Below are 56621 nucleotides of genomic sequence, written 5' to 3'. Positions count from 1 at the left end.
TGGAAGCGGTACTCGATGTCCGTGGTGCCCTTGGAGTAGTGCGAGAGCTTTTCCTTCGCGTGCTCGTACAGGCGCAGGTTGTCCTTGTTGATACCGAGGCCGGTGTACCAGTCCATGCGGTAGTCGATCCAGTACTTGTGCCACGCGTCGTCCTCGCCGGGCTTGACGAAGAATTCCATCTCCATCTGCTCGAACTCGCGGGTGCGGAAGATGAAGTTGCCTGGGGTGATCTCGTTGCGGAAGCTCTTGCCGATCTGGCCGATGCCGAACGGCGGCTTCTTACGCGACGTGGTCAGCACGTTCGCGAAGTTCACGAAGATGCCCTGCGCGGTTTCGGGACGCAGGTAGTGCATGCCCTCTTCGCTCTCGACGGGGCCGAGGTACGTCTTGAGCATCATGTTGAAGTCGCGCGGTTCGGTCCACTGGCCGACGGTGCCGCAGTCGGGGCACCCGATGAGGTCCATCGTGACGTCGTCCGGGTTGTCGAGCTTCTTCTTCTCCGCGTACGCCTCCTGCAGGTGATCCTGACGGTGACGCTTGTGACAGTTGAGGCACTCGACCAGCGGGTCGTTGAAGACGCCGACGTGTCCGGATGCAACCCACACCTCGCGGGGCAAAATCACCGAGGAGTCGAGGCCGACAACGTCCTCGCGGCTGGTGACCATGTTCCGCCACCACTGACGCTTGATGTTCTCCTTGAGCTCGACACCCAATGGGCCGTAGTCCCATGCGGACTTGGTGCCTCCGTAGATCTCACCGCACGGGTAGACCAGGCCTCGCCGCTTGGCGAGATTGACGACGGCTTCGATCTTGGACTTGGGTGCCACTGGATTGCTCTCCATCTGGGTAATAGATGCACGGTTTTCCTGCGCTTTTTGCATGTCCAGACTAACCGGCCCCGGAAGTGGACTTCGCGCCACGGTTGACATGCGTACTTGTGCATATCAAAATGAATGTGATTTGCAATAGTGTGGTCTTATGGCTACGCAGGAACGTTGTGACACATCCCTCGAAGGAGCCTCGCTGTGAGCATTGCGGATACCGGCGATCTCCACAACCACCATGATCACGACGCGCTCGATCACACACATGACCCGTTCGAACCCGTCCCACCAGCCGTGGTTCCACCCAAGGAAACTCTGGCTGCGGCCGGTGAGATCCTGCGAGCGCTCGCCGCACCTGTCCGCATCGCGATCGTGCTCCAACTCCACCAGTCGCAGCGGTGCGTCCACGAACTTGTCGGCGCCCTCGGCGTCACCCAACCGCTCATCAGCCAGCACCTTCGTGTCCTGAAGGCTGCGGGCGTCGTGCGTGGCGAACGCCACGGACGCGAAGTTCTCTATCGACTGGCCGACGACCATCTGGCCCACATAGTCGTGGACGCTGTCGCCCACGCAGAAGAAGGATGATCACCACCAACATGAACACCACCGGTCAGTCTGCATTCAAGCGCAGCGCCACTGTCGGCATTCGATCGACCAAACAGCGCAGCGCGATCTCCGCACTGCTCGACGACATCGGCGAGTTCAAGTCGGCGCAAGAGCTGCACGACGAACTGCGCAAGCGTGGTGAAGCCATCGGCCTGACCACCGTCTACCGAACCCTGCAGACCCTCGCCGACGCCGGAACCATCGACGTCCTGCGCACCGACACCGGTGAATCCGTCTATCGCCGTTGCTCTTCCGGCCACCATCACCACCTCGTGTGCCGAAATTGCGGATACACCGTGGAGGTGGAAGGCGCGATGGTCGAGCAGTGGTCACAGACCATCGCCGACGACAACGGATTCACCGACGTCAGTCACACCGTCGAAATTTTCGGTACCTGCCGCGATTGCGCGGCCGCGACTTAATCAGCCAGCGAAAACCGAAGCAGATTGGATTCGCGCGGCTCGAAACCGAGTTTCCGGTAGAGCTGATTCGCGGCTACCCGCGAGCTCCTCGAGGTCAGATCCACAGTGCGGGCGCCGAGCTCCTCGGCGCGAGCGAGGGCTGCTGTGGTCAGCGCGGATCCGACCTGTCGGCCTTGAGCCGCCCCGTCGACCACAACGTCCTCGATCCAGGCGCGGTAGCCGGTCGGGGTCGGAAAGACGACCAGGGTCAGCGTTCCGACGATACGACCGTCGAGCCTGGCCACGAAAAGTGTGTTCGTGGGGCAGGCCACAACCTTCTCGAGCGACGCCGCGGTGACTGGTGGCGCCGTCTTCGACAGCTGCGGAATGAGTCTCGCGCAGGCTTCAACCAGCTCGTCGGTGACTTCGCAGGCCTTGTGGATCTCGAGCGTCATGGACTACTCCTCGAAGAATCGGTGCGTTCAGGTTTAAGGAAGTAGTCCCTGTCGAGCCGTATCGGCTCCCGTGAGCGCCAGGAGCAGCATCGTAGTGAGCGCTTCGTCTTCCAGTCCCGCTGCCGGGAACGTGTACCGCAGAATGACATCTGCGAGACTGCCGTGCCCGAACACCGCGATGGATCCGAACTGGATGGTGCGGTTGCGCTCGGCTACCTTGCGGTGCAGCGCGGCGCTGACCGGACGGTCCCACGCCAGCACGCACGTCATCGACAGAACGTCGAGGCCTTCGGAGAGGTTCATCGCCTGAACCGAGCACAATGCGCCGGCGTACTGGAAACCCAGTGAACCGTCGTCGGCCACGTCGACGGTCACAAAATGTGCCAGCGCTTCGGCGGCACGCTCTTGCAGTCGTGCGGCGTTGTCGGTCTCGGTCATATTTTCACCTGTCATTTCACTCCACCAAATCGGCGGTCGCGTGAGGCATATTCGACACACGCGGCCCACAGGTCACGACGATCGAAATCGGGAAACAGCTTCTCCTGGTACACCATTTCGGCGTACGCGGACTGCCAGATCAAGAAGTTGGACGTACGCTGCTCCCCTGAGGGGCGCAGGAACAGGTCGACGTCCGGCATATCAGGTTCGTCGAGGTACTTCGCGACGGTGGCCTCGGTGATCTTGTCTGGATTGATCTCGCCGGCGGCCACCCGCTTGGCGATTTCCTTGACCGCGTCGGCAATTTCGGCGCGCCCGCCGTAGTTGACGCACATCGTCAGGTTCATCACCGTGTTGTTCTTGGTGAGCTCTTCGGCGATCTCGAGTTCCTTGATGACACTCGCCCACAATCGCGGCTTCCGGCCCGCCCAGCGAACCCGAACGCCCATCTCGTTCATCTCGTCGCGTCGACGACGAATCACGTCACGGTTGAAGCCCATGAGGAAACGCACCTCGTCGGGGCTGCGCTTCCAGTTCTCGGTGGAGAAGGCATACGCAGAAAGCCACTCGACGCCCATCTCGATGCACCCGCACACCGTGTCCATCAGTACGGCTTCGCCGCGCTCGTGACCGGCTGTGCGCGGCAAACCGCGCTCCTGAGCCCAGCGTCCGTTGCCGTCCATCACCAGCGCAACATGGCGCGGGATCAGTTCGGTTTGCAGGATCGGCGGTTTCGCTCCGGACGGGTGTGGGTCCGGGGGCCGGATCACCCGATCTGTAGCAGAATCAAGCGGGGTGCGCGGTTCGCGTCGTCGAATCACGCGTTCCATCCTGCCCCACCGCTGCAGCTCCCTCGACCGCCGCATGCGGCCTTGACCGTTCGATGAGCGGTAGCGTGCGCAATTGCCGCTCCAGATGCCACTGCAAATGCGCTGCGACCAGGCCACTTGCCTGAGTGCGCAGCGAGGTCGGTGCCACGTCGGTACCTTCCCACTCCCCCCGCAGCAACGCTTCCATCAGATCAAGGACACCGGGCGACGGCGTCGCAGATCCGGGTGGGCGACAGTACGTACAGACCGCCCCGCCGGCCGCGACATGGAAAGCGCGGTGCGGGCCGGGAGAAGAACACTTGGCGCATTCCCCGAGCGCGGGCGCCCAACCCGCGTAACCCATCGCCCGGAGAAGAAAAGCGTCGAGAACAAATTCGACGGGACGGCCCTGCTCGGCGATAGCCCGCAAGGCCCCGACAGTGAGCCGCTGAAGTTGCGGCGCCGGTGCACGTTCTTCGCCCGCCAGCCGTTCTGCGGTTTCGAGTACCGCACAGGCCGTGGTGTACCGGCTGTAATCGTCGACAATGTCGGTGGCAAAGGCGTCCACCGTCTGGACCTGCGTGATGATGTCCAGATTTTTACCCGGCAGGAGTTGGACGTCGACATGCGCAAACGGTTCGAGCCGCGCACCGAACTTGGAGGTAGTTCTGCGGACACCCTTGGCCACGGCACGCACCAACCCGAATTGACGGGTGAGCAACGTGACGATGTGGTCGGCTTCGCCCAGCTTATGCAGGCGCAGCACCACCGCCGTGTCTCGATACAACCTCACCGAACAAGTGTCCCACGCGGCACCGACGGTTTATACGACCGCTAGCGACGGGATTTTGTCCAGCGCCTCGGTTCACCGCGATACCGGGCCCTGTCGCCGGCGATTCCGAACTTCTTCCAAGCCCGTCGCGAGACGGGATTCATCAGCCCCAACTCGTCTGCCAATGCGCGCATTTCACCGAAGTAGTTACCCAGGATTCGGCGCGACGTAGGACTGTCCCAAAATGCTTCCCGGATCACCGAGTCGGGAATGTCGAACTTTTCCGCAAACTCCTTCGGCGGTGCCATGATTTCGCCGGACAGCCAACGCATCGCGCCGGGGAAGGCGACAGACGTCATCGCGCGGCCGAACGGGCTCAGTCTCGGAACATGCGTGCGCAGGAAATCGTGCGCGAAGGAAATGTGCCTGGCCTCTTCCGCGATGTGAATCTCCATGGTGCGCAACATCACCGGGACGGTGTCCTTGCCTTCGCGGATGAGATCCTTCTGGAAGTGATCAATCGGTTCCTCACCGGCCAGGATGCCGATGAAGAAGATGACCGGGAACCTAGCGCCCAGCAAGCCGACATACGGAGACATTCGGCGAAACAGCGGGCGCATCCCCGGCACGTCGACGCCAACCCGATTGACGAATTCCTGGAACATCTGAATGTGATTGCACTCTTCGGTCATCTCGTGCAGGCAGTACCGAAACTCCGGGGATTGGTTCGGCAGCGCCATGATGTAGTCCATCATTCCGCGAATCAGGATGCTCTCGAACGCCGAACCCACCTTGGTGACGTTGGCCTGGCGCCACTTCCCCATCGCGATGCGACGCTCGAGGGACTGCTCCTGATACCAACTCGTGGCACCGAGCGGATCGGATATCGACGACAGCACCCACCGGGGGTCGTCGGGATCGATCGCGTATTCCGGTGCATCCCAATCGATGTCGAGATAGGGGTCGAACCTCCTGTGCACCGAGCCGTCGGACAGCGTCGCCAGCAACTCGCGGTACGACTGGTCCATGGTGATCGATGTCGACCTGGCCATCGGTGTCTCCTCACAGTGCCTGTAACTCGATGTGGCTCAACTTAGTGCTACGACGAGTCTCACACAACCCCTATGGCGTCGACGTGCTCACTTCAGCTCATTCATCGCTTCTTCCCGAATGCGCGGAAACTGCTCACCCATGGCGGCAGCAAGAGCATTGGCACCTGACAGCGGCCGGACCATCACCGTGAACTCGTCGATCAGCCCGTCGTCGTCGAAATGCAGAAAGTCGCAACCGTTTACGAGCTTGCCGTCCACTGTTGCCTCGAAGACCAAGGCATGATCGCGACCATCTGCCGACTCGATCTCGCGCACATACCGGAAATCCTCGAACACCCGCATCACACCGCGCAGGATCGACGCCGTGATCGCCTTGCCGGGATACGGCATGAAGGCAACAGGACTGGTGAAGACCACGTTGTCGGCGAGCAGCGCCTCCATGGCGTCGGTATCGCGCGCTTCGACAGCACTTCGGAAGGACTTCATGGTGACTCCTCGTCATGGGGTTGTTCGGCAGGGTTGTTCGGCGGCCAAGTAATCATGCGCGCTGCGACGCCCACCCACGCAGCAATCGAAGACCGTCGTTCAGCCCTATCGCACGCGTCACTCGACCGAGGACAATGGAACGTACGCCGAAGGGGGTCACATCATGAACGAAAAGCACTGGTCGGTGGATATCACCATCGACGAACACACATCCGACACGGCACACCGAACTCGCGCGATTGCCCGACTGCGGGCGCAGGAAGACACGCACTTCGCAGGAGCCGGTTTCGCGCGCTGCAATCCCGCCGACCGAGACGTACCCGAGATCGGTGACGAACTTGCGGTCGCGCGCGCTTTGGCCGACCTTTCTCGTCAATTGATCGAGGCCACAACTTCTGATCTCGCAAGCGCTACGCACGAAACAATTCGGCTGACGTCCTGACGCTGCTGCGCGAGCGGCTAGTCCGGGAGCAGCGGCACCGAAACGTCGGGATCGCGGCCGATCAGCACTGCCCGCGTGAGCGCCCCCGAGCCGAACTTCTTCCGCACACTGTCCATCGCGGAGTCGAGGGCAGCGGTATCCGGCCCGCCGTCGAAGGACAGTTCCAATTGCTCCGCGCCGCTTCGGTCCAGATTGGATACGGCAACAGCGATCAGCGTGATGCCTTTGTCGGCGATCAGTGGCGCCGCTTCGCTCAGCAGCGCCATCGCCGCATTCAACAGATCTGTGGTTTCCGCCGTCGAACGGCGCAGCGTGTGGGAACGGGTTGCCCGCGTGAAATCGCCGAAACGCAGCCGGAGTGTGACGGTGCGGCCGGTTTGTTGCGCGGAGCGCATGCGGCGCGACACCCGATCGACCAGCGACATCAACGACACCTCGAGTTCGGATCGTGAGTGCTCACCTCGACCCAATGCGTGCTGAGCGCCCATCGAACTTCGGCCGCCGTACGAACGCACCGGCCGCGGATCCCGGTTGTGCGAGAGCGCGTACAGGTGTCGGCCGGCGCCGCGACCCAGAATCGACACGATGGACGACTCGTCATGCCGCGCGATGTCCCCCACCGTCGCGATGTCGAAATTCCGCAGCTTCTGCGCAGTGATCTTGCCGACGCCCCACAGCCTTTCCACGGGCAGCGGATGCAGGAATTCACGCTCACCGTCCGGTGGCACCAGCAGCAATCCGTCGGGTTTGGCATAGGCGCTGGCTACCTTCGCCAGGAACTTCGTGCGGGCAATGCCGACGGTGATGGGGAGGCCAACCTGCTCGGCCACGTCTCGTCTGAGGTTGGCGCCGATCTGCAGTGGCGTGCCGACAATGCGTGCCAGTCCCCCGACTTCCAGGAAGGCTTCGTCGATCGAGATCCCCTCTACCAGCGGCGATGTGTCATGCAAGACCTCGAATACGTCCTTGCTCGCCTGTGAGTACGCGTCCATGCGCGGCGGAACGACAATTGCCTGCGGACACAACGTACGCGCCTGACCACCACTCATTGCGGTACGGACCCCGAACGCTTTGGCCTCGTAGCTGGCCGCCAGCACCACACCCCCGCCCACGATGACGGGTCGCCCGATCAAACCAGGATCGTCTCGCTGTTCGACGGAGGCGTAGAACGAGTCGAGATCGGCATGCAGGATCGTGGCGCCACCGGACCGGTGATCGCCGCGAGCATCTGACGACATCGACACGAACAGATGTTCGCACAGGCCACCGACACACTTCGCCCTCTTCCACGGGGAAGCGCTGAGGCGCACGATTAAGTGGTGAACGACATCGCCGGAACTTCGACGCCAATGGCCTCGTGGCAGGTACACCAGCCTGGGCCGGTCCGAACGCACCCATTGGTCGAGGTTCAGCAATCGCGGCCGGTGCCTACCTCGGGCGAATTACTGGTCCGGGTTCTCGCCTGCGGAGTGTGTCGCACCGACCTGCATATTGCCGAAGGCGAACTGCCCGTACATCGCGCAAATGTGGTTCCCGGCCACGAAATTGTCGGTGTGGTCGAAGAGGTCGGTACGGCGGTCGAGGACTTCTCCCCTGGCGATCGCGTCGGAATTCCGTGGCTGCATTCCACGTGCGGCGCGTGCGAGTACTGCTTGCGCGGCCGGGAGAACCTGTGCCCGAACTCCACGTACACGGGCTGGGACATCGACGGCGGCTACGCCGAATATGCCGTGGCGACAGCCGAATTCGCGTTGCGCTTGCCGGATGGGTACAGCAATGCCGAAACCGCACTGCTGCTGTGCGCCGGCATCATCGGATTTCGGGCACTTCAGCGCGCCGAGGTCCCCGATGGTGGGCGACTGGGGATTTACGGTTTCGGCGGGAGCGCACACATTGCCGCGCAAGTCGCGATTGCGCGGGGCGCAGAAGTCCACGTCATGACGCGCAGCGAATCGGCGCGCGCACTGGCCTCGCAGCTCGGCGCGGCCTCGGTGCAGGGTAGCCGCGACCGTCCACCCACTCCGCTGGATTCAGCCATCCTCTTTGCTCCCGCCGGAGATCTGGTTCCGACTGCACTCACCGCGCTGAACCGTGGCGGAATCCTGTCGATCGCCGGGATACACCTCTCCGACATACCTAGCCTGAACTATCGGCACCACTTGTTCTACGAGCGCGAAATTCGTTCGGTCACCGCAAACACACGGCGCGATGCTCGGGAGTTCCTCGCGTTTGCCGGCGAGCACCACCTCGAAATCACCGCCAACACGTATCCGCTAGCCGATGCGAATCGGGCCTTGGTCGACCTGGCCGAGGACCGAATTACCGGCGCTGCCGTCTTACTGCCTCAACTTGTCGACTCAGGAGGACGAGCATGAATGCACCAATTGTCGTGGGAGTGGACGGTTCGACGCGCTCGTTGGACGCGGTTCGCTGGGCGTCGCACGAGGCAGTTCTCCGCCGGCGGCCTCTTCATATTGTTGCCGCGATCCGCGGCGAACCGAGCACGTACGGAAACGCTTTCACTCTCGCTGCGCCGCAGTTTGCCGCGAAGCGCCGGGAAGGAAAACTCAGACTGTCCCGTGGCCGAGCGGCGGCGCTGCCTGCAACAGGTGACGGCCCGGTTGTCACCGAGCACCTCGGTTTCGGTCACCCGGTCGACATTTTGCTCGAACAATCAGCGGACTCCGCAATGCTGGTCGTAGGCTCGCGTGGCCTCGGCCGTTGGGCTGACGGGATTCTCGGTTCTGTCAGTACAGCGATTGTCCTGCATGCCCGGTGTCCGGTGGCCGTGATCCGAGAACTACCTTCGGAGGACGAACCGGCGCGAGGCCGTCCCGTTGTTGTCGGCGTCGACGGCAGCGAACACAGCGAACCGGCACTGGCCCAAGCCTTCGAAACGGCTTCGCTGCACGGCGTCGAACTTGTTGCCGTCCACGCTTGGAGCGATTCTCACCTGTCCACAGCATTCCGCACCGATCCCGACGGCGAGTCTCTCGACTGGGATGCCGTCGCCATTGCCGAGCACGCAGTTCTCGCCGAACGGCTTGCCGGATGGAAGGACCAGTATCCCGACGTCGTCGTTCGTCGAGTTGTGGTGCACGACAACCCTGCTCAAGAACTAATCACCGAGTCGAAGTCTGCGCAATTGGTTGTTGTCGGCCGACGGGGACGCGGCGGTTTCAAGTCCATGTTGCTGGGCTCGACAAGTCGAAATCTCTTACACCGGGCGTTGTGTCCACTGCTGATCGTCACGCACCCCTGAGCCGACACCACCCGAATTCTCACACCACGAAGCGGTAACCCATCCCCGCTTCCGTGATCAGGTGCTTGGGGTGAGCCGGGTCGTCTTCGAGTTTGCGACGCAGTTGAGCCAGATAGACCCGCAGGTAGTGGGTCTCGGTGTCGTAGGCCGGTCCCCACACCTCACGGAGAAGTTCCTTCTGCCCGACCAACTTTCCGCGGTTGCGCACCAGCATCTCGAGCATTCCCCACTCGGTGGGCGTCAGATGTACCTGCTCGCCGCGCCGACTGACCGTCTTCGCCGACAAATCGACGGTGAACGAGGCCGTCTCCACCGACGGTTCCGACGTGTCGGTTGCCGATACTCCTCGCCGCGCTGCCGCGCGCACTCTCGCCAGGAATTCGTCCATCCCGAACGGCTTGGTGACGTAATCGTCCGCACCGGCGTCCAACGCTTCGACCTTGTCTGCCGAGTCGGTGCGTGCCGACAACACGATGACCGGTGCGGTACACCAGCCACGCAGTCCGGCAAGCACTTCGGTGCCGTCCATGTCCGGCAGACCGAGGTCGAGAATCACCACGTCCGGCGGCCGTTCCGCTGCGGCCCGCAGCGCCCCTGCTCCGGTGGACGCCGTCACCACGTCGTATCCACGCACAGTGAGGTTGATGCGTAGTGCCCGCAAGATCTGCGGTTCGTCGTCGACAACCAGTATCCGGCTCATGACTCGCTTCCATTCGTTCCTGCACCGGCCAGTTCGACCATCATCGTCAACCCACCGCCCGGAGTGTCGGTGGCACTGACCGTTCCGCCCATCGCGTCGACAAATCCGCGAACCACGGACAGTCCGAGCCCGACGCCGCCCGTGTTGTCGCGATCCCCCATTCGCTGAAACGGCTGGAACATCGATTCGGCTTCGCCGCGCGGTACACCGGGGCCGGTATCTGCGACGGTGATGACGGTACGGTCTCCGACGCGTGCTGCTCCCACCCGCACCGGTGTTCTGCCGCCGTACCGCAAAGCGTTGTCGACGAGGTTGGCGATCACTCTCTCGAGCAAACCCTGATCGGCTTGCACGGCAACAGTACCCACGTCGACGATCACACTGTGGGACCGGGAGTCCGACCGGCCGCCGATGCCCAATCCGAGCAGCGCCCGGTGAACAACTTCGTCGAGATATACCGCCCGCAACGTCGGCTTGACCACTCCCGCAGCCAGTCTGGACGAATCAAGCAGGTTGCCGACCAGAGCGGTCAACTGATCCGCAGACTCCTCGATGGTGGCCAGTAGTTCTGCCGTGTCCTCGGGTGAGAACTCGATGTCGTCGCTGCGCAAGCTCGACACAGCAGCCTTGACGCCGGCAAGAGGTGTCCGAAGGTCATGGCTCACAGCCGAAAGCAACGCTCGGCGCAGTTGATCGGCCTCGGTCAGTGCTGCCGCTTTGCTCGCTTCGACCGTGAGCTTGTCCTGACGGATCATGCCGACCGCCTGGTGCGCGACAACGGTCAGCACCCGTCGATCACGCGCACTCAGCTCCGGCCCCGATAGCAGTAGCGCGTATTCGCCTTCATTGACCTCGCACACGGTATCCGCGTCAGCCTCACGTGCCGGCGGTTCGGCGCCCACCGCAGCGACTACGCCGTCCTCATGATGCACCACCGAAACCCCACGTTGACGGTAGATTTCGCGAGCTTTCTCGAGCAGCGTGGACAGGTCAGCGCCGCGGAGAACCGACCCCGCAAACAGTGTCAGAAGTTCCGCTTCCTCCGAAGCGCGCTTCGCTTCCCGCGCTTTTTTGGCGGCCGCATCCACCAGAACAGCCACTGCCACAGCCACTATCAGCAGAACGACCGTCGTGATGAAGTTGTCGGGTTCGGCAATCGTGAAGCTGTATTTGGGGTCGGTGAAGAAGTAATTGAGCAGTAGTCCCGATATCAGAGCAGACACCATGGCCGGCCCAACACCACCGAGTAGCGCGACCAGAACCACCACCACGAAGAACAACGCGTTTTCGCCCTGCACACCGGAGATCCGGTCGATCAGACCCATGAGTCCGGCTGCGGCCGTCGGAACCACCACTGCCGCAATCCACGACAGCAAGCGGCGCTCGGATCGGCCGAACAACGAGATCCGACGGCGGACGGTCGCTTCCTCGTGGGTGACCATATGCACGTCGATGCCGCCGGACTGCTGAACGACCGCCGCGCCGATCCCCTCGTCGAGAATTCGGGCCAACCGCGACCGCCGCGACGTCCCCAAGACCAACTGCGTGGCGTTCTCCTCACGCGCGAACTCGAGGAGCGTCGACGGTACGTCGTCGCCGACCACGGTGTGCAGAGTTGCGCCCACCCCGGTTGCCAGTGCGCGCACCTTTCCCATCTCCGGTGCCGAGACACCGGTGAGGCCGTCGCCGCGAACGACGTGCACCACCATGAGTTCGGCACTCGACTTGGAGGCGATCCGAGAAGCGCGTCGTACCAGGGTTTCCGACTCCGGTCCCCCGGTCACCGCAACGACAACGCGCTCGCGCGCTTCCCAGGTGTCGGTGATCTTGTTCTCGGCCCGGTACTTCGCCAGCGCCGCGTCCACCTGATCGGCTACCCACAGAAGCGCCAACTCGCGTAGCGCGGTGAGGTTTCCGCGCCGGAAGTAGTTTCCGAGGGCCGCGTCGACTCGTTCGGGGGCATAGACATTTCCGTGGGACAGTCTGCGTCGCAATGCTTCCGGAGTGATGTCGACCAACTCGACCTGCGCCGCACCGCGCACAATTTCATCCGGAACCGTTTCCTGCTGTGTCACTCCCGTGATGTGCGCGACTACGTCGTTGAGGCTTTCGAGGTGTTGCACGTTGACGGTCGAGAGGACGTCGATTCCGGCGTCCAACAACTCCTGCACGTCCTGCCACCGCTTGTGATTCTTACTTCCCGGTGTGTTGGTGTGCGCCAATTCGTCTACCAGCACCAAGGCGGGGCGACGGGCGAGCACCGCCTCGACATCAAGTTCCGGCATCCGTGTGCCCCGATATTCGACCAGCTTGGGCGCGATGATCTCGAGGTCGCCGATCTGCTCGGCGGTGCGGGCGCGGCCGTGTGATTCCACAACGGCCGCGACCACATCAGTTCCACGGGCCCGGCGGCGATGAGCCTCACCGAGCATCGCAAAGGTCTTTCCGACGCCTGGCGCTGCGCCGAGGTAGATGCGCAGTTCACCTCGTTTGCGCGTACCGACCTTCTCAGAAGAACTCACGTGACAATCATCCACCAGCAGTCGACGTGGCACACGTAGGCGCCGTCAAACCGAGAGCAAGATTCAGTTCGAGGACGTTGACGCGCTCCTCACCGAGGAAGCCCAACTGCCGCCCGTCGGTGTGCTCGCTCACCAATTCCCGTACCGCGTCTTCGGATATCCCGTTGGTCGAGGCAACCCGGGGCACCTGCAGCAGCGCGTAAGCCGGGCTGATGTGCGGATCGATGCCCGAGCCCGAACCGGTGACGGCGTCAACGGGGACGGACGACGGGTCTACACCCTCGCGATCCGCGATGGCGGCCCGACGCTCGGCGATGAAGTCGGCAAGAATCTCACTGCTAGGCCCCTGGTTCAAGGGCAACGCAGCGGCGGGATCACCCGTTGCAAAGGGGTCCTCGTCCGCAACCGAGCCCACAACCCGGTTGTGGAAGAACGGGTCGCGCGCTCCCTCCGGCACCTGCGGATCGACGCCTACCCAAGCACTTCCGACTACGCACCCGGCCGCATCGGTCACTGGTGATCCTTCAGCGGAACCGGAACTGATCCGGCCAACTCCCCAGACCGCGGCGGGATAGATCACGCCGAGAATCACGGTGAGCGACAGCAGCACCAGAAGGCCCGCCCACACCTGTTTGGCAAAACCGATAGTGAAACGCATGGCAGGTCACCCAATCCCGGGAATCAAACGAACAACAAGATCGATCAGCCAGATACCGATGAACGGCGTGATCACACCGCCGAGTCCGTACACCAGCAGATTTCGGCCGAGCAGCGCCGACGCCGTCGACGGCCGGTATCGAACGCCCTTCAGGGACAGTGGAATCAGCGCGATGATGACGAGCGCATTGAAGATCACGGCCGAGACGATTGCCGACTCGGGAGTGGCCAGTCGCATGATGTTCAGCGCATCCAACTGCGGGTAGATACCACTGAACAGCGCCGGCAGAATCGCAAAGTACTTCGCGAGGTCGTTTGCCAGCGAGAACGTGGTCAACGCGCCGCGAGTGATGAGCAACTGCTTGCCGATCTCGACGATTTCGATCAACTTGGTGGGATCGGAATCAAGATCCACCATGTTCCCGGCCTCCTTGGCCGCCGAGGTACCGGTGTTCATCGCGACGCCGACGTCCGATTGCGCCAGTGCGGGAGCGTCATTGGTACCGTCGCCGGTCATCGCCACGAGGCGACCACCCTCCTGTTCCTTTCGGATCAGGGCAAGCTTGTCTTCCGGCGTTGCTTCCGCCATGAAGTCGTCCACACCAGCTTCGTCCGCAATGGCCTTGGCGGTCAACGGATTGTCTCCGGTGATCATGATCGTGCGGATTCCCATGGCGCGCAGTTCCGCAAACCGCTCCGCCATACCGGGCTTGACGACGTCCGAGAGTGCGATGACGCCCAGAACCGACGCTTTCTCACCCTCTGCCACAGCCACAACAAGTGGTGTACCGCCCGCCTGGGCTATCTCGCCCACGGAATCGGTGACGGCAACATCGACTGTTCCGCCGTTTCGCGCAATCCAGCCCAGGACGGCATCGGCCGCGCCTTTGCGGATCTCGCGACCAGGCAGGTCCAATCCACTCATACGCGTCTGCGCTGTGAACGGAACGAACTCTGCCCGGTTCTCGTCCGCTGTCGGTTCGGTTCCCAGGCCGAACTGTGCGGCGCACAGTTCGACAATGCTGCGTCCCTCGGGAGTTCCGTCCGCAAGGCTCGACAACCGCGCTGCGGCAGCAAGTTCGAGCGCCGAGACACCCGGAGCGGGATGCAGAGCCGTGGCCCGGCGATTACCGAAGGTGATGGTTCCGGTCTTGTCCATCAACAGCGTGTCGATATCCCCGGCAGCTTCGACGGCGCGTCCCGACATCGCAAGCACGTTGCGCTGCACCAGACGATCCATCCCGGCGATGCCGATAGCGGACAGCAGTGCGCCGATCGTAGTCGGGATCAGGCACACCAGAAGGGCGATCAATTTGATCGGATCCTGCTCGTGGCCGGCGTACAACCCCATCGGACCGATAGCAACCACCGCGAGCAGGAAGATCACCGTGAGGGACGCAAGCAGGATGTTGAGCGCAATCTCGTTCGGTGTCTTCTGACGCGAAGCGCCCTCGACCAACGCAATCATCCGGTCCACAAACGACTGGCCTGGTGCCGCCGTGATCTCCACGACGATGCGGTCGGAAAGTACCGTCGTACCACCGGTGACGGCGCACCGGTCACCGCCCGATTCGCGGACCACCGGCGCGGATTCGCCGGTGATGGCGGACTCGTCGACGGACGCGATGCCTTCGACGACATCGCCGTCGCCCGGTATGACCTCACCCGCCACCACGATCACCCGATCGCCGACAACGAGGTCGGTACCGGACACCATCTCGATGGCACCACTCTGCGTTATGCGATGGGCAGTGGTGTCCTGCTTCACCTTTCGCAGACTGGCCGCCTGCGCCTTACCGCGCCCCTCGGCCACGGATTCGGCGAGGTTGGCAAAGATCACCGTGAACCAGAGCCACAGTGTGATCACCCAAGAGAAGACGGACGGTTCGGCAATCGCCATGACCGTCGTGATGACGGAGCCGACGAACACTACGAACATCACCGGATTGCGGGCGAGATGCCGCGGGTCGAGCTTGCGTACGGCGCCCGGTAGTGCAGTGATCATCTGCCGCGGGTTGAACGCGCCGGCCTTGACGTGGTGGGAATGGACGGCGCCGTCGACGCTGTCCACCGCCACAGGTTTTTCTTCGGCATTGAGGGTCGCTTCGGTATTCATGGTCATTGGAGCGCCTCCGCGATAGGGCCCAGTGCGAGGGCCGGGAAGAATGTGAGTGCGGCAACCAACACAACGGTGCCGGTGAGGAGTCCGGTGAACATCGGCCCCGACGTGGGCAGGGTACCGACGGTGGGCGCCACCTTCTTCTGCGACGCCAATGATCCGGCCAATGCGAGCACAAAGATGATGGGCAGGAAGCGGCCGAACAGCATGGCGATACCGAGCGAGGACTGGAACCAGTCGCTCGTGACGGTCAAACCGCCGAATGCGCTGCCGTTGTTGTTCGACGCCGACGCGAAGGCGTACAGCACTTCACTGAAGCCGTGGATGGACCCCGGCGAACCCGGATCTCCGCCGTTTCCTTGATATCCCAAGGTCGACCCGAGAATCACTGTGATGCCGGTGCCGATCAACACCAGCGCAGGCATCACCAGAATCGAGAGCGCTGCCAGGGTGATTTCACGTCGGCCGAGTTTCTTACCGAGGTACTCGGGCGTGCGGCCAACCAGGAGTCCGCCGACAAACACCGCGATCAGCGCGAGGACCAAGATGCCGTACAGACCGGTTCCGACTCCGCCGGGAGCGATTTCTCCGAGCAGCATATTGAGTAGGACCGCACCGCCGCCCAAGGGAGACATACTGTCGTGTGCGGAGTTGACTGCGCCGGTGGATGTTCCGGTGGTGCTCACCGCGAACAATGCCGATCCGGGAATCCCGAAGCGAACTTCCTTACCTTCCATCATCGAACCTGCTGCGGTTGCGGCGACACCGCGGGCACCGGATTCAGCGGCCAATGTGACGGCCAGCAATCCGCTCCACAACAGACCCATCACAGCGAGCAGCGTCAGCCCTTGACGGCGGTCACTGACCATCGTTCCGAAAGTCCTTGTCAGACACACCGGAATCAGCAGTATCGCCAGAATCTCGACGATGTTGCTGAGCGGCGTCGGATTCTCGAACGGATGGGCGGAGTTAGCAGCAAGGATTCCGCCGCCGTTGGTTCCGAGTTCCTTGATCGCTTCCTGCGACGCCACCGGTGCGAGGGCATTGGTGACGGCATTTCCGTCGAGACCCGTCGACGCAAATCCGCTGTGGAACGACTGAATCACGCCCTGACTCAACAGGATCAGTGCGATCACAAACGAGAACGGCAACAGGATACGAAGGCATCCTCGCGTGAGGTCTACCCAGAAGTTCCCGATCTCACCGCCCCTCGCTACTCGGACGAAGCCGCGAACGAGCGCAATCGCCACCGCCATACCTACAGCTGCCGATACGAAGTTCTGAACAGCCAAACCCAACGGCTGAACGACATTGCTCATCGTCGTTTCCGGAGTGTATGACTGCCAGTTCGTATTGGCCACAAAGGAAATCGCCGTATTGAACGCCACCGCCGGGCTCACCCCTGACAGCCCGTCACTGAGCGGCAATACACCCTGTATCCGCTGAAGGAAGTAGAGCAGCAACGCACTCGCGAGCGAGAATCCCAGCACACTGGCGGCGTAGCCGTACCACGTCTGCTCAGCCCGTGAATCGATCCGGCCGACTCGGTAGATGACGCTCTCCACCCGCAGATCACGGGTCGAGGTGTACACCCGAGCCATGTAATCGCCGACCGGAACGTACGCGATCGCCAACACAATCAGAACAAACGCAATCTGCAGTCCGGCTGCCAGAGCGGGCGACATCAGAACCTCTCAGGATCTACGAGCGCAACAAGGAGATAAACAACCAGAGCCGCGGCCACGGCAATCAGCACGACGCTGACAACACCGGCGACCGTCATTTGGGAGCGCTCGCTTGTAAGGCGCGAAGAACCAGTGCGCACACGAGAAAACCACCAAGAATCAGAGCAACGTAGGCCAAGTCGGCCATGAGCTTCCCTCTTCGACATCAAAAACCGTGCTGCAGTTCATCGCAGCCATGACGCACCAGGAGCGCTCTCCCAGCTTCGACCTGAAAATGCCGGCTTTGACGCTCTCTGACGATCCGTTTACACAGCGGACAACCGTCTTGACGGAATCTTGACGCGCCACCGACCGTCGTCGATACTGAAACGCGTTGCTGATCGGTCGCTCGATAAGTTCCGAATAAAGGAGTTCAATGCCGCCGAGACCGCATACGGAACTGCGCGATGCCCCTACCTTGATCGATCAGGTAGCCGGTCTGACGTCGGGCGCCACGTCGTCCGTGACAGCCACGACCGAGACACTCGACCGCATCGACGCAGCGCAGTCGACACTCAATGCATTCAAGATCGTTCGCCGCCAGAAAGCACTCGAGGAAGCCGCCGACGCAGACCGCCGGCTTGCCCGCGGCGAGCGACTCCCGCTCCTGGGCGTACCCATCGCGGTCAAGGACGATGTCGACATCACCGGCGAGCCCACCGCATTCGGTTGCCCCGGCGACTTCCCCGTCAAGACGGAAGATTCCGAGATGGTTCGACGGTTACGCGCCGCCGGCGCTGTCATCGTCGGAAAGACCAACAGCCCTGAACTAGGCCAGTGGCCGCTCACCAGCGGTAGTGCCTTCGGATACACCCGCAATCCATGGTCACGTGAGCACACTCCCGGCGGTTCGTCCGGCGGTACCGCAGCCGCGGTTGCGGCCGGATTGGTCAGCGCCGGAATCGGTTCCGACGGAGCCGGGTCGATCCGGATACCGGCGGCCTGGACCAATCTGGTCGGCATCAAACCACAGCGTGGCCGCATCTCCACGTGGCCCGACGCCGAAGCGTTCTACGGCCTGACCGTCAACGGACCGCTTGCCCGCACGGTCGCCGACGCAGCCCTTCTCCTCGACGTAGCAGCCGGAAACCACGACGGCGACCTACACACGCCGACGCCACTCACGGTCAGCGACGCGGTCGGCCGCGATCCCGGAAGGCTGAACATTGCTCTCTCCCTGCGTAATCCGTTCACCGCTACACCAGTCACACTCGATCCCGAAGTGCGAAGGGCTGTATATGCCGTCGCCGACACGCTGCGCAGCCTCGGCCATCGCGTCGTCGTGGACGATCCCGCCTACGGACTGATCTTCGGCCTCAACTTCCTGCCACGCTCACTCGTCGGGGTACACGATTGGCTCGGGCGCCTCCCCGACCCGGCGCTCGCAGACCCGAGAACTCGCGGAAATGCACAGAGCGGCAAGCTACTTCGCGGGGCACCGTTGCGTGCCGCTCGGGCGGCCGAGCCGAGAATGCGCAGGCGCATCGGCGCAATCTTCGACAAGTACGACGTCGTCCTTGCGCCAACCACGGCAACTCCGCCGATCCCGGTCACCGCTATCGACGGTATCGGCGGCTGGGAAACCGACAAGGTGATGACTGCGGCGTGCCCGTATGCCTGGCCATGGAATGTCCTCGGGTGGCCCTCGATCAATATCCCCGCGGGATTCAGCAGCGCCGGACTGCCGATCGGAGCACAATTGATGGGTAGCGAGAGCACTGAGCCGTTGCTGGTTTCGCTCGCCTCGCAATTGGAGTCGGTGCTCCGCTGGGATCAGAGTCGTCCTCAACAGTGGTGGTGAGCCCAAATGGCCGCAGGAGACATCCGAACAAGCATCCTCGACGCGGTACTTCACATCGTTGCCACCGAAGGTATCTCCGGTGTGAGTAACCGTCGCATTGCATCCGACGCCGGGGTGTCACTGGGTTCCGTCACGTATCACTTTCCGAGCCAGTCGGACATGCTCCGGGCCGCACTGTCCCGGTTTGCGGCCGAGGAGACTGCCCGCATACTCGAGCTCGTCGAGCAGTACCGCGACCAGGATTTGAGCGCGGAGGATGCGGCGGCCGCCACGGAGAGCATCGCGCAGGACATCGCTTTTGTGGTCGAGCGGATCGCACCGTTCGAGATGTTCGTCGCCGCAGGCCGCGATCACGAACTTCACCAGATAGCCGCGGAGTGTTTTGCGGCGTACGACTCTTTGGGAGTCGCAGTCCTGACCGCGCTCGGGGCACCTGATCCGGAATCCGTCGCGTCCTACCTCGTCGCGATGATCGTGGGCCTACAACTGCGCCGCCTGGCAACAGGTATCGACAACGCGGATGTTGCGTCGTCGATCCTGTTGGTACTCAAAGGGGCTGCGCCCTAGAACCCGAGCCGACCCAACTGCTTGGGGTCGCGCTGCCAGTCCTTGGCAACCTTGACGTGCAACTCCAGGAAGATCCGCACACCGAGGAGCTTCTCGATCTGCAGACGCGCGCTGGTGCCGACTTCCCGTAGGCGCGCTCCGCCCTTGCCGATGACGATGCCCTTCTGGCTGGGCCGCTCGACATAGAGCAAAGCGTGGACGTCGAGCATCTCGCCCTGCTTCTCGGTGCGTCCTTCACGCGGAATGACCTCTTCGATCACGACGGCGAGAGAGTGCGGCAATTCCTCGCCCAGACCCTCGAGCGCGGCCTCACGGATGAGTTCGGCCATGAGCACCTCTTCGGGCTCATCCGTCAATTCACCGTCGGGGTAGAAGGCCGGACCCTCGTCCATCAGACCGGACAGCACGTCGACCAGTATCTCGACCTGCTCACCCGACTGGGCGGACACAGGCACAACTTCGCACTCGGGTCCGAGCAGGGTGGACAGTGCTAGCAACTGCTTGCCGACGGCGTCGCGGCTGACCTTGTCGATCTTGGTGACGATGCCGACCAACGTCGTCTTCGGCGCCATCTGGCGGACCTGCTGCACAATCCAGCGGTCGCCGGGGCCGATGGGCTCGTCAGCCGGAATGCATAGGCAAATGACGTCGACCTCGGAGTACGTATCGCGAACCAGGTCGTTGAGGCGCTGGCCCAGCAGGGTGCGCGGCTTGTGCAAACCCGGGGTGTCCACCAGGATCAGCTGGGAATTCTCGCGGTGCACGATGCCGCGGATCGTGTGGCGCGTCGTCTGCGGACGCGAGGACGTGATGGCGATCTTGCTGCCGACCAACGCGTTGGTCAACGTGGACTTACCCGTATTGGGCCGGCCGACGAAACACACGAACCCCGACCGGAATTCCTTCTTACTCATACCTACTCCTCGTAGAACGTCTCGCTCAGTCATCGTTGTCTTCTGCCGCATCGTCTTCCGAGCGAGGCGCACGCTGCACAAAAACCGTGCTGATGCGCACACGTCCACGGCCGGTGTTCGTTCCCTCACCGCGCAGGATCAAACCGTCGTACTCCACCTCGGATCCGGGTAGCGGCACCCGGCCGAGCACGTAACCGATCAAACCGCCGACGGTCTCGACTTCGTCGTTCTCGAGTTCCAGATCGAACAGTTCGCCGAGGTCCTCGATGGGCAGGCGCGCCGAGACGCGGAACATCCCGTCACCAAGATCTTCGACGGGTGGTGTCTCGTCTTCGTCGTACTCGTCCGCGATCTCGCCGACGATTTCCTCGATGACGTCCTCGATGGTCGCGAGCCCGGCAATTCCGCCGTACTCGTCGACGAGGATCGCCATGTGGTTGCGGTCGCGCTGCATTTCGGCGAGCAGGCTGTCGAGTGGCTTTGAATCCGGAACGAATACCGCCGGACGCATCACCTCACAGACATTGACGCTGCGGCCGCCGTCGGGCAGGTGATAGGTCTGTTTCACCAGGTCTTTCAGGTACACGACACCAAGAACGTCGTCGACGTTCTCACCGATCACCGGTAGGCGCGAGTGTCCGCTGCGCACTGCCAACGATGTTGCCTGTCCGGCGCTCTTGTCGTTCTCGATCCACACCATGTCGGTGCGCGGCACCATGACTTCGCGGGCGGACGTGTCGCCGAGATCGAACACGGACTGGATCATGCGACGCTCTTCGTCGTCCACGACGCCGCGAGCCTGTGCCATGTCGACCAGTTCACGCAGTTCGATTTCCGACGCGAACGGGCCGTTCCGGAAACCTTTACCCGGCGTCAGCGCATTACCCAGAAGAATGAGGATGCGACTGACCGGCCCGAGAAGAACACCGATCCACAACAGCGGCAACGACGCCGTCAGAGCGATCGAGTACGCATGTTGACGACCAAGCGTCCTCGGCCCGACACCGATCACCACGTACGAGACCAGCACCATGACAGCAGCCGTGGTTGTCAGAGCCCAGCCCATCGACATCACATCGATGAGTGCGCCTGCCAACACGACTGTTGCGGTGATCTCGCACAAAATGCGAAGCAACACCATGAGATTCACGTAGCGCGGACGATCGGTCAGAATGCGTTGCACGCGCTCAGCGCCTGCTCGCTCCTCTTTTGCCATCTCGTCGATGCGTGCCGACGATATTGTGTTGAGCGCCGAATCCACGGCGGCGAAGAGTCCACCGACCGGGACCAGAGCAACGGCTAGTACCAACAGCGCGATTGCGCTACTCACTACAGATCCCCCGGCTGTTCGATTATCGGTCTGCGCCGTCGACGAACCCGGTCTTGCCGAGCAGTTTCTGATCTCGCTCCGCCAGCGCGGCCTCGCGTTCGATCCGACGCAAATCCTCGTACCACTCTTCGAGGAGACTGTTCTGCAGTCCGAACATCTCCTTCTCCTCTTCCGGCTCCGCGTGGTCGTAGCCGAGGAGGTGCAGCACCCCGTGGACCGTCAGCAACGCAAGCTCGTGGGCCAGTGAATGCCCGGCCTTGTCTGCCTGATCGGCCGCGAACGACGGGCACAGGACGATGTCGCCGAGCATCGACGGTCCGGGTTCCGGGGAGTCGGGGCGTCCGCCTGGCTCCAGTTCGTCCATCGGGAAGGACATGACGTCGGTCGGACCCGGAAGATCCATCCACCGGACGTGCAGATCTGCCATCGTCGCGGAGTCGACGAGAACCATCGACAGCTCGGCCGCCGGATGGACATCCATCCGTGCGATCACGAAACGGGCGACACTGATCAACTCCGGTTCGGAGATGTCCATGCCCGATTCGTTCGAGACCTCGATGCTCATGTGCGACGCTCTTTCCTGGGAAAAGTAGGGGTTGGTGCGTCGCTCAGCCTACCGTCGAGGGGAATGAGCATGCGCAGCGCGGCGTTGTGCTCGGTTGCCGAGCCTCGGCTCCCCGTCGCGATCCGTTTCGTGGCGTTCGTAGGCGTCGACGATGTCGGAGACCAATCGATGGCGCACGACGTCGCTGCTGTCGAGCTTCGCGAAGTGGATATCGTTGATGCCCGTAAGGATTTCGGATGCCGCCCGTAGTCCCGATCGCGCACCGCCCGGCAGGTCGACCTGCGTGACGTCTCCGGTGACAACGATCTTGGATCCGAATCCGAGTCTGGTGAGGAACATCTTCATCTGTTCGGCCGTGGTGTTCTGCGCCTCGTCCAGGATGATGAACGCGTCATTCAGGGTGCGACCACGCATGTACGCCAGTGGCGCTACTTCGATGACCCCGGCTGCCATCAACTTCGGAATGGCTTCGGGATCCATCATGTCGTGCAAGGCGTCGTGCAAGGGGCGCAGGTACGGATCGATTTTCTCGTGCAACGTGCCGGGCAGGAATCCCAACCGCTCGCCCGCCTCGACGGCCGGACGCGTCAGGATGATGCGTGAGACCGACTTGGACTGTAAGGCCTGCACAGCCTTGGCCATCGCAAGGTACGTCTTACCGGTGCCTGCCGGCCCGATGCCGAAGACGATGGTGTTCTCGTCGATCGCGTCGACGTAGCGCTTCTGGTTGAGCGTCTTGGGACGAATTGTCTTGCCGCGCCGCGACAAGATGTCGAGCGAGAGCACCTCGGCCGGGGACTCCCCGACCTCGTTGGTGAGCATGCCGATGGTTCTGCGGACGGCGTCGGGTGCGATGGGCTGTCCGCGCCTGGCCATCACGGCCAGCTCGGCGAATACCCGCTCCGCGAGGGCAACGTCGGCCGGTGTTCCGGACAGTGTGATGGTGCCGCCACGAACGTGAATATCGGCAGAAAGCTCACGTTCGATCGCGGTGAGGTTTTCGTCCGTCGATCCCAGGAGTTGACGCACGGTCTCCGGCGCCAGGTCCATACTCGATCGGACGGTGCGCTCTGCGGGCAGAGCGCGCTCGGTAACGGTGGATGTACGGTTGCCGCCGAACTCACTGTGTTCACTCACGTGGAGAATATGGCCTGCTTCCTGGTCCGAAAGAGCCCGCTCGACCCGAGGGCTCCGATACTTCGAAGTCTAGCGCCCGAGTCCGACACCGCCCACTTGTTAATCCCCGGGCGCAACGGGCGGCACTGACTTTCGGATCCATTTCCAGGCGTCCGCGACTATCTCCGCACTGCGGTCCGGGCTGATCCCGACCAGGACGAGACACACGATCGCGAAGGACTCTCCCGAGTCCGTGATCACCCCACTGTTTGCCTGGTCGAACAGCGTGATGGTCACCGATTCGGTCATCGCAACCAAGGTTTCGGCCGGCAGATAGGTCGAGAAGATACCTTCCCTCTGGCCTTGCTCGACAACTCTGATGCTCAAGGCGCGAGCGGGTTCCATCAGGTCGAGGATGCGCTGCTCACCCAATTCTTTTCGGGCGAAACTGAGCAGCACCCGGAACCGATCTCCCACCGGCCAGGCCAACAACGCCAGCACGGCGGTCGCAAGTTCCGGGTTCTCTGGCGGCTCCCCCGCGCGACTCAATGCCGCCACCAGATCAGCGGACGCCTCGTCCACGATTCCGTTGATCAGGGCGTCACGGCTCTCGAAGTGTGCGTACACGGTCCGCCGCACGACGCCGGCGGCTTTTGCGACGTCGTCCATGCTGGCGTCGGGATCGACTGCAAATGCTGTGATCGCCGCTTCGATGATGCGACTGCGGTTCGCCCGCGCCTGACTGCGTCGCTGCCGCGTTGCCGGCACAGCAGTTCCCGATTCCGTCAACGCGTTGTCCACCTTCCTCGTGTGATCTACATCAATGATAGTTGCACAATGGTGTGCAAGTTATTAACTTACACAGCACTGTGCAAATAGATCAGAAACGGAGTCGCGCCATGACAACACTCGTGAGCAAACCGGTCACAAAAATGGACCAGCCGTATCCACGGCGATGGGCCGCGCTCGGGGTGCTGTGTCTGAGCTTGCTGATCGTGGTCATGGCCAACACGGCACTGATCGTCGCGGCGCCGGACATGACCCGCGACCTCGGACTCACCAGCACACAACTTCAATGGGTCATCGACGGCTACACGGTCCCCTACGCCGCGTTGATGCTGCTGTTCGGCGTGATCGGCGACAAGTACAGTCGTCGCGGTGCACTCCTCGCCGGACTCGCGGTGTTCGCCGGCGGCGCAGTCTTCGGCAGCATTGCCGACACCACCACCGCCGTCATCGCGGCCCGCATGATCATGGGCGTCGGTGCCGCGATCATCATGCCCGCGACGCTGTCACTCCTGGTCGCGACCTTCCCGAAATCCGAACGCTCACGCGCTATCGCAGCGTGGGCAGCCACCTCGGGTCTTGCCATCGCGCTCGGCCCTCTGCTGGCCGGATGGATTCTCGAAAGTCATTCCTGGAGTGCCACATTCCTGATCAACGTTCCAATCGCAGCAGTTGCGGCCCTGGCCGCCGTATTCCTGGTGCCGCCGAGCAAGGCCGAGCACCTCGGTCGCATCGACTGGATCGGCGGCGCGCTGTCGGTCGTCACCATCGGCGCACTTGTCTACTCGATCATCAACGGCTTCCACTTCGGTTGGACCTCAGGACCCATCAGCGCAGCAGTGCTTGCCGCACTCGGCCTCGCGATGTTTGTCGTCTGGGAACTGCGTCATCCCCAACCGCTCCTCGACGTCCGTAAACTCGGTCAGCGTGTGGTCGGCGGCGCAACACTTGCCGTACTGCTTCTGTTCCTGGCCGCATTCGGCGCTATCTACTACATCTCGCAGCAATTCCAGTTCATTCTCGGATACGGAGCACTCGAGACCGGTGTCCGTCTGTTGCCCTTGGCAATTGCCGTGTCGATCGGTGCGGTGGTCAGCGGCCGGATCACCCCGCTGATCGGTGTACGCGCATCCATCGTCGGTGGCATGCTCATCGCTGCGATCGGCGTCCTCATCCTCACGCAGGTGGACGGTGACTCCGGCTACTGGATGTTCGCGGTCCCGCTGATCCTGCTCGGTCTCGGCATCGGCCTCAGTGAACCACCGGCCACCGACGCCATCATGGACAACTTCTCCGAGGACGATCTTGGTGCCGCCGGCGGTCTCAACGACACTGCCATCGAACTCGGCGGTTCACTCGGAATTGCCATCCTCGGCTCGATTCTGGCTGCAAGCTACAAAGATTCGATTGCCGGATTCATCGGCGGAATGCAGGTCCCGCAACTGACCGGCGAACTGGCCGAGCAAGCCGCCTACGCACTCGAAGTATCCGGAGAATCCGTCGGCGGCGCTTCCCTGGTCGCCCAAGAGATGGCCCACAATCCATTGGCCGCGGCTCGAGCGCAGCCGCTACTCGACGCAGCCGGTGCCGCGTATGCCGACGCGATCTCGGCCGCCAGTTGGGCGGGCGGCCTCGCATTGCTCGTCGGCGCGATCGTGGTCGCGTTCATCCTGCCGCGCAAAAAGGCTCTGGTATCAGTGTGACGTAGCCGGTGGGTCTTCCAGAACCAGTTCACGGGAGACCCTCCAGGACTCGGCCCCGGGCGAGAGAAATGCATCGTGCCCCTCGCTCTCGACCACACGCAATGCCACGGGATCACCGGCTGCCTGCGCCGCTTTCACGTACCGCGCACTGACCTTGGCCGGGACTTGCAGATCATCGCTGCCCGTCACACACACGACGGGGACGCCGATCGGCAACCGATGTTGCGGCGACGCACTCCGATACAGATCCGGATCCGATTCGAAGGGGATGCCGAAAAGATCCTCGATGTAGCTGATACGTCGACCGCGCTCGGCTGCCGACGCGAGATCCAGTGCAGCGGCCTGCGCGACAACGCGCTCCGGGCGCGTGAACACGTCCTTCTCCCCCGCCAGCCAGACCGCGAGGTGCCCACCGGCGGAGTGCCCGACAAGGCGAACCTGCGTCAGGTCGAACACGACGCCGGAAGCTTCGGCCACAATCCCGGGAATCGCGTCGTACGCGGTTTTCACGTCTGTGGACATCTCCGGCCAGCCGCCGCCGGCCCCAAGGCGCCGGTACTCGATGTTCCAGACCGCCACACCAGCTCGCGCGAGTTCGACGGCAAATGCAGTGCCGAGATTCAGTCCGTATTGCCCGCTCCAGAATCCGCCGTGGATTTGCATGACCACAGGAACTGGGCCGTCAACGGTATCGGGAACGTACAGATGACCGAACTGCTGACCGTGGGAACCGTAGGAGATCTTGATCCGAGACACCAGGAAAACCTAGCTCAGGCGAGGGCGCTGCCCGCGGCCCACTCTGCCCAGGACACGGTCCAGTCGCCGTTCTGCCACACCTCGAGCGGAGCGCCACCGGTGTTCTTGATCTCGACAACGTCACCGGGCTGCGCGAAGTCGAAGAACCATTTGGCATTGGCCGCACTGAGATTGAGGCAACCGTGTGACGTGTCGGTGTTGCCCTGAGCCCAGACGGTGCTTTCCAACTCGTGCAGATAGATACCGTCGGTGCTGATACGCGTCGCCCAGTTGATGGTCTCCTTGTACCCGAGCCGCGAGTTGATGGGCAGACCGTACGTGGACGAATCCATGATGACCGGGTTTGCCTTGTCCATGACGGTGTACGTGCCTGGCTGTGTCCAGAAGGACAGTGTGGTGTCGCCGATGGTTTCGGTTCCACCCATGCCCATGGACGTCGGCATTTCCTTGATCACCTGACCGTTTTCGTACACGGTCACCATCTTGGTGTTGTCGTCGGCAATGGAGATGTGAGAGTCACCGATCGTGAAGGCGACGGTGTCGTCCTGCTCGCCGTACAGACCCTTGCCTAACTCTTTGCCGTAGATGTTTGCGCTCACCGACACCGTGGTTCCCGGCGTGTAGTACTCCTGCGGGCGCCAGTGCACGTTCTGGCTGTCCACCCAGTACCAGGATCCGGTGACCGGCGGATTGGTCGTCACCAGTAGCGACTTCTCGGCAGCGGCCTTGTCTCCGATCGATTCGTCGAAGTGAACCGCAACGACGGTGCCGACGCCGTATGTGCCGCCCTCGGAGATCGACGCGCCGCCGGTCGTGTTGATGTATGCCCGCGTTTGATTGCTCGGGGCGACGGTGGTGAGCGTCGTATTCTTGGTTGTGGCAACACCATTCGAGTCGACTGCGTCGACAACCAGGTCGTAGGACTTGCCGTAGCCGAGTGGCTCACTCGGCTTCCACGCGGTCTTGTCCGGCGTGATGATTCCGGCGACGTCCTTACCCTCAGGGTTAGTGAGGGTGACACTGGTCAAAGTGCCTTTGGCGACCTCGACGGTGATGGGGTCGAGCGGGTTGATCGGAGTGCCGCCTTCTGCAGGCGACACCGAGATGACAGCGACGCTGGTTGCCGTGGTGGCAACAGCACTCGCAGCCGGATCGGCCTTGTCGTCAGTGGATACGGTGCACCCCGCAGCCAGCATCATTGCCGCGACGGCAGCCACCGCGCCTGCAACTCGCTTGTGCGCACGTGAGCGCATCATTCCTCCTGAGATTTCCGAACGAACCCGCGGAACGCCGCCGGGCAATTCAACGATAGTGGTCATGGCTGACACTTCGCTGAGCGCAAGGTCTCAATTGGCTTCAGATCACATACCGATCAGTGCAGCGGTCGTGGTCCCCAGCGATCGGTCAGAACACCGATGGCCCCCAATGCAACTGCGCCGGCCGTCGAGGTTCGCAGCACAGTCGGGCCGAGTAGCACGGGGGTTGCGCCCGCCTCCGAGAGTGCAGCGATTTCCGAGTCGTCGAGCCCACCTTCAGGTCCGACAACCAGAAATACTTCTTCCGCACTTGCCAGGGGAAGTGCCGCCAGCGCAGTGGTGGCCGACTCGTGCAGAACAGCTACCACGGCGCCGCGCGCAACGGCTTCGCGAACCACCGCGACAACAGCCGCGGTCTTGTGCAGCTCAGCGATCTCCGGAACAAATGCCCGGCGCGACTGCTTGGCCGCCGACACCGCGGCACTACGCCAACGAGCGACGCCTTTGGTGAGCTTCGCGCCTTCCCATTTGGCGACGCACCGCAGTGACTGCCACGGAATGACGGTATCGATACCGGCCTCGGTGGCCAACTCGACAGCCAACTCGGAACGCTCCGCCTTCGGCAATGCCTGAACGAGTGTCACCAGCGGCTTCGGTTGCTCGAGTACCTGTACGTCACTGACCAGAAGTTCCAAGCGGTCTTTCCCGGCTGCGGTCACCTCGGCGTCGGCGACGCGGCCACGGCCGTCAGCCAGTACAAGGCGCTCACCGACACCGATCCGGCGGACGGTCGCCGCATGGCGACCCTCCGGACCGTCCAGAACCGCAGTCTCACCGACGCCCGGAACGGGGTCGAGGAAAAAGACCGTCGCAGCCACTGTCAGCGGCCGCTGAATGCTTCGCGAAGACGCGAGAACAACCCGCCACTGTTCTGCGACCCGGTGGAGACAACTTCGGCCTCGTCACGATCGCGGAGCAACTTGAATTCCTTGAGCAACTTGGACTGCTTGTTGTCGAGGCGGCTCGGGATAACCACTTCGAGGTGAGCGTGGAGATCGCCGCGCGTACCGGACCGCAACTTCGGCATACCGTGTCCGCGAACAACGGCGACGTGACCGGGCTGAGTTCCCGGCTCGATGACGATTTCCTTGGGGCCGTCGATGATGGTGTCAACGGTGACCGTCGTACCCAGCGCCGCATCGACCATGGGGACACGAATGGTGCAGTGCAGATCTTCGCCGTCGCGGACGAAGACCTCATGCTGCTGCTCGACGATCTCGACGTACAGGTCGCCGGGATGTCCACCGCCGGGGCCGACCTCACCCTGCGCGGTCAAACGGATACGCATGCCGCCTGCAACACCCGCCGGAACCTTCACGGTGATGTCGCGCTTCGCGCGCACGCGGCCGTCGCCACCACACTTGTGGCACGGATCGGGAATAGTCTCACCGGCGCCGCGGCACGTGGGGCACGGACGCGACGTCATGACCTGGCCGAGGAACGAACGCTGGACAGACTGCACTTCACCGGCGCCGTTACACGTCTCGCAACGGACAGGCTTGGAATCACCGTTCGTGCCGGCGCCCGTACAGCTGTCACACAGAATCGCGGTCTCGACGGTGACGTGCTTGCTGACGCCCGTCGCACATTCTTCGAGAGTCAGTTTGGTGCGCAGCAGGGAATCAGCACCGGGTTGCACGCGTCCGCGAGGTCCACGGCCTGCGCCACCGCCGCCACCGAAGAACGCTTCGAAGACGTCACCGAGGCCGCCGCCACCGAATCCACCGCCGAAGCCGCCACCGCCGCCCCCACCGGATTCGAGGGGATCGCCGCCGAGGTCCACGATGCGACGCTTCTCCGGATCGGTGAGAACCTCGTACGCCGTCGAGATCTCCTTGAACTGGGCCTGCGCTGCCTCGTCCGGGTTGACGTCAGGGTGCAGTTCGCGAGCCAGCTTGCGGTATGCGCGCTTGAGTTCCTGATCGGTCGCGTTCTTGTCGACGCCGAGCAATCCGTAGTAATCCCGTGCCACGTTTTTTCTCTCGTCCTTCTCTTACTTCTAGTTTTCCTCGTACCTCACGAAGAGGAACGTCGGCCTGCGGCGACGCACGTCATCGTTCGGAGAGGACTTCGCCGATGTATCTGGCAACGGCGGCAACCGATGCAATTGTTCCCGGATAGTCCATCCGAGTGGGACCGAGCACACCGACACCACCGAAAACGGTACCGGCCGCACCGTAGCCCGTCGAAATCACGGAGGTCCCGCGCATTTGCTCGACCTGAGTTTCTTCACCGATCCGGACAGTGACCATCCCGGCGTTCTGGGTCGATGCCAGCAGTTTCAGCACCACCACCTGCTCTTCGAGCGCTTCGAGAACCGCCCGCAACGAGCCTGGGAATCCGGCCAGGCCGGAGAAGTCGGATGCGTTGCGCGTCAGGTTGGCCGTTCCACCGAGGACAAGACGCTCCTCGGGATGCTCGACCAGCGTCTCGACCAGGATCGTCGCGGACCGGACAACGGCGTCGCGCAGATCGTCGGGAGCCTCGTCGGCCAGTTCGGAGACGGCGATGGACGCTGCTGCCAGGCGCTTGCCTTCCAGCGCGCCGCCCAGCAGTGCACGCAACCTGGACAGATCCTCGTCCACCAGAACGTCACCCAACTCGACGATGCGCTGATCGACGCGCCCGGAGTCGGTGATGAGAACGAGAAGCAACCTCGCCGGGGTCAACGCCACCACTTCGAGATGACGGACCGACGACGCCGAGAGTGTCGGGTACTGAACTACGGCTACCTGCCGGGTCAATTGAGCCAGCAGACGCACACCGCGTCGCAGCACGTCGTCGAGGTCGACGCCGGATTCCAGAAATTCCAGAATGGCGCGGCGCTCGGGCCCGGACAGCGGTTTGACGTCGGCTATGCGGTCGACGAACTCACGGTATCCCTTGTCTGTCGGCACGCGCCCAGAACTGGTGTGGGGTTGGGCGATGTAGCCCTCGGCTTCGAGAAACGCCATGTCGTTGCGCACGGTGGCACTCGACACACCAAGGTTGTGACGCTCGACCAGAGCCTTCGATCCGACCGGATCCTGCGTGGAAACGTAGTCCGCGACAATTGCGCGCAGAACCTCGAATCGCCTGTCGTCGGTACTCGACATCGTTGCGACCTCCGTTTCCCGCGCGCTGTGTGCACTGATCTCAACTGGCAGTCTAATCGCCCGAGCGCCAGTCTCGGGTGGTGGCCTTACTGTGGAGTCATGATTTTCAAGGGCGTGATGGACGGCAAGCCGTATCCCGACCACGGACTGTCCCTTCGTGACTGGTCCAAATTTCCGCCGCGTCAGGTCCGGCTCGACGAGATCGTGACCACCACCAAGGTCCTCGAGCTTGACCGCCTTCTGTCGGAGGATTCCACGTTCTACGGCGATCTCTTCCCACACGCCGTCCAGTGGAAGGGCACCTTGTACCTCGAAGACGGCCTGCACCGGGCGGTGCGTTCAGCACTGCGGAATCGTGTCGTTCTCCATGCGCGAGTCTTCGACTACGACGCGATGCCCGGAATCATCGAAGGTTCGCACTAACCGATCTGCAGCCACGCGAGCAAGGCGCGCTCAGCCTGGCCGGGCCACGTTCCGGCCAGGGTGAGTTCGCCCAATTCAGCGCCGGCGTCGATCACTCTGAACACCGTCAGTTCCAACGTCCCGGATGTGATCGTTGTTGCCGAACCCATCGTTGTTGCCGAACCCGCGGTGGAGCAGTTCACCGCCCCGATCGACGGAACGTCTCCGGACCCGCTACCCAACACATGTGTTGTGACCTCACGGGCATTGCCGGGGTCAGCGAACTCCAGCGCCGCTTCGGTTCCTCCGGTGACGATGGTCGTTGCCAGTGCGCGGACGTACACCGGATCGCAGCACGCGTCGTACACCCAGCGCTGCCCCAGGACGGAATGGTCCATGGTGGAGACCAGGAAGGCTTCCGCCCCGGCGAGTGGAGCACCTCGATACGTGAGCGGGATCTGGAGAACCGCTCCGTCGGCAGTGCGGAGCAGATGCGTCTCGATGCCGACCTCGCCGTCCGGATCATCGAAGCGGTACGCGTCGATGTGCTCGAGGCTCGAGGTATCGGCGGATCCGACCCACGGTTGCCCCGGCACCCAAGCCCTGAGCAGTTCGATCTTCGACGGATTCAATTGCGCACTGTGTATGAGGGCCACGCAGGTGAGGTTACTGCGACAGCGCGGTTACTGCGATGACGAGTAGCGTCGCACTGCAATCGGGATCGCGACCGCTAGCAGCACCGCAGTCCACCCGAACGCCGCGGCAACGGGATGCTGCATGGGCCACGATGCATCGGGCGCAACACTGGTACCCGAACCGAACAGCTCACGCAGCGCCGCGACCACCGCACTGACGGGATTCCACTCAGCCACCGTTGCAACAACACTCGGCATGGTCTCGGTGGGGACAAAGACGTTCGAGAGCATGATCGTCCCGAAGATCAGCGGGGCGAGCTGTTGGAGCATCTGCTCGTCCCGGATGGCACTGCCGAGCACGATCCCGAGCCAGGCGAGTGCCCACCGGAATGCGACGAGCAGCACGATCGCAAGCGCCACGTCTGTGGCCGACGCGTCGATCCGCCATCCCGACAGATACCCGACTCCCGCCATAGCGACCAAAGCCACTGCGCCGGTGACGGTTTCCGCCAGTGCCAGACCCGCAGGCATAGCAACAGGATGGATGGGCAATGCGCGAAGTCGGTCGGTCAGGCCGCTGTGCAGATCGGCATTCACTGTCGAAGCGGTGACCACCAAGCCCATCGACGCAACAAGGACAAGTACACCCGGAGTGAGGTACGACCGATACGCGGCCCCGTCGGCGCCACCGGACAGCGCACCACCGAAAACGAAACCGAACAACAGCATCATGCCAAGGGGCGCAGCAAGAGTCACTGCAACCAGTGCGGGCGCGTGGCGATACACCGCAACGATCCGCATGAACAGGATTCGGGTGCCGGTGAACGCCGAGACGGCACTTCGAGTGGGCGTGGTCATGCGGAAATCCTCTCGCTGGTGTGGCCGGTGAGGGCCAGGAAAGCGTCGTCGAGTGTTGCCCGGCGACGCCCGATGTCCTGCACGGCAATTCCGGCGTCGTCGAGCGCCCGCAGTATCGGCAGCAGCGCGATCGACTGCCCGCCGAAGGCAAAGGACAGTTCCGTCGCCGAATCGTGAGAAGCACCTGGCCGGCCGCCGAATCGCCCGACAATCTCAGCGACCTCACCACATCGGTGCCCGTCGGCGATCACCACGTCGAGACCTGTTCCCACAGCCTCGACGATCCCGTCCGGGGTTCCGGCAGCAACTACTTTTCCGGCGTCGATGATGGTGACGCTGTCCGCCAGCTTGTCGGCCTCGTCGAGGTATTGGGTGGTCAGTACGACGGTCGTACCGTCGTTCACGAAACTTCGTACGTATTCGTAGATTTCGTGTCGGCTTCGGGGATCGAGACCCGTCGTCGGTTCGTCGAGGAACAGAACGGCCGGGCGCACCACCATTCCCGCGACGATGTCGAGTCGCCTTCGCATGCCGCCGGAATACGTCTGCACCTGCCGGTCGGCAGCATCGAGGAGTTCAAATCTTTCTAGTAGTTCCCCCACATGCAGACGCGCAGCCTTAGCCGCATATCCATTGAGCCGAGCAAACATAGCGAGATTCTCGGCGCCGGTCAGACGAGGATCCACGGCATGAAATTGTCCGACCAGTCCGATGTTCTTCTTCACCTGCGCGGCGGCCAGGACTGTGTCGAAACCGAGAACACGAGCGCTGCCCGCACTGGGCCGCAACAGCGTGGCAAGCATCCGCACGATCGTCGTCTTGCCGGAACCGTTCGGTCCGAGCAACGCATGAACAGTCCCCGCGGGGACGCTCAGATTCACACCGTCGACCACCGTGCGTTTCCCGTAACACCTGGTGAGTGATTCCGCTTCGATAGCCGGCATGTCTACCTCCTCAATTGGGAACACTGTTCGCAATTAGAGAATAGACAACTGCGAACAGTGTTCGCAACTACTGAAGTGGGGCATGCTTGGTGCTATGACCAACGCCGGACCACCGGCCTCGCTGTGGCTGCGAGGCGAGGACACCAAACGAGGACCCCGCCCGGCTTACACGCTGGAACAACTTGCCGACACCTGCGTCCGAATCGCCGACGACCAGGGGCTCCGCGCAGTGTCGATGCGCGGTGTCGCACAAGAACTGGGCACGGCCGCCGCGTCGTTGTACCGGTACGTCAACGGCAAGGACGACCTGATGGCACTCATGGCCGACTCCGTCGGGGCCGAATACGACTACCCGCCACTGACCGGAGACGTGCGCACCGACGTCCTCGCCATCGCCGTGCAGTCGCGGGCGATTCACCGCCGACACCCTTGGCTCAGTCAGATCCAGCCGACCGGCCTCGGCCCGCAGTCGATGCGCTACCTCGACCAGATGGTCGGCGCGCTGTCACCGACCGGCCTGAGCGCACCAGCGACGATGACCGGAATCGCACTACTCACAGGCTGGGTTACCAGCTTCGCAGCGCAAGAATCTGCGGGAATGTCCGCCCGCTCCTCTGCCAACAGCGGGGCCGAACACATCGGCGCACTACTCGCCCACGGCGACTATCCGCACCTGGCGGCACTGTATGCGAGCACCGATATCAGCACACCCACAACAGAATCAGCACCCACAACAGAATCGATAGACAACAACACGGCATTCGAAGCCGGAATCGACGCACTACTGTTCGGCATCGCCCCGAATAATTGAGCCCCCACCACCACATCGCAGTGGCCAGTTTCGTCCACACGCACATAGTGGCCAAAAATGGCCCTAAATAATGCGTGCTTTTGACCCAACTGTCCGTTATCTTTGCTCAGTGGTTACCGACGGTGCCACACCGCCCCTGTGCGGGATTTTGCCGCAGAGAGGCACAGCCATGGTTCACCGGCGCCGATTACGCCCTGTCAGTCGTTTACAGGGTCTCGCCGTCGTATTGACTGGAGGTGTGCTCACTCTTGCTGCTGTGACAATCGCTGCGGCCGGACCAGATGACATGCCGGTCGAACCACTCGGAAACGTGGCCTCCTGGGGATGGGACGGCTCCGCCCTCGCCGCAAAGACCCCTCGAGGTAGTGGCTTCACCGCCTACGCCGAAGGCGGCAGCCATTCGCTGGCGCTGAAATCCGACGGCACCATCACATCTTGGGGAAACGACGGCTCCAAGCTGGTCACGAACACCCCCACCGGTAGCGGCTTCACCGCCATCGCCACCGGCACCTACCATTCGGCGGCACTGAAATCCGACGGCACCATCACATCCTGGGGCTGGGACACCTACAAACAGGTCACGAACACACCTACCGGCAGCGGGTTTACCGCCATCGCCGCCGGAGACAGCCATTCGGTGGCGCTCAATGCCGACGGCACCATCGTCTCGTGGGGAGACGACGGCTTCAACCAGGTCACGAACACCCCCACTGGAAACGGCTTCACTGCCATCGCCGCCGGCAACTACCACTCGGTGGCATTGAAATCCGACGGCACCGTCGTCTCCTGGGGAGGCGACAGCCACCGGGTGGTCACCGGCTCTCCTCGGGGCAGCGGTTTTACTGCGGTCGCCGCCGGCGCACACCATTGCGTGGCACTGAAATTCGACGGCACCATCACCTCGTGGGGCTGGGACAACGACAAGCAGGTCACGAATACGCCCAGGGGTAGCGGCTTCACCGCCGTCAGTGCCGGCGCGAACCATTCATCAGCCCTGAAAGCCGACGGCACCATCGTCTCGTGGGGAGACGACAACTTCACTCAGGTAACGAACACCTACCCGAAGTAGCCGCTCAGGTCAGTACCGTGCGGATGACGGCGTCGGCAAGTAGCCGACCACGATCGGTCAGGATCAGATGGCCGTCGTCGACGATCGCCAAACCGTCGACAACAACCTGATCGGCCGAATCACGTTCGGACACAGTTAATTCCGATAACGGCAGGCCGGTGCGCAACCGTGCGGTCAGCATCACCCGCTCCATGTGAATGTCGTCGGCGGACAGTTCCTCACTGCCACCGACGGGCAGTTCACCCTGTGCGAGTTGCTCCGCGTAGCGCGCCGGGTGCTTGACGTTCCACCACCGCACTCCGCCGACGTGACTGTGCGCGCCGGGACCGGCACCCCACCAGTCGCCGCCGTCCCAGTAACCGAGGTTGTGACGGCAACGGGTATCCCCGGATTCGACTGTTTCCGTCTTCGCCCAATTGGAGACCTCGTACCAGGACAATCCAGCCTCGGACAGCCGCGCGTCGATCCGTTCGTACCGCGACGCCAACACATCGTCGTCGGGCGCGGGCAATTCACCACGGCGAACCTTGCGTGCCATCGCAGTGCCGTCCTCCACGATCAGCGCATAGGCCGAGACGTGATCGACGTCGGCGGAAAGAACTGCATCCAAGGAAGCATCGAGATCAATATCCCGCTCCCCCGGCGTTCCGTAGATCAAGTCGAGGTTCACGTGCGCAAACCCTGCCGCGCGCGCCTCTTTTGCGGCCGCTACTGCCCGGCCCGGTGTGTGCGTGCGGTCCAGGATCTTGAGCACATGCTGGGCCGCCGACTGCATACCGAGAGAAATTCGCGTGAAACCGGCGCTGCGCAGGGCGTCGAAAAACTCCGGCGACGTCGATTCGGGATTCGATTCCGTCGTGACCTCGGCGCCGGGAGCCAGACCGAAACTGCTCCGTACTGCCTCGAGCACCTCGGACAGACCGTCGCCGCCCAGCAGCGACGGGGTTCCGCCACCGACAAACACCGTCTCGGCCGCCAGTGCTCCGGTCATCTGCGCCGCGAGGTCGAGTTCGCGTTTGAGCCCTTCAAGCCAGGACTGCGGCGACGCCGAGGTCCCCAACTCGCCCGCGGTGTACGTGTTGAAGTCGCAGTAGCCACATCGCGTCGCACAGAACGGGACATGGACATAGATCCCGAACGGCCGCGTCCCGACGCCCTCGAGCGAGCGAGCGGGCAACACGAAGGGGGTTGTAGCGGTGACATTCACTCCACCAGTCTCCCAGCATCGCGCGTGCCGACCTATTCGCCGACCTGGCCGGACCACCAAGTCCCCTGAGCACGCTATTTCCCCCATTTTTCGTGGAAATAGGTCCCCGAGTCGGAATTATCGAGTTGACGTGGCACAATGGTCCGCATGACCGGACCAGGAGTACGACTTGTGGCGCGTCGCCACGTCGACTTCAAGCGCGTGTGCAGTTCCACGTGTCTGCACTGCTGTTGCTGTTGATCTTCAACTGATCAACAAGCCTTCCCCGCTCATCTCCACCTGTTTCCCCAGCCTTCAGCGTTTCCGCTGCCTGCTTGGTGAGCACATCTGCCGGCCGCAAGCCTTTCGAGCCCGAGGACAGCCCCCTCACTCGACACGGTCCGGTGCACCCCGATCGGACAGAGTCACAATGCTGCAGCGTTTGCGTGCCTCGTGCCTGATCAACACCGCCGAAGATCCAGGAGTTCATCGATGACGTCGACAACCGACGCCGCCCCGACTGCCGATTCGGCAGCGCCCGCCGAGGCACGGCCCGCTCGCGCTGCTCGCCCCACGAAGCAGCGCGCCGAAGGTCAGTGGGCCCTCGGATACCGCGAGCCGCTCAACGCAAACGAGCAGGCCAAGAAGGACGACAACCCGCTCAACGTGCGCGCGCGCATCGAGAACATCTACTCGAAGCAGGGTTTCGACAGCATCGACAAGAGCGACCTGCGCGGCCGCATGCGGTGGTGGGGCCTCTACACCCAGCGTGAACAGGGATACGACGGCACCTTCACCGGCGACGAGAACCTCGATCTCCTCGAGGCCAAGTACTTCATGATGCGAGTGCGCTGCGACGCCGGCGCTCTCAACGTCGAGCAACTGCGCACCATCGCCGGTATCTCGAAGGAGTTCGGCCGCAACACCGCAGACCTCTCCGACCGTGAGAACGTTCAGTTCCACTGGATCGAGATCGAGAACGTCCCGGAGATCTGGAAGCGTCTCGAAGACGTCGGACTCAAGACCACCGAAGCCTGCGGTGACTGCCCCCGCGTTGTCCTCGGTTCTCCCCTGGCCGGCGAATCGTTCGACGAGGTCCTCGATCCCACTCCGGCGATCGACGAGATCGTGCGCCGCTACATCGGCGACCCCAAGTACTCCAACCTGCCCCGCAAGTTCAAGACCGCCATCTCCGGTCAGCAGGATGTTGTTCACGAGATCAACGACATCGCCTTCATCGGCGTGAACCACCCCGAGCACGGCCCGGGCCTCGACCTCTGGGTCGGCGGCGGACTGTCCACCAACCCGATGCTCGCGCAACGCGTCGGCGCCTGGATTCCGCTCGACGAGGTTCCCGACGTCTGGGAAGGTGTTGTCTCGATCTTCCGCGACTACGGCTACCGTCGTCTGCGCGCGAAGGCCCGGCTCAAGTTCCTCATCAAGGACTGGGGCATCGAGAAGTTCCGCGAAGTTCTCGAGACCGAGTACCTCAAGCGTCCGCTCATCGACGGTCCCGCACCGGAGAAGCCCACGCGCCCGATCGATCACGTCGGCATCCAGAAGACCCGAAACGGCCTCAATGCAGTCGGTTTCGCGCCGATCGCCGGCCGCGTGTCCGGCGATATCCTGGCGCAGGTCGCCGACGCGGCAGAGAAGGCCGGCAGCGACCGGATCCGCTTCACCCCGTACCAGAAGCTCATCATTCTCGACGTTGCAGACAACACCCTCGAGCCGCTGATCGCCGACCTCGACGCACTGGGCCTTCCCGCCCGTCCGTCGCACTGGCGCAAGAACCTCATGGCCTGCTCCGGCATCGAGTTCTGCAAGCTCTCGTTTGCCGAGACCCGCAAGCGCTCGCAGGTTCTCGTTCCGGAACTCGAAGAACGTCTGGCCGACATCAACAGCCAGCTCGACGTGCCGATCACCATCAACATCAACGGCTGCCCCAACTCGTGCGCCCGCTCGCAGGTCGCGGACATCGGCTTCAAGGGCCAGCTCGTCGACGACGGTGACGGGAATCAAGTGGAGGGTTTCCAGGTTCACCTGGGAGGCAGCCTCGGATTCGACAGCGCCTTCGGACGCAAGCTGCGCCAGCACAAGGTCACCAGCGTCGAGATGGGTGACTACATCGACCGCGTCGTACGTCAGTTCGCGAAGAACCGCAACGAAGGTGAGCGGTTCGCCGAATGGGCAGTGCGAGCAGACGAAGGAGATTTGCGATGACAGTGGACATTTCGCGAGCAACCGTCGACGAGCTTCGGGCGATCGCCGAACGCGGTGCCGTAGAACTCGACGGAGCCAGCGCGCAGGAACTGTTGCAGTGGACCGAGGACACGTTCGGCGACTCGTACATCGTTGCATCGAATATGCAGGATGGAGTGCTGGTTCACCTTGCCGCACAGGTACATCCGGGCGTCGACGTACTTTTCCTCGACACCGGCTACCACTTCCCCGAGACCATCGGCACGCGTGACGCTGTCGAGCAGGTGTACGGCGTCAACGTCATCAACGCTCGCGCATTGGCAAGCGTCGGTGAGCAGGACATCGCGGAGGGCAAGGACCTCTTCGCCCGCGATCCCAACCGTTGCTGCGCACTTCGCAAGGTCGCGCCGCTCAAGCAGACGTTGTCCGGCTACAGCGCCTGGGTTACCGGCATCCGCCGCGTCGAAGCTCCTACTCGCGCCAACGCTCCGCTGATCTCCTTCGACGAGGGCTTCGGACTCGTCAAGATCAATCCGATCGCTCCGTGGTCGGACGAGGAGATGCAGAACTACATCGACACCCATTCCATCCTCGTCAATCCGCTTGTCGACGAGGGCTATCCATCCATCGGCTGCGCGCCCTGCACCAGCAAGCCAGCCCCCGGCAGCGATCCGCGTAGCGGTCGTTGGGCCGGTGCCTCCAAGACAGAATGCGGGTTGCACGCATCATGACAGTTGACTTGACACTTTCACGTCCTCAGCTCGACGGCACACAGTTCGATACTCTCGACGCCCTCGAGTCCGAAGCGATCCACATCTTCCGAGAGGTGGCCGGCGAGTTCGAACGCCCGGTCATCCTGTTCTCGGGCGGCAAGGACTCCACGGTGCTTCTGCACCTGGCGATCAAGGCCTTCTGGCCTGCACCGCTGCCATTCACGCTGCTGCACGTCGACACCGGCCACAACCTGCAGGAAGTCCTCGACTTCCGTGACCACGTCGTGGCGAAGTACAACCTGCGCCTGCACGTGGCCAGCGTCGAGGAGTACATCGCGGACGGTCGCCTCACCGAGCGTCCCGACGGTATCCGCAACCCGCTGCAGACCGTTCCGTTGCTGGACGCGATCTCCGAGAACCGCTTCGACGCCGTCTTCGGTGGCGCTCGCCGCGACGAAGAGCGGGCCCGCGCCAAGGAGCGAATCTTCTCCTTGCGCAACGCTTTCGGCCAGTGGGATCCCAAGAAGCAGCGCCCGGAACTGTGGAACCTGTACAACGGTCGCCACTCCCCCGGCGAGCAGGTCCGCGTCTTCCCGCTCAGCAACTTCACCGAGCTCGATATCTGGCGTTACATCGCCCGCGACAACGTCGAACTCGCCAGCATCTACTACGCCCACCAGCGTCCGGTGTACCAGCGCGACGGCATGTGGATGACCCCCGGCGTCTGGGGCGGACCGGCCGAAGGCGAAGAGCTGCAGACCCTTTCGGTGCGTTACCGCACCGTCGGCGACGGTTCGACCACCGGTGCTGTTCTCTCCGATGCAGCCGACAATGAAGCCATCCTGGCCGAGGTTGCGGCATCACGTTTGACCGAGCGCGGCGCGACCCGCGGCGACGACCGAGTTTCCGAAGCGGCCATGGAAGACCGCAAGCGAGAGGGCTATTTCTGATCATGAGCGACTTGCTGAGACTGGCAACTGCCGGCAGCGTCGATGACGGAAAGTCCACCCTCGTGGGCCGCCTGTTGTACGACACCAAATCCGTTCTCGCCGACCAGATCGACGCCGTGACCCGCGCGTCGGTGGACCGCGGCCTCGATACCCCTGACCTCTCGCTCTTGGTCGACGGTCTGCGCGCCGAGCGTGAGCAGGGCATCACGATCGACGTGGCGTACCGCTACTTCGCGACCCCCAAGCGCACGTTCGTGCTGGCCGATACACCGGGCCACGTGCAGTACACCCGCAACACGGTCTCCGGAGCGTCGACGGCTCAGCTCGTGATCCTGCTGGTCGATGCCCGCAAGGGTGTCATCGCGCAGACTCGTAGGCACGCAGCGGTTCTCGCCTTGCTCGGTGTCCCGAAGCTCGTTCTCGCCGTGAACAAGATCGACCTCGTCGAGAACCCCGAAGAGGTCTTCACCTCGATCTCCGCAGAGTTCAACGAACTCACCAGCTCACTGGGCTGGGCAAGCGAAGACGTCGTCGAGATCCCGGTGTCGGCTCTGCACGGCGACAACGTCGCCATCCGCTCGGACAAGACCCCGTACTACACCGGCCCCACGCTGATCGAGCACCTCGAGTCGATTCCGGTCGACGCCGAGCCGCACCGCGTCGGCCTGCGATTCCCGGTTCAGTACGTGATCCGCCCGCGCACCGCGGAGTTCCTCGACTACCGCGGATATGCCGGCCAGGTTGCTGCCGGTTCCGTCGTGCCAGGAGACGAAGTGGTGATCCTGCCTTCGGGTACGCGCACCACCGTCGTCCGGATCGACACCGCCGACGGTGAACTGGATGTCGCTCACGCCGGGCGCAGCGTCACGCTGATCCTGGCCGACGACGTCGACGTCTCCCGCGGCGACACCATCGCGTCGCCGTCGGACGCACCCGAGCCCATCGGCGAATTCGACGCCACCGTCTGCTGGCTGGCCGAGAAGCCGCTTCGCCCCGGTGCACGCTTGCTGCTCAAGCACGGCACGCGCACGACGCAGGCCATCGTCGGCAGCTTGGTGGAGCGCTTCAACGAGCAGGATCTCACCACGGATCAGGGCCCGGAAACACTCGAGCTCAACGAGATCGGCAAGATCTCGATCCGGGTAGCCGAGCCGATCGTGGCCGACGACTACGCCGTCAACCGCCACACGGGCAGCTTTCTGTTGATCGATCCCGCTGGTGGAAACACTCTCGCAGCCGGCCTGGTCGGCGACGTCATTTCCGCTGTCGAATTGGGCGAGCGCGTCTAAGAAGATGGTTCCGCTCATTGCTGTTGCACACGGAAGCCGTGATCCCCGTTCCGCTCGGGCGATCACGGCTGCCGTGGCGGCTCTTCGTGAAGCCCAGCCAGGTCTCGATGTCCGGCTGGCGTTTCTCGATCTCAATGCGCCGTCCATCGATCAGGTCCTTGACGGTGTTGCACACGACGGCCACACTCACGCCGTTGTTGTTCCGATGTTGCTGGGCCACGCTTTCCACGCCCGCGTCGACCTGCCCGGACTCCTCGCAGCGGCCACACTGCGCCACCCGCAGTTGACCGTGACCCAAGCCGAGGTACTGGGTCGTGACGATCGATTGATCGAGGCGCTGCGGGAGCGAATTCTCGAAGCCGGTGCGCATCCCGACGATCCGTCGGTGGGTGTAGCGGTTGCCGCGGTCGGCTCGTCCGACGCGGAAGCCAACTCCGCAACTGCCGAGATTCCCGGCGCCCTCGCTACCGGAACGAAGTGGTCCGGTGTTCGAGTCTGTTTTGCCACCTCGGCGCAGCCCAGCGTGGGGGCCGCAATTTCCGCACTCCGCGAAGGCGGCGCCAACCGCATAGTTGTTGCGCCATGGTTTCTTGCACCCGGCCTTCTGACCGATCGCCTCAGTGCTGCCGCAACTACCGCTTTCGACGGCACGGTTTTTGCAGACACCATCGGTGCCCACGCCCTGCTGATCGAGACGATGATCGACCGATACAACGCCGCTGCTGAAACTCTTCCCGGCCGGTTGATTCGCTCCGCCTGAGCAATTTCACAGGCCGTTATCAGATTGTTACCGTACTGTTGGTTCCACCAACCAGTTGGGAGCAAGACGATCACTCACAATTTCCGTCTCGGCACCGCCGGCGTCGCCTGGGTCCTGTCCGTCCTGTATCTACTGGTCGAGATCCTCACAGCCGGCGCCTGGAAGACTCCCTACAGTTTTGCGCGTGATTCCATCAGTTCGCTGGGCGTCACAACCTGCAGCACCGATTCGTGTTCACCGCTACACGACGTGATGAATGCCGCGTTCATGGTCCTCGGCGCCCTCACCATTCTCGGAGCAGCGTTGCTGCACAAGTACATTCCGGACGGTCGCACGAAGAAATGGATACTGGGACTGGCAGTCGTCGTGGCCTTGAGTACCGCTGCCACCGGAATGTTCCCCGCCAACGACGGCACCTTCGTTCACTGGACTGCAGTCCTGCCCGGATTTGTCGCCCGCCACGCCGTCCTCGTGCTTCTCGCCGTCGCGTTCTGGAACCACCAGCGGTGGATCGCAGTGTGGTCAGGCCTGTGCGCGGCAACAGGACTCGTCGGTGCTGTCCTTCTCCTCGGCCGAACCCTCACCTTCGGACTCGGTGAACGTCTCACGCTCTACCCGCTTCCCATGTGGATGGCCGTCACAGGCGTCGCAGCGATCCTCGCCCTGATGCGCAGAACCGTTCTGAAAAACGTCGACATGACACTTCTCGGTAACGGATTCATCACTGCCCTGCTGTCATTGCGGCCACGTCGATCGCTGCCCCCGGTCTCCACCGACGTGCTTGCCCGGCGGGCAAAGGCTTCCGTGTAGCGAACCCGAGGCGAGCAGGGACACACTGGAAGGAGGCGACGCGAGGAGACTCCCATGACCAGTGCATCTGTTCGACACGGAATCGTGGCCGGAATCGACGGCTCCCCCGGTGCGGTGAACGCTGCGCGATGGGCGGCGTCTGCGGCCCGGAAATTCGACGAGCCCCTACGCCTGACACATGTGCTGCGCGGACAACCGGATTTCAGCGAAGGCGGCGCCGTGACCGACGAAGAGATGTTCGATCGTCACGTCCGTACCGAAGGTGCGAAGTTGGTCGAGGAGGCCGAGAACGCCATTCGTGACGACCACACCGACGTCACCATCGAGCGTGTATTCGTCTCCGGTACCACGGCGGCCGCGCTCGTCGAACTCTCGAAAACCGCACGAATCCTCTCGCTCGGACAAGCCGGAACCACCGAGATGCAGTCGGTGTTTCTGGGATCCGACACGATCAGAGTGGTGAACCGCGCCCATTGCCCGGTGACCGTCTTCCGCGGCAGCAGCGACCACGCCACCACCGACACCAGGCCCATCGTCGTCGGTATCGACGGCAGCAAACTCAGCGAACTCGCCACCGGCCACGCCTTCGAGTTTGCGGCGTTTCTCGGTGTGCCCCTCGTTGCCGTCCACACCTGGAACGAACACGCCTCGCTCGGGGGCTACTCGGAAGCGCGGCGGTTCACCGATTGGGGTCCGTACGAGGAGCACGAGAACGCGCTGCTCTCCGAATGCCTCGCCGGCTGGACCGAGAAGTACCCCGAGGTCGAGGTCACTCGCAGCGTGCAGAGAAGTGGGCCGATGAAGGCGCTTCTCGAACATTCAGCCGAGGCTCAACTTGTTGTCGTGGGAAGCCACGGTCGAAGCCCGTTCATGGCCTCGATCGTGGGATCCACCAGTCAGAGCCTCATTCACCACGCCCAGTGCCCGGTGATGGTGTGCCGCGAGGGGTGAGAAACCGCGTCACACCTGGCCGACGAGGCTCACAACCGTCGGAGAGTCCACCGGCTCTTCCGGAAGGTCCGGAACCCGAGTCGCACGGGCGTACACCGTCTCGCCGGCTTCCAAATGCAGGGCAGCACTGTCTCCGCGCGTGACCTGAGCTGAGAACAGCTCCCCCGTCGCTTCGTTGCGCAGGTCCACACGAACCTCGAAGCCCAGGTACACCACACGTTCGACTGTTGCCCGGGTGACGCCGAGCGATTCTGCGGTTCCGGCTTCCTGAGCGAGAGCCATGCTGGGGTCGCGGCCGAGCCGGATGTCGTGCGGGCGTACCAACTGGCCGTTGAGCTTGGCGACAGATCCGAGGAAGGACATCACAAAATCGTTGGCCGGACGATCGTAGAGGTCGGCAGGTTCACCGATCTGCTCGATCCGTCCCTTGTTCAGCACAGCGATGCGATCCGCGACATCGAGGGCTTCTTCCTGGTCGTGGGTGACCAGAACCGTCGTGACATGCACTTCGTCGTGCAACCGGCGGAGCCATGTGCGCAGGTCTGCGCGAACTTTCGCGTCCAGCGCGCCAAAAGGCTCGTCGAGCAGCAGCACCTGCGGATCGACGGCAAGGGCACGCGCCAATGCCATCCGCTGACGCTGACCACCGGAAAGCTGTGCCGGATAACGATGCTGGAAGCCGTCGAGGCCGACGATCTCCAGAAGTTCGTTGACTTTCTTCTCGATCTCCGGCTTCGGACGCTTACGGATCTTGAGACCGAACGCGACGTTGTCGCGAACCGTCATGTGCTTGAACGCGGCGTAATGCTGGAACACGAACCCGATGTCACGCTTCTGCGGGGAGACGCCGGTGACGTCCTTTCCCGCAATCGTGATGGTGCCGGAATCGAGTTGCTCGAGACCCGCGATCGACCGCAATAGCGTCGACTTGCCAGAGCCACTCGGCCCGAGCAGTGCGGTCAGGGAACCGGACGGGATGTTGACGGACACGTCATCGAGCGCCGCGAAGTCACCGTAGTTCTTGCGCGCCCCGGTCACTGTGATCATGTGTTGCTCCTCTTGCGGTCCAGCAGCGTCATCAGCAACAGGACAATGATGGCGATGCCCATCAGCAGAGTGGCTGCCGAATACGCACCAAAGGTGTTGTGATCGTCGATGTATCGCGAATGCACGAGCAAGGTCAACGTCTGGGATACCCCGGGGAAGCCCGACGACACCATGATGACAGCTCCGAATTCACCGAGAGAGCGGGCAACGGTCAACACGATTCCGTAGGTCAAGCCCCACCGAATCGCGGGCAACGTGATGCGCCAGAACGTCTGCCACCCCGAAGCACCGAGCGTCGCCGCGGCCTGCTCCTGCTCGTCACCGATCTCGTGCAGGACGGGTTCGACCTCACGGACGACAAACGGCAACGTGACGAAGATGGTTGCGAGCACCATGCCAGGCAATCCGAAGATCACCTTGAATCCCAAGGACTCGATTCCGCCGAACCATCCGTTTGCGCCCCACAGCAGGATCAGCGACACACCGACCACAACAGGCGAGACCGCAAACGGCAGGTCGACGACGGACTGCAAAACACCGCGACCGGGAAAACGCCCGCGCACCAAGGCAAGTGCGGTGACAATTCCGAAGATCACGTTGATCGGTACCACGATCACCACGATGAGCAGCGACAGATTCAGTGCCGAAATCGCCGCAGGCGTCGTGATCGAGTCGATGAACGCGCCGATCCCGTTCTCGAACGTGCGCGTCAAGATCACGCCGATCGGCACCACAAGAAGAACGAACAGGTACAGCAGCGCGACGGACCGCAGTCCGATCCGCGATTTAGTGGAAATGTTCATCAGCCGCGTTCCTCACGTCGTTGACCCCGAGAAGAGAAGAGACGCAGCACGAACAGCGTCACGAACGCGATGAGCAGCAAGGCCACCGACACCGCAGCAGCATTGGTCGGACGATCGATTTCGATCTGCTGCTGAATGTACTGCGACGTCACCTGCGTCACGCGCGGAATGTTGCCGCCGATGAGAACCACGGAACCGTACTCACCGATCGCTCGCGCAAACGCCAGGCCGGCTCCTGAAATCACGGCAGGAGCCAGCGTCGGCAACACAACGGAACGGAAGATCGTCCAGTTGGACGCGCCCAAAGACGCTGCCGCTTCCTCGACTTCACGATCGACCTCCATCAGAACCGGCTGCACCGAACGCACGACAAACGGCAGCGTCACGAATGCCAGCGCGACGATCAGGCCGGGCTGGGTTGCGTTGAGGTGAATGTCGATCGGTGACTGCGGCCCGTACAGCGACAGCAGCACGATCGACGCCACGATGGTCGGCAACGCAAACGGCAGGTCGATCATCGCGTTCACAATTCGCTTGCCCGGGAACTCGTCTCGCACAAGCACCCACGCGATGATCGTGCCCATCACGACGTTGATCAACGCCACGACGATCGAGGCGAACAGCGTCACCCGCAACGACGCCAGCGCGACCGGTGCGGTGATGGCGTCCCAGAACCCGGCGATACCGTCGTCGAAAGCGGTGACGGTCAGCGCCGCGAGCGGCAGCAGGACGATGATGGAAAGCCAGAGTGTGGCCACGCCGATGCCGAGTGGCCCGACGCTTCCCGTGACCCGCGCGAGTTTGGGTTTGCGGGTCACGGGTGTGCGTTCAATGGTGTCGGTCACGGCAGTCTTACTTGGTTGCGTTGTCGTAGATTACGGCGATGGAACCGGTGTCCTTGGTGAACAGTGTGGAGTCGACGGTCTTCCAGCCACCCAGATCCGTGATGGTCCACAGCTTCGTGGGCTCCGGGAACTTGTCGGTGAACTCGGCGGCAACCGCGGGATCAACCGGGCGGAATCCTGCTTCGGCCCACAGCTTCTGGCCTTCGGTGGTGTAGAGGTAATCCTTGAACGCCGTTGCCTGATCCAGAACCTTGCTGTTCGACAACACAGCGACCGGATTCTCGATCTTGAACGTCGTCGGCGGGGTGACGTGCTCGACCGGATCTCCGTTGCCCTCGATGAACAGTGCTTCGTTCTCGTAGCTGATCAGAACGTCGCCGCTGCCCTGCAAGAAGGCTTCCGATGCTTCGCGGCCCGACTTCGGCTGGATCTTGACGTGGTCGTTGACGAGCGCGGTGATGTAGTCGAGGCCGGCCTGCGGGTTCTTGCCGCCGTCACTCTTTGCCGCGTACGGCGCCAACAGGTTCCACTTGGCCGAGCCCGAACTGAACGGGTTCGGGGTGACAACCTCGAGGCCGGGCTGGAGCAGGTCGTCCCAGTCCTTGATGCCCTTCGGGTTTCCGGGACGCGTCACGATGGTGACAACCGATCCGAACGGAATTCCGTTGTAGGCGTCCTGATTCCAGTTCTTGTCCACCAGGCCCGCGTCGACGAGGCGAGTGATGTCGGGCTCGACGGAGAAGTTGACGAAGTCGGCTTCCGCGCCGTCCTTCACCTTGCGCGACTGGTCGCCGGAGGCGCCGTACGACGGGTTGAACGCAACGTTCTTCCCGTCTTCCGTCTCCTGGAAGGCGGGAATCAGCTTGTCGAAGCCGGGCTTCGGGACCGCGTAGGCAAACAGGTTGATCGTGCCGGCGCTACCGTCGCTGGCAACCGTATCGGCGCCGACGGTATCGCTCGAGCCACCGCTGCACGCTGTGAGTACCACGGCCCCCATGGTCGCGATAGCAGTGAGGAGTGTGCGGGAACGGCGTTTCATTGCAGATACCTTCCGAGAGGGCTGACAGAAAAGGGCTGACACAGCGTGAAAGTCCGAGACCTCTGGGGCTGAATCCATCGGAATGTTCGGACATGAAGAGCCGACGGGGCTTTAAGATGCCCATGGTCGGGGGCGCGAACTACGCGCAGAAGAGTTCGAGCGGGGCGCACGTGCGCCACCGAGGAATTCGAACTACAGGGAAATCAACAACAGGCGACGTCAGCGACGTCAAGCATGCCGACAGCGATCAACGCCAACTGGTGGCGGATCTGGGGAGCTGCTGCTTCGGACACGTCGAGGACTCTAGCAGAGCATTCCGGCGGTCTCGAATCGAATCTCTAACGAGTGAGAAGCCACGCCACGATACAAAGAAGGATCAGGGCGATCAGTGCAAGAGTGACCCGTGAGCGGGGCATCAGTTTTCCTCGACTTCTCTGAAAGATTTCTCGGGGGTTTTCTCGGAGATTGCCGCTGGGGTGCGTCGTAGCCACTCGAAGACCGGCGACGACAGCACTGCTGACAATCCACGATCCAGACCGATCGCGATGCCGGCACACAGTGGAACAACAACGGCAAGGACCAACACGACCTGTGGGATGAAGGGAAGGCCGGCAATCCACAGCTCCACGCCGTCCCACCAACCCGCAATTCGCTCCACGCTCATCACCCTATCGTTCGCCGCCGCGGGCACCGAACGACTGTGGAGTGGACGTGCCTCAGATCTGGCCGGACAATGTCCGAATGAGTGTCGACGACGAAGTAATGCAGGCCGTCCCCTCCACCACGGCAGGCCACCACCGAAGCACCTTCCCACCCATCGACGACTACGCATTTCTGTCCGACTGCGAGACATCCTGCTTGATCGCCCGGAACGGATCAGTGGAGTGGATGTGCGTCCCGCGTCCCGACTCTCCGAGCGTCTTCGGCGCGATCCTGGATCGCAGTGCAGGGCACTTCCGGATCGGCCCGTACGGCCAGAACGTTCCGGCAGCTCGCCGCTACCTTCCCGGCGGGCTCATTCTCGAGACCACCTGGCAGACCGAGACGGGATGGCTGGTCGTGCGCGACGCGTTGGTTCTCGGCCCGTGGCACAACGTCGACAAGCGTTCCAGCACTCATCGGCGCACACCCACCGACTGGGATGCAGAACACATCCTGCTCCGCACTGTGAAGTGCGTCAGCGGCACCGTCGAACTCGAAATGAGCTGCGAACCGGCCTTCGATTACCACCGGGGGGCGGCAATCTGGGAGTACACCGGCAAGGTGTACGAGGAAGCGACGGCCACGTGCCATTCCTCGCGGCCCGGCGATCATCCGTCACTGCGCCTCACCACCGATCTGCGCCTCGGACTCGAGGGGCGCGAAGCCCGTGCCCGCACCCGGTTGATCGAGGGCGACAACGCGTTCGTCGCACTGTCGTGGTCCGAACTGCCGTCGCCGCAGACCTTCGACGAAGCCGCCGAGATGATGTGGCAGACCGCAAAATCGTGGCGGGAATGGGTCACCATCGGCAAGTTCCCCGACCATCCGTGGCGGGCCTACCTCCAGCGCAGCGCACTCACCCTCAAGGGGCTCACCTACGCCCCCACCGGCGCCCTCCTTGCCGCCTCCACGACATCACTCCCGGAAACACCTGGCGGAGAACGTAACTGGGACTACCGCTACGCGTGGGTTCGCGATTCCACCTTCGCACTCTGGGGCCTCTACACCCTCGGACTGGACCGCGAGGCCAACGATTTCTTCAACTTCATCTACGACGTCTCCAGTTCCGACCACGGGAAACCACACCCGTTGCAAGTCATGTACGGCATCGGCGGTGAGCGAACCCTCGAGGAGTCCGAACTGAGCCACCTGTCCGGCTACGACGGTGCCCGGCCGGTACGGATCGGCAACGGCGCGTTCGACCAGAAACAGCACGACATCTGGGGCACCATGCTCGACTCGGTGTATCTCCACATCCGCACCCGCGAGCGTGTCCCCGAAGCATTGTGGCCGCTCCTCAAGCGGCAGGTCGAGGAAGCCATCAAGCATTGGCGTCAACCCGACCGCGGGATCTGGGAAGTGCGCGGCGAACCGCAACACTTCACGTCGTCGAAGATCATGTGCTGGGTTGCTCTCGACCGCGGCGCCAAGCTCGCAGAAATGCAGGGCGAGAAGAGCTTTGCGCAGCAGTGGTCCGCCATTGCCGACGAGATCAAAGAGGATATCCTCGCTCACGGCGTCGACTCTCGTGGTGTGCTCACCCAGCGATACGGCCACAATTCACTCGACGCGTCGCTGCTTCTCGCGCCGCTCCTGCGTTTCCTCCCGGCCGACGATCCCCGTATCCGGGCAACCGTGCTTGCCATCGCCGACGAACTCACCGAAGAAGGCCTGGTTCTGCGCTATCGCGTCGAAACCACCGACGACGGATTGAGCGGCGAGGAAGGCACATTCACCATCTGTTCGTTCTGGTTGGTCTCGGCGTTGGTCGAAATCGGCGAACTCGAGCGCGCGAAGCACCTGTGTGAGCGTCTACTCGGATTTGCCAGCCCGCTCAAGCTCTACGCCGAGGAGATCGACGCACACACCGGCCGTCATCTCGGAAACTTCCCGCAGGCGTTCACCCACCTGGCATTGATCAACGCCGTGGTGCACGTGATCCGCGCCGAGGAGGCCGCCGAAGCCGGCGCATTCCAGCCTGCGCACAACGCGACGTAAGTCCCCTGCTGTGCGCCTTTCTCAACCGCCCGCGGTCAAGAAAGGCGCACAGCAGATAGGTGGCGCTCCGCATCCGCGCCGATCCGCCGAACCACGTCACCGGCGGGGTGAGTTCCATGCACGAGTCCCACCGCTTCTCCGGCATACACGACGCCGTTGTTCGGATCGGACGGGTCGTACGCCTTTGCGAGAGTGCCCTCATCGGCATCGACGCCGTCCCACGCTGCCGTGAAGTCGTTGGCGATGGCTCGGCCACCCCAACGCTGCGGCCACGGCTGACTGCGCGCTCGGTCGAACACGGACGTGTAGACGGTGTCCGCACTCCCGGCTTCGACGACGCGATCACGCGCGTAATCCGGGCCGACAGTTTCGGGGCTGGCGAGCAACGCGGTCCCGATCATCACGCCCTCCGCGCCGGCAGCAAGAACCGCGGCCAGACCGCGCCCGGTCCCGATCCCACCCGCAGCGAGCACCGGCAGCGAGGTTGCTTCGAGGATCTCCTGCAGCAGCGGGAGAGTTCCGATGCGGCCGGTGTGCCCGCCGGCCTCACCGCCCTGCGCGATGACGGCGTCCACTCCCGCGGCCTCGACAACGCGGAGGTCTTCGAGCGTATTGATCTGTGACACAACGGGAATCCCGGCATCGTGGATGCGGCCGACATAGGCGGCGGGATCACCGAACGACAAGGTGATCATGGTCGGTTTGACCGCTATCGCGGTGTCGAGCATCAATTCGTTCTCGGGCAGTGACCACGTCATGAGCCCGACACCGAATTTCCCGCCGATCGAGCGAGCCACGTCGGCTTCGGCCTCGATCCACTCGGGTGTGTTGTACCTGGCCGCCCCCAGCAGACCCAGCCCACCGGCAGCGGAGACCGCGCCGGCGAGAGCGCCACCGGCCCGCCCACCCATGGGTGCCCCGAGTACCGGGATCTCGATTCCGAATTCTCGGGACAACCAGGTGGTGATCATGCGCTCCTACTTCTTGGGCTTCTCGCCGACCGATTCGGATGTCAGTGCTGCCACGAATGCTTCCTGCGGAACCTCGACGCGGCCGATGGTCTTCATCCGCTTCTTGCCTTCCTTCTGCTTCTCGAGCAGCTTGCGCTTACGGCTGATGTCGCCGCCGTAGCACTTGGCAAGGACGTCCTTGCGGATTGCGCGAATGTTCTCGCGCGAGATGATCTTCGCGCCGATCGCGGCCTGGATCGGAACTTCGAACTGCTGACGCGGGATGAGCTCGCGCAGCTTCGATGTCATCCGGCCACCGTAGGCACCGGCGTTGGAGCGGTGAACGATCGAGGAGAACGCGTCGACGGCCTCGCCCTGCAGCAGAATATCGACCTTCACCAGGTCTGCCTGCTGCTCGCCGGCCTCTTCGTAGTCGAGGCTGGCGTAGCCCTTGGTGCGGGACTTGAGCGCGTCGAAGAAGTCGAACATGATCTCGCCCATGGGCAATTCGTAGCGCAGTTCGACGCGGGTCTCCGACAGGTAGTCCATGCCGCCGAGCTCACCACGACGCGACTGGCACAGCTCCATGATGGCGCCGACGTACTCGCTCGGCGCGATGACGGTGCACTTGGCGACCGGCTCGTACACTTCACGAACCTTGCCTTCAGGCCAGTACGACGGGTTGGTGACGATGACCTCGGACCCGTCTTCCATCACGACGCGGTACACGACGTTGGGCGCCGTGGAAATCAGTTCGAGACCGAACTCGCGCTCGAGACGGTCACGGGTGATTTCCATATGCAGCAGTCCCAGGAAGCCGCAGCGGAAACCGAATCCCAGAGCAACCGATGTCTCGGGCTCGTATGCCAGGGCCGCGTCGTTGAGGCGAAGCTTGTCCAGAGCGTCGCGCAGAACGGGGTAGTCCGAGCCGTCCATCGGGTACAGACCCGAGTAGACCATCGGCTTGGGATCGCGGTAGCCGACGAGCGGTTGTGTGGCGCCGTTGCGCGTGGTGGTGACGGTGTCGCCGACTCGCGACTGACGAACGTCCTTCACACCCGTGATGAGATAGCCCACCTCGCCGACACCCAGGCCGATACTGGCCTTCGGCTCGGGCGAGATGATGCCGACCTCGAGCAGTTCGTGCGTGGTGCCGGTGGACATCATCGTGATCTTCTCGCGCGGACGGATCCGGCCGTCGACAACACGCACGTACGTGACCACGCCGCGATACGCGTCGTAGACCGAGTCGAAGATCATCGCGCGAGCCGGACCGTCGGCATCACCGACCGGTGCGGGAATCTGCACGATTACTTCGTCGAGCAGTTCCTTGACGCCCATGCCGGTCTTACCCGAGACGCGCAGGACATCGCCGGGTTCACAGCCGGTGATATGCGCAATTTCCTCGGCATAGCGGTCGGGATCGGCAGCCGGGAGGTCGATCTTGTTGAGGACGGGAATGATCTTGAGATCCTTCTCCATCGCCAGGTACAGGTTGGCCAGCGTCTGAGCTTCGATGCCCTGAGCTGCGTCGACCAGCAGGATCGCGCCTTCACACGCTTCGAGCGCACGCGAGACCTCGTACGTGAAGTCGACGTGGCCGGGGGTGTCGATGAGGTGGAGGACAAACTCTTCACCGTTGACAGTCCAGGGCAGGCGCACATTCTGGGCCTTGATGGTGATGCCACGTTCGCGCTCGATGTCCATGCGGTCCAGATACTGCGCGCGCATCGCCCGCTCTTCGACCACGCCGGTGAGCTGCAGCATGCGGTCTGCCAGCGTCGACTTACCGTGGTCGATGTGCGCAATGATGCAGAAGTTCCGGATCTGCGCAGGATCCGTGAACGTCTTGTCGGCGAAGCTGCTGATGGGAGACCCCTTAATCGGACCGGCACCGGCCCGGATCCGGGCCACTGTCAACCCTTAGGATATCCAAGTCTCACCGCCGCCGCGCCAGCGGTTCCCGCACAGAGCACTCGGGTGTGCCCGCACCAAGCGCTCAGGGTTCCCGCGCACCATGCGATTATGCTCGGTCGCCATGGCAAGCATGTGGAAGCAGCTCGGCAGAACCCTCGGTAACTTCGCTCTGGACAAGGGCCCGACACTGCTACGCCAACTGCAGTCGTCGAACGCGTCGACGGGCACGTCCGGCCGACCGGTCGCGGCGCGCACCGTCCCCACCGCGCATCGCGCCCGCAAGGTCGAATACTCCCCCGATCTCGACGGCAAAGCCGATCCCGGCGAGATCGTCTGGACCTGGGTCGCCTACGAAGAGGACCCGACGCAGGGCAAGGACCGCCCGGTTCTGGTTGTCGGCCGAGACGGGGACACACTCCTGGGCTTGATGCTGTCGTCGCAGAGCAAGCGCAACGGCGAGCGAGATTGGGTCGCCATCGAGTCCGGCCCGTGGGACAGCGAAGGCCGCCCAAGTTGGATCAGGTTGGATCGTGTTCTCGACGTCCCGGAAGCCGGTATTCGCCGCGAAGGAGCCGTCATGGACCGTAAGAAGTTCGAGCTGGTGGCCACAAAACTTCGGGCCGACTTCAGCTGGAGCTGAAGCCGACCCGAAGGACAAAGCACTACCGAAATCGCTCAACTGTTGAGGCGGCTCAGCTGTTCAAGCGATTGAATCGGCCGAACAACGCGCGGTAGATCAGTGCGCCGAGTGCGCCGCCGATGATCGGGAACACGATGAACAGCCACACTTGGCCCATGGCACCGACCTGATACGGGGCGACGGCAAGGCTGCGGGCGGGGTTCACGGACGTGTTGTCGATCGGGATCGAGATCAGGTGGATCACGGCGAGCGTGAAGCCGATGGACACTCCGGCCAGCGGAACGTCGGAGATCTGGTCGGTGGACGCCAGAACGACGAACACCAGAAGCGCGGTCAGCAAGATCTCGATGATCATCGTGGCGCCGATGCCGTAGCCGTCGGACACCACCATTCCCAGGAGGTTCTTCTCGGCCGACGGACTGTGCGCTCCCCAGCCGTTAGCACCCAGGCCGTCTGCGACTCTGTTGTAGGCAGGAAGGCTGTTTGCGACGGTGTAGATGACAACACCTGCAAGAAGACCACCGATTATCTGAGCGACGATGTAGATGCCCGCATTCACTGCCGAGATTCGCCCGATGGCAAATTGGCCGACGGTCACCGCGGGATTGACGTGACAACCCGAAATCGGGCCGATGGCGTACACCAGAAACAGCAAGGTCAAACCGAAAGCCAGAGCAACTCCGAGGTTTCCGACTTTCGCACCGGCAAATACGGCGGTGCCGACGGCGGAGAACACCAGTACAAATGTCCCCACCGCTTCGGCCACATATTTCTTGACGTCCGAAATCGGTTCGACCTCGGTTAATTCCTGTGCAGTTGGAGACATATTCCCACCTTCTTCGTCAATGAAACGGCAGTAATGCTCACGCGTCTAGATTTGCCGGACTTTACGCAAGGCGAGTGATCTCCACAACAACTTCGAGATCTGTCGATCGACCGCCGGAATAGATTCCCTTCAGCGGCGGCACATCCGAATAGTCCCGACCTATCCCGACCGCGACATGTTGTTCATTCACAGCTATCACGTTTGTCGGGTCGTATCCCCACCAGGCACCCGTCCACGCCTCGATCCAGGCGTGTGATTCCCCGACCACCGTGTCCCCGATAGCGGCATCGCGCGTCGGATGCAGATATCCGGAAACATATCGACACGGAATTCCCATGGTGCGCAGTATGTCGAGTGTCAAATGCGCATAATCCTGACACACACCTTCGCGTGCGGCCCAGGCTTCGACCGCCGACGTGTGGACGCCGGTAGTCCCGGGCACATACGACATTTCGCTGTGCACCCATTTCGACACGGCCACTACCGCTTCCTCCGGCGATAAACCCTGTCGCAATTCTTCGGCAATTGCCGTGAACTTCTCGTCTCGCGGGACATAATCCGTGAAACTCAATTGTTCGTTGAACCGATCCTTGATCGAATTACCGGCCAACTCGTCCCAGCCGACCTTTTCTTCCGGCGCGACAAACGGTTCCGTCTCGACAACGGAAAGACCGGTGACTTCCAGTTCCTTATGCGGCGCATGAAGATCGAAAGCCGTCACCGCAGTACCCCAATAGTCGGTGTACCGGTAGGCACGCGAAGCCGGTTGGGTCTCGACGCGGTTCAAGATGACAGTTTGCCGGTTGTCACCCCGTGGAGTCAGTCGCACCTCGTTGTACGACGACGTCACCGGAGCTTCGTAGGCATATCCGGTCGTGTGTACAACCCTCATTCGCCAACTCACAGTTCCCCCTCCACAGTCGCCTCGGCGTAGACAGCACTTGCGTCAGTCCACGCGACCCATGGCGCGGCATGGAAGTACTGCAACGAAATAGCCTCACCCAGTTCGCGACACGTCTCCTGCCAACCCAACAGTCTCAACTGCAAATCCTCGAG

The 56621-nt window shown here is 62.8% G+C and carries 59 protein-coding genes (2 of these 59 only partly in view); 20 read left to right on the top strand and 39 right to left on the bottom strand.

Going from position 1 to position 56621, the window contains the following annotated elements; all coding sequences use genetic code 11:
• On the bottom strand, positions 1–827 hold the 5' portion of the coding sequence (locus tag C7T36_RS18055; RefSeq protein ID WP_033233186.1) for a glycine--tRNA ligase. It extends 565 nt beyond the left edge of the window; only the first 827 of its 1392 coding nucleotides appear in the window; the start codon lies at positions 825–827; its stop codon lies off the left edge, out of view.
• A gap of 198 nt (positions 828–1025) precedes the next feature.
• Between C7T36_RS18055 and C7T36_RS18050 the strand changes: the two genes are divergently transcribed.
• Together C7T36_RS18050 and C7T36_RS18045 are read left to right on the top strand one after the other, a co-directional pair.
• Complete coding sequence (locus C7T36_RS18050; protein WP_033233027.1) at positions 1026–1409, top strand: helix-turn-helix transcriptional regulator; 384 nt, start codon at positions 1026–1028, stop codon at positions 1407–1409.
• Positions 1406–1852, top strand: a complete 447-nt coding sequence (locus C7T36_RS18045; protein ID WP_230590059.1) for a Fur family transcriptional regulator — start codon at positions 1406–1408, stop codon at positions 1850–1852. The genes C7T36_RS18050 and C7T36_RS18045 overlap by 4 nt, the downstream gene beginning before the upstream one ends.
• Here the strand turns inward: C7T36_RS18045 and C7T36_RS18040 are convergent.
• The 6 genes from C7T36_RS18040 to C7T36_RS18015 all read right to left on the bottom strand — a co-directional run bounded on the left by C7T36_RS18040 (position 1849) and on the right by C7T36_RS18015 (position 5843).
• Positions 1849–2286, bottom strand: a complete 438-nt coding sequence (locus tag C7T36_RS18040; RefSeq protein WP_045067007.1) for a GNAT family N-acetyltransferase — start codon at positions 2284–2286, stop codon at positions 1849–1851. The genes C7T36_RS18045 and C7T36_RS18040 overlap by 4 nt on opposite strands.
• Positions 2287–2319: 33 nt before the next feature.
• Positions 2320–2739 (bottom strand): YbjN domain-containing protein, encoded by a 420-nt coding sequence (locus tag C7T36_RS18035; RefSeq protein ID WP_106939767.1) that lies wholly within the window; start codon positions 2737–2739, stop codon positions 2320–2322.
• Entirely contained in the window at positions 2736–3554 is an 819-nt protein-coding gene (locus tag C7T36_RS18030; RefSeq protein WP_045067006.1) for an isoprenyl transferase, read from the bottom strand. The genes C7T36_RS18035 and C7T36_RS18030 overlap by 4 nt, the downstream gene beginning before the upstream one ends.
• On the bottom strand, positions 3511–4326 hold the full coding sequence (gene recO / locus C7T36_RS18025; RefSeq protein WP_033233019.1) for a DNA repair protein RecO: 816 nt from the start codon (positions 4324–4326) through the stop codon (positions 3511–3513). Before recO ends, C7T36_RS18030 begins: the two co-directional genes overlap by 44 nt.
• Before the next feature lie 41 nt (positions 4327–4367).
• Positions 4368–5357 (bottom strand): diiron oxygenase, encoded by a 990-nt coding sequence (locus tag C7T36_RS18020; protein WP_045067005.1) that lies wholly within the window; start codon positions 5355–5357, stop codon positions 4368–4370.
• 87 nt (positions 5358–5444) lie between these two features.
• Entirely contained in the window at positions 5445–5843 is a 399-nt protein-coding gene (locus tag C7T36_RS18015) for a nuclear transport factor 2 family protein (RefSeq protein WP_033233015.1), read from the bottom strand.
• A 163-nt stretch (positions 5844–6006) separates the two neighbouring features.
• Here C7T36_RS18015 and C7T36_RS18010 point away from each other — a divergent pair, with 163 nt between their 5' ends.
• On the top strand, positions 6007–6285 hold the full coding sequence (locus C7T36_RS18010) for a DUF1876 domain-containing protein (protein ID WP_045067004.1): 279 nt from the start codon (positions 6007–6009) through the stop codon (positions 6283–6285).
• A gap of 17 nt (positions 6286–6302) precedes the next feature.
• Here C7T36_RS18010 and dinB read toward each other — a convergent pair whose 3' ends face one another.
• Entirely contained in the window at positions 6303–7523 is a 1221-nt protein-coding gene (dinB, locus tag C7T36_RS18005) for a DNA polymerase IV (RefSeq protein WP_045067895.1), read from the bottom strand.
• A gap of 111 nt (positions 7524–7634) precedes the next feature.
• On the opposite strand from dinB, the gene C7T36_RS18000 reads away from it, so the two are divergent.
• Entirely contained in the window at positions 7635–8660 is a 1026-nt protein-coding gene (locus C7T36_RS18000) for a zinc-dependent alcohol dehydrogenase family protein (RefSeq protein WP_033233183.1), read from the top strand.
• Positions 8657–9547 (top strand): universal stress protein, encoded by an 891-nt coding sequence (locus C7T36_RS17995; protein WP_045067003.1) that lies wholly within the window; start codon positions 8657–8659, stop codon positions 9545–9547. The genes C7T36_RS18000 and C7T36_RS17995 overlap by 4 nt, the downstream gene beginning before the upstream one ends.
• Before the next feature lie 19 nt (positions 9548–9566).
• On the opposite strand, the gene C7T36_RS17990 is transcribed toward C7T36_RS17995, so the two are convergent.
• The 6 genes from C7T36_RS17990 to kdpF all read right to left on the bottom strand — a co-directional run bounded on the left by C7T36_RS17990 (position 9567) and on the right by kdpF (position 17328).
• Positions 9567–10247 (bottom strand): response regulator, encoded by a 681-nt coding sequence (locus tag C7T36_RS17990; RefSeq protein WP_033233006.1) that lies wholly within the window; start codon positions 10245–10247, stop codon positions 9567–9569.
• Positions 10244–12769: a sensor histidine kinase KdpD gene (locus C7T36_RS17985; protein WP_045067002.1), complete on the bottom strand. Its 2526-nt coding sequence runs from the start codon at positions 12767–12769 to the stop codon at positions 10244–10246. The genes C7T36_RS17990 and C7T36_RS17985 overlap by 4 nt, the downstream gene beginning before the upstream one ends.
• Before the next feature lie 7 nt (positions 12770–12776).
• A complete protein-coding gene (locus tag C7T36_RS17980) occupies positions 12777–13427 on the bottom strand; it encodes a potassium-transporting ATPase subunit C (RefSeq protein ID WP_045067001.1) in 651 nt (216 codons plus the stop codon).
• Between the two features lie 6 nt (positions 13428–13433).
• Positions 13434–15431: a potassium-transporting ATPase subunit KdpB gene (kdpB, locus tag C7T36_RS17975; RefSeq protein WP_230590070.1), complete on the bottom strand. Its 1998-nt coding sequence runs from the start codon at positions 15429–15431 to the stop codon at positions 13434–13436.
• A 113-nt stretch (positions 15432–15544) separates the two neighbouring features.
• On the bottom strand, positions 15545–17230 hold the full coding sequence (gene kdpA / locus C7T36_RS17970; protein ID WP_045066999.1) for a potassium-transporting ATPase subunit KdpA: 1686 nt from the start codon (positions 17228–17230) through the stop codon (positions 15545–15547).
• Positions 17230–17328 (bottom strand): K(+)-transporting ATPase subunit F, encoded by a 99-nt coding sequence (gene kdpF, locus C7T36_RS17965; protein WP_033232997.1) that lies wholly within the window; start codon positions 17326–17328, stop codon positions 17230–17232. Before kdpF ends, kdpA begins: the two co-directional genes overlap by 1 nt.
• A gap of 317 nt (positions 17329–17645) precedes the next feature.
• Here kdpF and C7T36_RS17960 point away from each other — a divergent pair, with 317 nt between their 5' ends.
• Entirely contained in the window at positions 17646–19070 is a 1425-nt protein-coding gene (locus C7T36_RS17960) for an amidase (protein WP_033232995.1), read from the top strand.
• Between the two features lie 6 nt (positions 19071–19076).
• The gene (locus C7T36_RS17955; protein ID WP_045066998.1) at positions 19077–19637 is read left to right on the top strand and encodes a TetR/AcrR family transcriptional regulator; all 561 of its coding nucleotides are present in this window, start codon (positions 19077–19079) and stop codon (positions 19635–19637) included.
• On the opposite strand, the gene era is transcribed toward C7T36_RS17955, so the two are convergent.
• The 5 genes from era to C7T36_RS17930 all read right to left on the bottom strand — a co-directional run bounded on the left by era (position 19634) and on the right by C7T36_RS17930 (position 24363).
• On the bottom strand, positions 19634–20551 hold the full coding sequence (era, locus tag C7T36_RS17950) for a GTPase Era (protein ID WP_033232991.1): 918 nt from the start codon (positions 20549–20551) through the stop codon (positions 19634–19636). The genes C7T36_RS17955 and era overlap by 4 nt on opposite strands.
• 25 nt (positions 20552–20576) lie before the next feature.
• Entirely contained in the window at positions 20577–21881 is a 1305-nt protein-coding gene (locus tag C7T36_RS17945) for a hemolysin family protein (RefSeq protein ID WP_033232990.1), read from the bottom strand.
• Positions 21882–21903: 22 nt separating this feature from the next.
• The gene (gene ybeY / locus C7T36_RS17940; RefSeq protein ID WP_033232989.1) at positions 21904–22446 is read right to left on the bottom strand and encodes an rRNA maturation RNase YbeY; all 543 of its coding nucleotides are present in this window, start codon (positions 22444–22446) and stop codon (positions 21904–21906) included.
• A 48-nt stretch (positions 22447–22494) separates the two neighbouring features.
• Positions 22495–23583 carry a PhoH family protein gene (locus C7T36_RS17935; RefSeq protein ID WP_033232988.1) on the bottom strand — a complete coding sequence of 363 codons (1089 nt, stop codon included), beginning with the start codon at positions 23581–23583 and terminating at the stop codon, positions 22495–22497.
• A 99-nt stretch (positions 23584–23682) separates the two neighbouring features.
• Complete coding sequence (locus C7T36_RS17930; protein ID WP_045066997.1) at positions 23683–24363, bottom strand: TetR/AcrR family transcriptional regulator; 681 nt, start codon at positions 24361–24363, stop codon at positions 23683–23685.
• A gap of 98 nt (positions 24364–24461) precedes the next feature.
• Between C7T36_RS17930 and C7T36_RS17925 the strand changes: the two genes are divergently transcribed.
• Complete coding sequence (locus tag C7T36_RS17925; protein WP_045066996.1) at positions 24462–26051, top strand: MFS transporter; 1590 nt, start codon at positions 24462–24464, stop codon at positions 26049–26051.
• Here C7T36_RS17925 and C7T36_RS17920 read toward each other — a convergent pair.
• The 5 genes from C7T36_RS17920 to hrcA all read right to left on the bottom strand — a co-directional run bounded on the left by C7T36_RS17920 (position 26043) and on the right by hrcA (position 31218).
• Complete coding sequence (locus C7T36_RS17920; protein WP_045066995.1) at positions 26043–26807, bottom strand: alpha/beta hydrolase; 765 nt, start codon at positions 26805–26807, stop codon at positions 26043–26045. The genes C7T36_RS17925 and C7T36_RS17920 overlap by 9 nt on opposite strands.
• 14 nt (positions 26808–26821) lie before the next feature.
• Complete coding sequence (locus C7T36_RS17915) at positions 26822–28060, bottom strand: Ig-like domain-containing protein (RefSeq protein WP_045067894.1); 1239 nt, start codon at positions 28058–28060, stop codon at positions 26822–26824.
• Positions 28061–28179: 119 nt separating this feature from the next.
• Positions 28180–28941 carry a 16S rRNA (uracil(1498)-N(3))-methyltransferase gene (locus tag C7T36_RS17910; RefSeq protein WP_045066994.1) on the bottom strand — a complete coding sequence of 254 codons (762 nt, stop codon included), beginning with the start codon at positions 28939–28941 and terminating at the stop codon, positions 28180–28182.
• 2 nt (positions 28942–28943) lie between these two features.
• Positions 28944–30095, bottom strand: a complete 1152-nt coding sequence (dnaJ, locus tag C7T36_RS17905; RefSeq protein WP_033232981.1) for a molecular chaperone DnaJ — start codon at positions 30093–30095, stop codon at positions 28944–28946.
• Between the two features lie 79 nt (positions 30096–30174).
• Positions 30175–31218 (bottom strand): heat-inducible transcriptional repressor HrcA, encoded by a 1044-nt coding sequence (gene hrcA, locus C7T36_RS17900; protein ID WP_033232979.1) that lies wholly within the window; start codon positions 31216–31218, stop codon positions 30175–30177.
• 99 nt (positions 31219–31317) lie between these two features.
• On the opposite strand from hrcA, the gene C7T36_RS17895 reads away from it, so the two are divergent.
• The gene (locus C7T36_RS17895; RefSeq protein ID WP_033232977.1) at positions 31318–31641 is read left to right on the top strand and encodes a type II toxin-antitoxin system VapB family antitoxin; all 324 of its coding nucleotides are present in this window, start codon (positions 31318–31320) and stop codon (positions 31639–31641) included.
• On the opposite strand, the gene C7T36_RS17890 is transcribed toward C7T36_RS17895, so the two are convergent.
• The 3 genes from C7T36_RS17890 to C7T36_RS17880 are packed head-to-tail and all read right to left on the bottom strand — an operon-like array spanning position 31638 to position 34057.
• On the bottom strand, positions 31638–32276 hold the full coding sequence (locus C7T36_RS17890) for a hypothetical protein (RefSeq protein ID WP_045066992.1): 639 nt from the start codon (positions 32274–32276) through the stop codon (positions 31638–31640). The two genes, C7T36_RS17895 and C7T36_RS17890, sit on opposite strands and share 4 nt — an antisense overlap.
• Positions 32277–32303: 27 nt before the next feature.
• Entirely contained in the window at positions 32304–33113 is an 810-nt protein-coding gene (locus tag C7T36_RS17885; protein WP_045066990.1) for an ABC transporter permease, read from the bottom strand.
• Positions 33110–34057, bottom strand: a complete 948-nt coding sequence (locus C7T36_RS17880; protein WP_045066988.1) for an ATP-binding cassette domain-containing protein — start codon at positions 34055–34057, stop codon at positions 33110–33112. Before C7T36_RS17880 ends, C7T36_RS17885 begins: the two co-directional genes overlap by 4 nt.
• Before the next feature lie 94 nt (positions 34058–34151).
• Between C7T36_RS17880 and C7T36_RS17875 the strand changes: the two genes are divergently transcribed.
• A complete protein-coding gene (locus tag C7T36_RS17875; protein ID WP_239654708.1) occupies positions 34152–34868 on the top strand; it encodes a TetR/AcrR family transcriptional regulator in 717 nt (238 codons plus the stop codon).
• A 256-nt stretch (positions 34869–35124) separates the two neighbouring features.
• The gene (locus tag C7T36_RS17870) at positions 35125–35937 is read left to right on the top strand and encodes a hypothetical protein (RefSeq protein ID WP_162487738.1); all 813 of its coding nucleotides are present in this window, start codon (positions 35125–35127) and stop codon (positions 35935–35937) included.
• A 4-nt stretch (positions 35938–35941) separates the two neighbouring features.
• Here C7T36_RS17870 and hemW read toward each other — a convergent pair whose 3' ends face one another.
• Entirely contained in the window at positions 35942–37144 is a 1203-nt protein-coding gene (gene hemW, locus C7T36_RS17865; protein ID WP_045066983.1) for a radical SAM family heme chaperone HemW, read from the bottom strand.
• 471 nt (positions 37145–37615) lie between these two features.
• On the opposite strand from hemW, the gene C7T36_RS17855 reads away from it, so the two are divergent.
• From C7T36_RS17855 to C7T36_RS17825, 7 genes are all read left to right on the top strand, one after another.
• The gene (locus tag C7T36_RS17855) at positions 37616–39346 is read left to right on the top strand and encodes a nitrite/sulfite reductase (RefSeq protein WP_033232972.1); all 1731 of its coding nucleotides are present in this window, start codon (positions 37616–37618) and stop codon (positions 39344–39346) included.
• Positions 39343–40056: a phosphoadenylyl-sulfate reductase gene (locus C7T36_RS17850; RefSeq protein WP_045066981.1), complete on the top strand. Its 714-nt coding sequence runs from the start codon at positions 39343–39345 to the stop codon at positions 40054–40056. The genes C7T36_RS17855 and C7T36_RS17850 overlap by 4 nt, the downstream gene beginning before the upstream one ends.
• A complete protein-coding gene (gene cysD, locus C7T36_RS17845) occupies positions 40053–40988 on the top strand; it encodes a sulfate adenylyltransferase subunit CysD (protein WP_033233176.1) in 936 nt (311 codons plus the stop codon). The genes C7T36_RS17850 and cysD overlap by 4 nt, the downstream gene beginning before the upstream one ends.
• A 2-nt stretch (positions 40989–40990) precedes the next feature.
• A complete protein-coding gene (locus C7T36_RS17840) occupies positions 40991–42277 on the top strand; it encodes a sulfate adenylyltransferase subunit 1 (protein ID WP_033232967.1) in 1287 nt (428 codons plus the stop codon).
• A gap of 4 nt (positions 42278–42281) precedes the next feature.
• Positions 42282–43037, top strand: coding sequence for a sirohydrochlorin chelatase (locus C7T36_RS17835; protein WP_033232965.1), 756 nt, complete (start codon positions 42282–42284; stop codon positions 43035–43037).
• 114 nt (positions 43038–43151) lie between these two features.
• On the top strand, positions 43152–43847 hold the full coding sequence (locus C7T36_RS17830) for a DUF998 domain-containing protein (RefSeq protein WP_239654745.1): 696 nt from the start codon (positions 43152–43154) through the stop codon (positions 43845–43847).
• A 54-nt stretch (positions 43848–43901) separates the two neighbouring features.
• Positions 43902–44798, top strand: coding sequence for a universal stress protein (locus tag C7T36_RS17825; RefSeq protein ID WP_045066976.1), 897 nt, complete (start codon positions 43902–43904; stop codon positions 44796–44798).
• Between the two features lie 9 nt (positions 44799–44807).
• Here C7T36_RS17825 and C7T36_RS17820 read toward each other — a convergent pair whose 3' ends face one another.
• The 6 genes from C7T36_RS17820 to C7T36_RS17800 form a co-directional block, all read right to left on the bottom strand.
• Positions 44808–45845 carry a sulfate/molybdate ABC transporter ATP-binding protein gene (locus tag C7T36_RS17820; RefSeq protein ID WP_033232961.1) on the bottom strand — a complete coding sequence of 346 codons (1038 nt, stop codon included), beginning with the start codon at positions 45843–45845 and terminating at the stop codon, positions 44808–44810.
• Positions 45842–46648: a sulfate ABC transporter permease subunit CysW gene (gene cysW, locus C7T36_RS17815; RefSeq protein ID WP_033232959.1), complete on the bottom strand. Its 807-nt coding sequence runs from the start codon at positions 46646–46648 to the stop codon at positions 45842–45844. The genes C7T36_RS17820 and cysW overlap by 4 nt, the downstream gene beginning before the upstream one ends.
• The gene (gene cysT, locus C7T36_RS17810) at positions 46648–47493 is read right to left on the bottom strand and encodes a sulfate ABC transporter permease subunit CysT (RefSeq protein ID WP_033232957.1); all 846 of its coding nucleotides are present in this window, start codon (positions 47491–47493) and stop codon (positions 46648–46650) included. Before cysT ends, cysW begins: the two co-directional genes overlap by 1 nt.
• Before the next feature lie 7 nt (positions 47494–47500).
• Positions 47501–48532 carry a sulfate ABC transporter substrate-binding protein gene (locus tag C7T36_RS17805; protein ID WP_045066974.1) on the bottom strand — a complete coding sequence of 344 codons (1032 nt, stop codon included), beginning with the start codon at positions 48530–48532 and terminating at the stop codon, positions 47501–47503.
• A 203-nt stretch (positions 48533–48735) separates the two neighbouring features.
• Entirely contained in the window at positions 48736–48825 is a 90-nt protein-coding gene (locus C7T36_RS30790) for an Ms4533A family Cys-rich leader peptide (protein ID WP_309599224.1), read from the bottom strand.
• Between the two features lie 122 nt (positions 48826–48947).
• The gene (locus C7T36_RS17800; protein ID WP_033233174.1) at positions 48948–49190 is read right to left on the bottom strand and encodes a hypothetical protein; all 243 of its coding nucleotides are present in this window, start codon (positions 49188–49190) and stop codon (positions 48948–48950) included.
• A gap of 83 nt (positions 49191–49273) precedes the next feature.
• Between C7T36_RS17800 and C7T36_RS17795 the strand changes: the two genes are divergently transcribed.
• Positions 49274–51232, top strand: a complete 1959-nt coding sequence (locus C7T36_RS17795) for a glycoside hydrolase family 15 protein (RefSeq protein ID WP_045067892.1) — start codon at positions 49274–49276, stop codon at positions 51230–51232.
• A gap of 35 nt (positions 51233–51267) precedes the next feature.
• Here the strand turns inward: C7T36_RS17795 and C7T36_RS17790 are convergent, their stop codons facing one another.
• Complete coding sequence (locus tag C7T36_RS17790) at positions 51268–52203, bottom strand: nitronate monooxygenase family protein (RefSeq protein ID WP_045066971.1); 936 nt, start codon at positions 52201–52203, stop codon at positions 51268–51270.
• A 6-nt stretch (positions 52204–52209) separates the two neighbouring features.
• Entirely contained in the window at positions 52210–54102 is a 1893-nt protein-coding gene (lepA, locus tag C7T36_RS17785) for a translation elongation factor 4 (RefSeq protein ID WP_033232951.1), read from the bottom strand.
• A 118-nt stretch (positions 54103–54220) separates the two neighbouring features.
• On the opposite strand from lepA, the gene C7T36_RS17780 reads away from it, so the two are divergent.
• Positions 54221–54739, top strand: coding sequence for a type II toxin-antitoxin system PemK/MazF family toxin (locus C7T36_RS17780; RefSeq protein ID WP_106939766.1), 519 nt, complete (start codon positions 54221–54223; stop codon positions 54737–54739).
• Between the two features lie 52 nt (positions 54740–54791).
• Here C7T36_RS17780 and C7T36_RS17775 read toward each other — a convergent pair whose 3' ends face one another.
• The 3 genes from C7T36_RS17775 to C7T36_RS17765 form a co-directional block, all read right to left on the bottom strand.
• Positions 54792–55565, bottom strand: coding sequence for an aquaporin (locus tag C7T36_RS17775; protein ID WP_033232946.1), 774 nt, complete (start codon positions 55563–55565; stop codon positions 54792–54794).
• Between the two features lie 61 nt (positions 55566–55626).
• Positions 55627–56457, bottom strand: coding sequence for a transglutaminase family protein (locus tag C7T36_RS17770; RefSeq protein WP_045066967.1), 831 nt, complete (start codon positions 56455–56457; stop codon positions 55627–55629).
• Between the two features lie 8 nt (positions 56458–56465).
• Positions 56466–56621, bottom strand: partial view of an alpha-E domain-containing protein gene (locus tag C7T36_RS17765; protein ID WP_033232943.1) — the 3' end only. It continues 816 nt past the right edge of the window; only the last 156 of its 972 coding nucleotides appear in the window; the start codon falls outside the window, past its right edge; the stop codon is at positions 56466–56468.

Source organism: Rhodococcus sp. AD45-ID, assembly GCF_003023755.1.
GTDB lineage: Bacteria > Actinomycetota > Actinomycetes > Mycobacteriales > Mycobacteriaceae > Rhodococcus_F > Rhodococcus_F globerula.
This window is presented reverse-complemented; position numbering and strand designations above follow the sequence as displayed.

Excerpts from the sequence above, each read along its gene's own strand:
- C7T36_RS18045 (WP_230590059.1), top strand. The coding sequence starts at position 1,406 with ATGATCACCACCAACATGAACACCACCGGTCAGTCTGCATTCAAGCGC.
- C7T36_RS18040 (WP_045067007.1), bottom strand. The coding sequence starts at position 2,286 with ATGACGCTCGAGATCCACAAGGCCTGCGAAGTCACCGACGAGCTGGTT.
- C7T36_RS18035 (WP_106939767.1), bottom strand. The coding sequence starts at position 2,739 with ATGACAGGTGAAAATATGACCGAGACCGACAACGCCGCACGACTGCAA.
- C7T36_RS18030 (WP_045067006.1), bottom strand. The coding sequence starts at position 3,554 with ATGGAACGCGTGATTCGACGACGCGAACCGCGCACCCCGCTTGATTCT.
- C7T36_RS18020 (WP_045067005.1), bottom strand. The coding sequence starts at position 5,357 with ATGGCCAGGTCGACATCGATCACCATGGACCAGTCGTACCGCGAGTTG.
- C7T36_RS18015 (WP_033233015.1), bottom strand. The coding sequence starts at position 5,843 with ATGAAGTCCTTCCGAAGTGCTGTCGAAGCGCGCGATACCGACGCCATG.
- C7T36_RS18010 (WP_045067004.1), top strand. The coding sequence starts at position 6,007 with ATGAACGAAAAGCACTGGTCGGTGGATATCACCATCGACGAACACACA.
- dinB (WP_045067895.1), bottom strand. The coding sequence starts at position 7,523 with ATGTCGTCAGATGCTCGCGGCGATCACCGGTCCGGTGGCGCCACGATC.
- C7T36_RS18000 (WP_033233183.1), top strand. The coding sequence starts at position 7,635 with ATGGCCTCGTGGCAGGTACACCAGCCTGGGCCGGTCCGAACGCACCCA.
- C7T36_RS17995 (WP_045067003.1), top strand. The coding sequence starts at position 8,657 with ATGAATGCACCAATTGTCGTGGGAGTGGACGGTTCGACGCGCTCGTTG.
- C7T36_RS17990 (WP_033233006.1), bottom strand. The coding sequence starts at position 10,247 with ATGAGCCGGATACTGGTTGTCGACGACGAACCGCAGATCTTGCGGGCA.
- C7T36_RS17980 (WP_045067001.1), bottom strand. The coding sequence starts at position 13,427 with ATGCGTTTCACTATCGGTTTTGCCAAACAGGTGTGGGCGGGCCTTCTG.
- kdpB (WP_230590070.1), bottom strand. The coding sequence starts at position 15,431 with ATGATCACTGCACTACCGGGCGCCGTACGCAAGCTCGACCCGCGGCAT.
- kdpA (WP_045066999.1), bottom strand. The coding sequence starts at position 17,230 with ATGTCGCCCGCTCTGGCAGCCGGACTGCAGATTGCGTTTGTTCTGATT.
- kdpF (WP_033232997.1), bottom strand. The coding sequence starts at position 17,328 with ATGACGGTCGCCGGTGTTGTCAGCGTCGTGCTGATTGCCGTGGCCGCG.
- C7T36_RS17960 (WP_033232995.1), top strand. The coding sequence starts at position 17,646 with ATGCCGCCGAGACCGCATACGGAACTGCGCGATGCCCCTACCTTGATC.
- C7T36_RS17955 (WP_045066998.1), top strand. The coding sequence starts at position 19,077 with ATGGCCGCAGGAGACATCCGAACAAGCATCCTCGACGCGGTACTTCAC.
- era (WP_033232991.1), bottom strand. The coding sequence starts at position 20,551 with ATGAGTAAGAAGGAATTCCGGTCGGGGTTCGTGTGTTTCGTCGGCCGG.
- ybeY (WP_033232989.1), bottom strand. The coding sequence starts at position 22,446 with ATGAGCATCGAGGTCTCGAACGAATCGGGCATGGACATCTCCGAACCG.
- C7T36_RS17925 (WP_045066996.1), top strand. The coding sequence starts at position 24,462 with ATGACAACACTCGTGAGCAAACCGGTCACAAAAATGGACCAGCCGTAT.
- C7T36_RS17915 (WP_045067894.1), bottom strand. The coding sequence starts at position 28,060 with ATGCGCTCACGTGCGCACAAGCGAGTTGCAGGCGCGGTGGCTGCCGTC.
- hrcA (WP_033232979.1), bottom strand. The coding sequence starts at position 31,218 with ATGTCGAGTACCGACGACAGGCGATTCGAGGTTCTGCGCGCAATTGTC.
- C7T36_RS17895 (WP_033232977.1), top strand. The coding sequence starts at position 31,318 with ATGATTTTCAAGGGCGTGATGGACGGCAAGCCGTATCCCGACCACGGA.
- C7T36_RS17885 (WP_045066990.1), bottom strand. The coding sequence starts at position 33,113 with ATGACCACGCCCACTCGAAGTGCCGTCTCGGCGTTCACCGGCACCCGA.
- C7T36_RS17880 (WP_045066988.1), bottom strand. The coding sequence starts at position 34,057 with ATGCCGGCTATCGAAGCGGAATCACTCACCAGGTGTTACGGGAAACGC.
- C7T36_RS17875 (WP_239654708.1), top strand. The coding sequence starts at position 34,152 with ATGACCAACGCCGGACCACCGGCCTCGCTGTGGCTGCGAGGCGAGGAC.
- C7T36_RS17855 (WP_033232972.1), top strand. The coding sequence starts at position 37,616 with ATGACGTCGACAACCGACGCCGCCCCGACTGCCGATTCGGCAGCGCCC.
- C7T36_RS17850 (WP_045066981.1), top strand. The coding sequence starts at position 39,343 with ATGACAGTGGACATTTCGCGAGCAACCGTCGACGAGCTTCGGGCGATC.
- cysD (WP_033233176.1), top strand. The coding sequence starts at position 40,053 with ATGACAGTTGACTTGACACTTTCACGTCCTCAGCTCGACGGCACACAG.
- C7T36_RS17840 (WP_033232967.1), top strand. The coding sequence starts at position 40,991 with ATGAGCGACTTGCTGAGACTGGCAACTGCCGGCAGCGTCGATGACGGA.
- C7T36_RS17835 (WP_033232965.1), top strand. The coding sequence starts at position 42,282 with ATGGTTCCGCTCATTGCTGTTGCACACGGAAGCCGTGATCCCCGTTCC.
- C7T36_RS17825 (WP_045066976.1), top strand. The coding sequence starts at position 43,902 with ATGACCAGTGCATCTGTTCGACACGGAATCGTGGCCGGAATCGACGGC.
- C7T36_RS17820 (WP_033232961.1), bottom strand. The coding sequence starts at position 45,845 with ATGATCACAGTGACCGGGGCGCGCAAGAACTACGGTGACTTCGCGGCG.
- cysW (WP_033232959.1), bottom strand. The coding sequence starts at position 46,648 with ATGAACATTTCCACTAAATCGCGGATCGGACTGCGGTCCGTCGCGCTG.
- C7T36_RS17805 (WP_045066974.1), bottom strand. The coding sequence starts at position 48,532 with ATGAAACGCCGTTCCCGCACACTCCTCACTGCTATCGCGACCATGGGG.
- C7T36_RS17795 (WP_045067892.1), top strand. The coding sequence starts at position 49,274 with ATGAGTGTCGACGACGAAGTAATGCAGGCCGTCCCCTCCACCACGGCA.
- C7T36_RS17790 (WP_045066971.1), bottom strand. The coding sequence starts at position 52,203 with ATGATCACCACCTGGTTGTCCCGAGAATTCGGAATCGAGATCCCGGTA.
- C7T36_RS17780 (WP_106939766.1), top strand. The coding sequence starts at position 54,221 with ATGGCAAGCATGTGGAAGCAGCTCGGCAGAACCCTCGGTAACTTCGCT.
- C7T36_RS17775 (WP_033232946.1), bottom strand. The coding sequence starts at position 55,565 with ATGTCTCCAACTGCACAGGAATTAACCGAGGTCGAACCGATTTCGGAC.
- C7T36_RS17770 (WP_045066967.1), bottom strand. The coding sequence starts at position 56,457 with ATGAGGGTTGTACACACGACCGGATATGCCTACGAAGCTCCGGTGACG.